Consider the following 53,366-nt stretch of genomic DNA (forward strand, 5'->3'; position numbering starts at 1 on the left):
CTGTCACCGGGTTAACCGCCAGGGCTATGGCCCCCGCCATTTCCAGATATTCCCCGGCCACATCCAGGAACGTTCTGGCATCCTCCTGACGCTGCGCTTCTTCCTGTTCCGTCTTCGCCTGAGCTTCCTGCGCCTCAATATCCTGCCGCGATGCCGCAGTCGCCGCGGCCCGCGCGGCAGGTTTGCTGTTGATCCATGTGTCGCCAGAGCCGGTGAGGATGTAACCTTCAATCTGAGGCGGGAAAAGCCAGTTCGCCAGTTGCTCACTTTCCCTACTGATTCGGTCATTCCAGCCCTGATACGACATAAATACCGCTGTTGCTATACCGATCGCTAAAATGGTTGAGCAGCCCAGCGTTGCCACTTCAACTCCGCCCAGCGCCGCCATGGTTCCGACAACCAGAACATCCACCAGGGCTGTGGCGGCAACCTCTACAACTGCCCCCAGCACATCTGCCATAAACGACGTATGCAGCAGGGCATCACCCTGCCTTGCCGCCCAGAATGCCTCTTCCATGTCCCGTTCCCTGTGTGATTAATTCGTCCCGGCTTCCTGCCGCATCCTGAAGCGCAGATTCTTTTTAATTTCAGCCCAGCGCGTCATATCTGCCGGGGTCAGCGGTGTGGTTCGGGCGTAGGTGAAGGCCATCATGACCCGCTCACCCGGCAATACAAATGCCACCTGACACTGGTACACCTGCTCGTTACCCCGGAGAAACTGGCTCTGTATTTCCAGTCCTTCTTCACCGTCATTAATCCCCACCCGTGTTACCTGAACGGGCGTGTAGTGAAGATCCTTTACCTGTTTCTCCAGTTTTTTCATTTGCTGTTCAATCTGGGAGGCTAATTCGTCTCCTTCCTGCATCTGGCCCCGGCTGATAATGAGTGCAGCGTCGGGATCGCTGAGGCGCAGCATATTAATAGTACTGTCCTGAATAATATTCCCGGAAAAAGTTACAACAGTTTCATTGAGATAATACTCCGTCATAATGATATGAGTCCTTTTAAATTAATAAATTATTTAATGATGGTTTTTGTTTATTTTTTAGTCATGAAGGCGACATCTATCGCCAATTGAAGGGCTGTTTTTTCCGATGTTCCTGGCGGAAGTATATCTGCCGCCCTGTTATTCATATTTAAATCAAGCTGACCTGATTGTGTATTTATCTTTCCATTTTCTGTTGCAGTAATATTAAAATTCTTACAGGTTATATTAAATATTCCGTCACTGGTCATTTGCAGGATAGTGTTCCCACAACTAAGAATTATGGAATCTCCCGCAGCAAGGCGTAAATTCTGTACGGCCTGAATCGTTTTATTTTGTCCGGCAAGGGAGGTATCATCCATCTGAACTGTAAGAGAACGTTCCTCACCAATTATCGCTGTTTCTGTTTTATCAATGACTTTAAGGCGATTATTGCCCACCCAGTGGCTTTCATTATTATTTACTTCAATGCGTTGATCTTTCTCGGCATGCAACCAGATTTCTTCTCCGCCAGTTTTATCCTCAAAACGCAAGGCGTTAGCATTGGTCGGGCCGCCGCCGATAGTGTGGCTGTAAAACCCGCTTTGCGTCGCTGCGCCCGGTAGTCCCCACGGTGGCATGGTGTCCTGATTGTAGGTACGCCCAACGATTATCGGTAAATCCGGATCACCGTTTTTGAAATCCACCAGTACTTCCTGACCAATGCGCGGGATCTGAATGCCACCGAATCCTTTACCCGCCCACGGATAACTGACACGGACCCAGCAGGAACTATTTTCGTCATTCTTACCGTAACGATCCCAGCCAAACTGAACTTTCACCCGGCCATATTTATCTGTCCAGATTTCCTGCCCTGCCGGGCCGGTGACGATGGCGCTCTGCGGGCCTTTAGTGTGGGGTTTGCTCAGGGTTCGTTGTGGGCGGTAAACTTCGCTGGTGGGATGCAGTTCAAAGCTGGTTGAGTAAGAGAAATGCTGCTCCTGGCCGCTGTGTTGCGCATTGTCCTGTATAAATAGCGTGGTCTGTACCAGCAGATATTCCCGGTTCACTTCGGCTGTCGGATAGTTTTCCAGGGTGAAGGTAAAACCTGTCATCAGGGTACGAATATTGCCGCTGCCCTGTACCCGACTACCTGGGCTACGCTGTTCTTCCATGCGAATGCGTGTCAGCATTTCACCTTCACTCTTTGTGAAGTAATCTCCCGGCCATTCGTAGTGCTCATATTCAGCAAGGCCGGTTTCACGCGGATTAGCCACGGTGCTCTTCAGCAGTGAACGCGGCTTCATAAAGTCGAAATCATTCAGCACCCACTGTCCGCTGCGCAGACTTTCATTTGCTGTGATGGTATGGATAAACTCCTTGTCCAGTTTCAGCCCTTTCTGGTAATAACACACCAGCGGCGAATCTGCGCATGCCTTGTGGACATTAATGGCATCAGCCAGCACTAACGTGTGACTGTTCTCGCTGTGCTCAAACCACCAGTAGATACCCCACTCCTGCATCAGGCGCTGAACAAAATCGAAATCTGTTTCACCGTACTGCACCTGCCAGGCGCGAGTCGGATAATTTTCCACCAGTCGTTTTTCCACTGGCCAGGGGTACTCATCCAGTACCTCATCCAGGATCTCCACCACGTTTTTATTCTGAAACGCTTTGTAGTCACTAGTGTGGGTCAGTATTTTTAACCACGGTTCGAGCCGCAGTTCATACACCACCGAACGTCCTTGATGACCAGCCACGCGTGCCGCCGTCACCAGCCCGCTGATATAACGTTTTCCGCCGCCATCCAATTCGATATTGACGCACAGATCTTTGCCCACCATCGGTTTGAGCTGCAGGTTGGCTGCGGGGGAAACATAGCCCAGGTTCAGGATGTCAGGAGTTTTTAATTTAATAGAATAAGTAAATAGTTCCCCTACTGTTTCTGTACCCCCTAAGCTTGCAAACAGTAACATTCCATCAGGAACTGCGCTGCCGCTCAAAGTCACGTTATGTGTACCCGATCCAGTTAGTGCGCCGGATGGATAATCTGTAGCTGCAAAACTCATAATTAATCCTTTTAACTAGAAATGGATAAGTGCTAATAAGAAATCTTACAGAGAATAAAATATGCAATATATTCGTAGCTGGCATAAAACATCTCAATACTTATGCGTGCTACTGAAGATACTATCAACCATATATGCCTTGAAGAATGCACCGTCATGTTAACCTGGTGGAAACATTCACCTAAAGTACATTAATAAAACTAATAAAATTATTTAATTTGTTATTTGATATGATTATCATCAAGTCTTAAAATACGTTCTCCGGTTCTAATTATGCTAAAACCATAGTATTCTTTTTTACTTCCGGAAGAGAGCATATATTTCCCTATATACATAACATCTGAAGATAGCTCACTTATATCAATACATACGGGTTCGAACTGACCTGTCACTCTTTTCAACTTTATTGCATTGCCATATTTACCTTCATATAAAACATAATTTGAAATAATATTCCCATCGTCTGGTTTTGAACAAATCTGTCCGTCTTGCAAATATACACTACCGGGTAACAATGGGCGAACATAATCACCAACAGTGCATCCCGACAAAAAGAAAAACAAAAAGAATCTCTTCATATGACACCCGCAGGAAATAAATTAAGCACCTTTTTGTATTTTTCCGATAGAGTGTTCACTGATTCAGTTGTATCACCTACATAGTTAACATTTGCCAAATCAGCCACCAGTCCATAGTTAATTAATAGCCAATAATCAGCAACTATAGATGCTTGTTGTTCCATGGAATAAGAAGAAATTGACTGTAAATTAAGATCGTAATGATAATTTGCCGCCCAAGAAAATAAACCACGCAACTTAACTGCATACCCTTTCTGATATTGCCAAACATGCATCATTTCATGAATAAACAAGTGAGAAGCACCTGCTACTGTTTCACGATCACCAGGCATTGCTTGCGATGAATAATCTGAACTATAAACAGCATCAGGATAATACATTTCCCCGTTTGGGGTCATCGCTGTTCTTTCCCCTTGACCAGGCAAATATTTTTCATTGTGGATCCATACCTTGCTATAATCAATTGTATTCTCAAAAATCGATCTGGCCAATGTTAATTCACCAGATGTCATTCTCCTTAATGACATATCCTTTCCCCTGGAAATAATATCTTTCAGATAAAACACAAACGCCCTTTGATGTTCAATATTCCCACTTTATACAGTATTGATGACATCATCTTCATAGAAAATAAAATCAAAGCAAGTTATCAACGTTTCCCGTTATGATTTCTTAACATTAATTCTCAGCATTTTTATTAATCTATCTTCAATATCAATAACCGATGCAAATGATTACGCAGCTAACATAATTCTCATCAATTGATTAATATCTGTAAACGCTACCGCCCCACCCTGATATCTTAATCTGCACATAGCAATCTTAACGTTATGCCCCATACATTAGTAATGTAAATTAAGAATTCGGAATATATCAAATTCACTTCATAAATTAATATCGGGAATGATATACACATTAATTATATTGAAGTAATGTTTTAAGAGTTGTAATGACCATGGAACAGGACTAATTCCAGAAACTCCTGTTGGGCAATAGCGCGTTTATCATCCTACATGCCTCTTACATTTTTTAGCCTTTTCTTTAACGTCAGCAATTGGCTCATTTAATCAGCAATGGTATTGGTATTTGGCGTATTACCCCTGAAACCCGTCATGTGCTAGCACCTCACTATTCAATGAGCCAACCACGCCAGTGTCCACTGCAACCACTGGCGTTCAGAGCGACGAACGAGTGGCGCAAGAGTAGGACTGCCGTCGGGCATCATCAAACCAATAGTGGTTGTTTCCGTCAAAATTTCATCAGGTTGCTATTTGGTTGCCGGCCGCCTTTATCCCCACATATTTATAGCGGGATTATTTTGCATCGTTACACGATAAAAGGTAGGATTCTGCGCCGACAGTTATACCCATAAAGAATAATGGTGAATCTTGTCATCGCCAGGATGAATAAACATTGTTCATGGCAACTTATATGACTTTTTCATTAAAGCAATCAGGGAGAGCAATGAGTAAACACGACACCGACACTTCAGATCAACACGCCGCGAAACGCCGCTGGCTTAATGCCCACGAAGAGGGGTATCACAAAGCGATGGGCAATCGCCAGGTGCAGATGATCGCCATTGGCGGCGCGATTGGTACGGGTTTGTTTTTAGGCGCGGGAGCCCGACTGCAAATGGCGGGGCCAGCACTGGCACTGGTCTATTTAATCTGCGGCTTGTTTTCGTTTTTTATTCTGCGTGCATTGGGTGAGCTGGTGCTACACCGCCCTTCCAGTGGCAGTTTTGTCTCTTATGCCCGTGAGTTTTTGGGTGAGAAAGCCGCTTATGTTGCAGGCTGGATGTACTTCATCAACTGGGCGATGACGGGGATTGTCGATATTACCGCCGTTGCACTGTATATGCATTACTGGGGCGCATTTGGTGGTGTACCGCAGTGGGTCTTTGCGCTCGCTGCGCTGACCATCGTTGGCACCATGAATATGATTGGTGTGAAATGGTTTGCCGAGATGGAGTTCTGGTTTGCGCTTATTAAAGTGCTCGCCATTGTGACCTTTTTGGTCGTGGGTACAGTGTTCCTCGGTAGTGGTCAGCCGCTGGATGGCAACACCACTGGCTTTCATTTAATTACCGATAACGGCGGCTTCTTCCCCCACGGTTTGCTACCTGCGCTGGTGTTGATTCAGGGCGTAGTGTTTGCTTTTGCCTCCATTGAAATGGTGGGTACAGCTGCCGGAGAATGTAAAGATCCGCAGACCATGGTGCCTAAAGCGATTAACAGTGTGATTTGGCGTATTGGCCTGTTTTACGTCGGCTCCGTGGTGTTGCTGGTTATGTTATTGCCGTGGAGCGCGTATCAGGCGGGGCAAAGTCCGTTCGTGACGTTTTTCTCTAAACTGGGTGTGCCGTACATCGGCAGCATTATGAACATTGTGGTGCTGACCGCTGCCCTCTCCAGCCTGAACTCAGGTCTGTACTGCACCGGACGTATTCTGCGCTCGATGGCGATGGGCGGTTCCGCACCGAGTTTTATGGCGAAAATGAGTCGTCAGCATGTGCCGTATGCCGGGATTCTGGCGACACTGGTTGTGTATGTCGTCGGCGTATTCCTCAACTATCTGGTGCCGTCGCGCGTATTTGAGATTGTGTTGAACTTCGCGTCGCTGGGAATCATCGCTTCATGGGCGTTTATCATCGTGTGCCAGATGCGCCTGCGTAAAGCGATTAAAGAAGGCAAAGCAGCGGATGTCAGTTTTAAACTGCCTGGCGCGCCCTTCACTTCCTGGCTGACATTACTGTTTTTGCTGAGCGTCCTTGTGCTGATGGCGTTCGATTACCCGAACGGGACTTATACTATCGCGGCGCTGCCGATTATCGGTATTCTGCTGGTTATAGGCTGGTTTGGTGTGCGCAAACGCGTTGCTGAAATTCACAGCACTGCGCCAGTCGTCGAGGAAGATGAAGAAAAACAGGAAATTGTGTTTAAGCCTGAAACGGCGAGCTAATTGCAAAATTGCCCGGCTACGTGCCGGGCAAATTCAAATTACTGACGAAGGTGCCGGATACGGCGTGATAAAAGTCAGGCAAGTCTCTCCATTTTCACCCTCGCCATATCTATTACAGCGCAATACGAATCACATCGTCCGGCTGGGTAGCTTCCTGCTGTTTAGTGGATTTTTGTTTCACACTGACATACAGCGTTTTGCCATCGGCAGACAGTGCCAGGCTGTTCGGATGAGTCGGCGTATCGAACGTTTTCACCACTTTATAGCTTTTCGCGTCAATCACACTGACTTTACCTGCCTGACGATGCGTCACGTAGGCTTCATTACGCGCGGGGTTAAACAGCACAGCCAGTGATTCCGGTGCCGCAACCTTCGCCAGAATATTGCCATTACGGGTATCGACTACTAACACTTCTGCCGCTTTAGAGTCGGTGATAAATGCACGCTGCCTTGCGGTATCAAGGCTGATGTTGATAAAGAAGTGCTCTTTGCCGTCATCCAGCAGCTTTTTACGGCTGAGGATTTTATTGTCGGCGGTGTCGATGGTAATCAATTCGCCGTCAGCGTTAGTGGTGTAAAGACGTTTGCCTTTGCTATCCAGCGCTAAACCGGTACTCATTTTACCGGTGTTCTGGATGGCGGTTTTCAGTTTGATATTCTCGCCATCAACGACCCAAATCACGCTCTCTTTACCAATACCACTGATGTAAACGGTGTTCGTGGCATCGTCTGCCACCAGCTCACGCGGTTGCAGCGGGCGCACCTCTTCAGTGCGCTTACGATCATCCAGCACCAGACGGCCTTTCACTTCGCCCGTTTTGGCATCTATCGCCGTGACCGCGCTGTTTACAGTGTTACCAAACCACAACGTCTGAGTCGTGTTATTGATGGTAGCACCAAACGGCTTGAGATCGTTATGGATCGCCTGCGTCACTTCCAGAGTAACCGGATCAAGACGATAAACCACGCCGCCTTTATCCAGTTTGCGGCTTTGCGAAGTGGCGAGCCACAGCGCGTTTTCTTGCTGGCTATAAGCCATTTCGTAGGCACCTTTACCTACCGCTTTACGCAGCATTTCTTCTGCGGCCTGCGTACTGAATGATGAAGCAACAAGCAATGAACCTAACAGTAATGAACCACGCAGGCGCGATGAAAACAGATGACGTAAATGCATGACGACTCCCTTTGATGAACCGATATTTTTGCTGCTTCACAATGCTTCGCTAAGCGTAATCATCGTTACGCTCTTGTTATAAATGGGAATGGTAATCATTATTTTCTCAAATGTGGAGCATTTCTTGCCGTTACGACTACAATTTTCTCAATTACTTAACATATCGTGCCGTTTCGTTTTCCATAAATTTACAATTTTATTACCATGACGGTGTTTTCCCATTCTTAACCTGGCTTTTTTCATGAAGATTTTTTCCGTCCGACAGACCGTTTTTCCCGCGCTGCTTGTCCTTTCCCCCACCGTTTTTGCCGCTGATGAACAGACCATGATTGTCAGTGCCGCGCCGCAGGTGATTTCAGAACTGGATACCCCAGCAGCCGTGAGCGTGGTGGATGGCGAGGAGATGCGCCTGGCAACACCGCGCATTAACTTGTCTGAATCACTGACTGGCGTGCCTGGTTTGCAGGTACAAAACCGGCAGAACTATGCGCAAGATTTACAGCTGTCGATTCGCGGATTTGGCTCCCGCTCCACTTACGGAATTCGCGGTATTCGCCTGTATGTTGACGGTATTCCCGCTACCATGCCCGACGGACAAGGGCAGACATCCAATATCGATTTAAGCAGTGTGCAAAATGTGGAAGTGCTGCGTGGCCCCTTCTCTGCTCTGTATGGCAACGCGTCTGGCGGTGTAATGAATGTCATCACCCAGACCGGACAACAGCCACCAACCATTGAAGCCAGTAGTTACTACGGCAGTTTTGGCAGCTGGCGCTATGGGCTGAAAGCAACGGGCGCAACGGGAGACGGCACACAGCCAGGCGATGTCGATTACACCGTCTCAACCACGCGCTTTACGACCCACGGCTATCGTGATCATAGTGGCGCACAGAAAAATTTAGCCAATGCCAAACTGGGCGTTCGCATTGATGACGCCAGCAAATTAAGCCTGATTTTCAATAGTGTGGATATCAAAGCAGATGACCCAGGTGGGCTAACCGAAGCAGAATGGAAGGCGAATCCACAACAAGCGCCCCGTGCAGAACAGTACGACACGCGAAAAACCATCAAGCAAACTCAGGCTGGGTTGCGCTATGAACGTAGCCTGAGCGCGCAAGATGATATGAGTGTAATGATGTATGCCGGAGAGCGAGAAACGACCCAGTACCAGTCAATCCCCATGTCCCCGCAACTTAACCCGTCACATGCGGGCGGCGTGATTACCCTGCAACGCCATTACCAGGGGATAGACAGCCGCTGGACACACCGTGGTGAATTGGGCGTTCCAGTCACGTTCACAACCGGCCTGAACTACGAAAACATGAGTGAAAACCGCAAGGGTTACAATAACTTCCGCCTGAATCGCGGCGTGCCGGAATACGGGCAAAAAGGTGAGTTGCGCCGCGACGAACGCAATTTGATGTGGAACGTCGATCCCTATTTACAAACCCAGTGGCAACTGACCGACAAACTTTCGCTGGATGCTGGCGTGCGCTACAGCTCTGTGTGGTTTGATTCCAATGATCATTACGTTACTCCGGGTAACGGCGACGACAGCGGTGATGCCAGTTATCACAAATGGCTACCAGCCGGATCGTTAAAATATGCAATGACCGATGCCTGGAATGTCTATCTGGCAGCCGGGCGCGGTTTTGAAACGCCGACGATTAATGAGCTGTCTTATCGCGCTGATGGGCAAAGCGGTATGAACTTTGGTTTAAAACCCTCCACCAACGATACAATTGAGATCGGCAGTAAAACGCGTATTGGTGATGGGCTGCTTAGTCTCGCATTGTTCCAGACCGACACCGATGATGAAATTGTTGTCGATAGCAGTAGCGGTGGGCGTACGACTTACAAAAATGCCGGAAAGACCCGTCGTCAAGGCGCTGAACTGGCATGGGATCAACGTTTCGCGGGAGATTTTCGCGTAAAAGCGTCCTGGACCTGGCTTGATGCGACCTATCGCAGCAATGTTTGCAATGAACAGGATTGTAACGGTAACCGGATGCCAGGGATCGCCCGTAATATGGGCTTTGCGTCGATAGGTTATGTACCGGAAGATGGCTGGTATGCAGGTACGGAAGCGCGTTATATGGGCGATATTATGGCAGATGATGAAAATACGGCCAAAGCGCCGTCTTATACTCTCGTCGGCTTATTCACCGGGTATAAATACAATTACCACAATTTAACTGTGGATTTATTTGGTCGTGTCGATAATTTATTCGATAAAGAATACGTTGGCTCTGTCATTGTCAATGAGTCAAACGGGCGATATTACGAACCTGCGCCCGGGCGAAATTATGGTGTCGGCATGAATATTGCGTGGCGATTTGAGTAATTACCTTGATGCCCGGTATTTGCCGGGCATTTAATTTAACGATTGTATTGCTGGTATAAAATAGCAATATTTTGTTGCATAATTTCAGCAAGACAATGTCTGCATCCCTCTTTGTCTTTTGCTTTTAACGCGGCGAGTAATAGACGATAGTTTTCTATACGCTCCCGTAATTCCGCTGGATTAATCGCTTCATAGAGATAATGTAAACCAGGTCCCATCCTGACCCACAGTTGCTCAATCATCTCACACAGGATGGGCATATTTGAACGATGATAAATCGCTAAGCGAAATAGCCTGTTCGCATTAATGATTTGTTCCATGTCGCCCTTTTCTTGCGCCTGCTGTAATTTCTCGAGCAATTCCTCGAGTTCCGCCAGGTCTTGCGGGGTGAGGTTTTCAACAGCCAGAGTAACTGCCATTAATTCCAGCTCGTAGCGGATCCGATTGATTTCGTCTAATTGACGTTTCCCCACTTCCGGAACTGTAAATGCTTGCGCTGGTGCGACAGAAAGCGCATTCACCGAAACCAGACGTAATAATGCTTCACGCACAGGTGTAATACTCATACCTAATTGCTCCGCCAGATTTTTAGTAATCAGGCGTGCGCCAGGTTTTAATGCGCCAATACTAAGCTGATGTTTCAGGTCGTTCTCAACCTGCAGAGTCAAACTGACATGTTTCATTTTTTCCGTTCCAGGCATTTTAATTCCTTCGCGTGTTTTCTGTCCAACCCTGCCTGCATGGCAGAAGGAGTTCACCTGGTGTATTAAAGTGAATAATCATAAACCACTCACCTTTGTTGTTATTAGCAGCAGAACAATGACGTGGTTAGTTAATTAAAGCTGAAAATAAGCTTTTTGCCTGGATTTTTATGGCGGCTTACGCCGCCGTTGAAACTTTAATCATCAACCGCCACGCGGATCACCACTTTGCCGAAGTTTTTACCCTTCAGCAGGCCGATAAACGTCTGTGGCGCATTCTCTAAACCGTCAGTAATTTCTTCGCGGTAGTGGATTTTATCCTCTTTCACCCATTGCCCCATCTCCTTCTGAAACTCTTGGATGCGGTGACCATAATCCTGAGCGATAATAAATCCTTGCAAGCGAATACGTTTTTTCAGCACCGTAGCCATCAGCAGAGGTAAACGATCCGGACCGGGTGGTAGCTCTGTAGCGTTATAGCTGCTCACTAAGCCACAAACGGGAATGCGCGCAGATGTATTAAGTAAAGGTAGCACTGCATCAAATACCTTACCGCCCACGTTTTCATAATAGATATCAATACCTTTTGGGCACGCTTTCGCCAGTTGTTCGGCAAAATCATCCGCGTGATGGTCAAGACAAACATCGAAGCCCAGCACCTCAGTAGCATGGCGGCATTTTTCCACGCCACCGGCCACCCCCACCACCCTGCAACCTTTAAGTTTGCCGATTTGACCCACCGTCGCCCCCACAGGACCTGTCGCCGCAGCAACAACCAATGTTTCGCCCTCTTTGGGCTGACCGATATCCAGCAGCCCCATATAAGCGGTAAAGCCTGGCATCCCCAGCACACCCAGCGACCACGATGGATTTTGCGGATGATCGCCAAGTTTCACCAGATCATCACCACTGGATATGTCATAGTCCTGCCATCCACTGTAGCCCAGCACCCAGTCGCCAGGCTGGTAATCAGGATGATTCGACTCCACAACACGGCTCACCGTACCGCCGACCATTACGCCACCAATATCAACCGGCGGTGAATAAGATGGCTCATCGCTCATACGTCCACGCATATACGGGTCCAGTGACAAATAAACTGTGCGCAGTAACACCTGTCCTTCACCCGGTGTGGCGATATCATCTTCTTCAAGACGGAAATTCTCCGGAACCGGCGCGCCATGCGGACGCGAGGCCAGAACCCAACGTCGATTACGCTGCTTTTGTTGCCCCATAATGCTCTCCTGTGCTTTTGGCATGAATCCATCAATAGTAGCAGGCTCGCAGGAATGGTTTTGTTTGCAGCCGTCACATCCCCTCTGCAACACGCAATAATTTCATCGAGGAATCCGTTGCTTCGGGCTGTTTTCGATAGTATTGATAACGTCATCATCATTATTTAATCGAGGCCAAACATGTCCATCCGTTTTGCCCGCAAAGCCGACTGTGCTGCCATTGCGGAAATTTATAACCACGCCGTGTTGTATACGGCGGCTATCTGGAATGACCAAACGGTGGATGCAGATAACCGCATTGCCTGGTTTGAAGCGCGGACCATAGCAGGTTATCCAGTGCTGGTGAGCGAAGAAGATGGCGTAGTGACGGGATATGCCTCGTTTGGCGACTGGCGTAGTTTCGATGGTTTTCGCCATACCGTGGAACATTCGGTTTATGTCCATCCCGATCATCAGGGCAAAGGTCTGGGGCGTAAATTGTTAAGCCGATTGATTGATGAAGCGCGGGATTGCGGGAAGCATGTCATGGTCGCCGGGATCGAATCGCAAAATCAGGCGTCTTTGCATCTGCACCAGTCGCTGGGATTTGTCGTCACCGCGCAAATGCCGCAGGTGGGCACTAAATTTGGGCGCTGGCTGGACCTGACATTTATGCAGTTGCAACTCGACGAACGCAGTGAACCGGACGCAATCTGATGAATCAGTCGCTCACCCTTGCTTTTTTGATTGCCGCCGGGATTGGTCTGGTAGTCCAGAACACGCTGATGGTGCGCATCACCCAGACCTCCTCTACCATTCTCATCGCCATGTTGCTGAACTCTTTGGTAGGAATTGTGCTCTTTGTTTCTATTTTATGGTTTAAACAAGGTATGGCGGGGTTTGGCGAACTGGTGTCCAACGTGCGCTGGTGGACACTTATACCTGGCTTGCTGGGATCGTTTTTTGTCTTCGCCAGTATCAGCGGATATCAGAATGTGGGAGCGGCGACAACTATTGCGGTACTGGTCGCCAGCCAGCTGATTGGCGGTCTGGTGCTGGATATCTTCCGCAGCCATGGCGTACCACTACGGGCGTTGATCGGCCCAATTTGTGGCGCAATTTTACTTGTGGTTGGTGCCTGGCTGGTGGCCAGGCGCACATTTTAATCAGAGGATGGTGCCACCTTTGGTTAACTGTTCGTGGCGCGCTTCCATATCTTCTTTATGTTTGCGACCGTGATGGGCGATCGCTGTGCGAAGACGCTGCTGCTGGGTATAGCGTTCTTCCCGACTTAACTCCGCATCATCGCTCAGGGCGATTAATAATTCGTTCATATGGGCAATGACGCTCTCTTCAATCGCGGCATCCACGCGCGCGATGACTTCATCCAGATGCGACATACTTTCTCCTTAGCCACTTGTGAAATTTATCGATTCATCCAAATGATATAAGTCTGCGTGGTGCCGTCAAGCCAGTGAGTAAGATTTAAAACAGTGAAAACAACAGCGCCACCGGGAAACTCATCGGCCATGTTGCCCCCACCAGAAAGGCGCTTAAGAAACGGATGCGTTTCTTATCGTGAGAAAGAAACCAGGTGATAAGAAATGCGATTGCTGCCATAACCGCATAAAAAACAAGCATGTGTTGATAGAGAGACATGTACGGGCGTCCAGCCAGATGAATAAAACGCGCGCAAATATGCGTCATTTTTTGACGTACATCAAGTTTTTTAACCGGTTTGAGAAAAAAACATCAAACAGCAACTTGCCCTTATCCATCTTCAGAATGAGTATTATTGTGGATTTTCTTAACCCGTACTATACACATAGGGGCAATGATAAAAGGTGGCAAAAATGAATGTTTCCAGTAGAACTGTAGTACTGATAAATGTCTTTGCTGCTGTTGGTTTGTTTACTCTTATCTCTATGAGATTTGGCTGGTTTATTTGATGTAGTGATTTTGCACGCAGCACGTACTGTCAGAGAAATCAGTGCTCTGACAGTACGCAAGATCATCTCATACTCTTACGATCTGCAATATTATCCTTAATGTTTAACCATGACGTGGCGGACGACGGTGTAATCCTCCAGCCCATAAAGTGACATATCCTTGCCGTAACCAGAAAGTTTCTGCCCACCGTGCGGCATTTCACTTACCAGCATGAAATGGGTATTGACCCAGGTACAACCATATTGCAGCCGTGCGCTGACGCGATGCGCCCTGCCCACATCTTTCGTCCATACCGAAGATGCAAGTCCGTACTGGCTGTCATTCGCCCAGTTTACCACCTGTTCTTCGTTGTCGAAGAGTGTAACACTCACTACTGGACCAAATACCTCTTTTTGCACGATGGCATCGTCCTGTAATGCGCCAGCCAGCAGCGTCGGCGCATAGTAATAGCCATTACCCTTGCGCTTTTCACCGCCAGTGATCACTTTGATGTGCCCTGTCGCTTTCGCCTCTTCTACTGCCTTGCTGACGCGTTCGAGATGCGCCAGCGAGCTTAAAGGTCCAAGCTCCGTAGACTCGTCATCCGGCGCACCAGATTTTAACGTTGCCACCGCAGCACCCAGTTTTTCCACCAGCGTATCGTAAATGCCTTTTTGCGCGTAGATCCGACAAGCCGCTGTACAATCCTGTCCGGCATTGTAATAGCCAAATGTACGTACACCTTCGACCACTGCCTCAATATCCGCATCATCAAAAACAATCACTGGCGCTTTGCCACCAAGTTCCATATGAGTACGCTTTATGGACGGCGCGGTATGGCTGATGATGTGTTCCCCAGTGGCGATAGAGCCCGTCAGCGACACCATCCGCACTTTGGGATGACCGGTCAGCGGATCGCCCACCGTTTTGCCTCTGCCAAACAGTACATTAATCACGCCAGCCGGGAAGATATCTTTCGCCAACTCTGCCAACTTCAACGCTGTCAGCGGGGTAATTTCTGATGGTTTAAGCACTACGCAGTTCCCTGCCGCCAGCGCCGGAGCCAGTTTCCACGCAGCCATCATCAGCGGATAATTCCACGGTGCGATAGAAGCCACGACCCCCAACGGATCGCGACGGATCATCGAAGTATGACCTTCAAGATATTCACCTGCCGCCAGACCATTCAGACAGCGCGCCGCACCAGCGAAAAAGCGAAAAACATCGACAATCGCCGGGATTTCATCATTGAACGCACTATGCAGCGGTTTGCCACAATTACGGGACTCCAGTTCGGCAAAAACCTGACCATTTTCTTCGATAACATCAGCCAGTTTCAGCAGACATTCCGCACGCACTTTCGGCGTGGTTTGCCCCCATTCGGCAAATGCTGCATCTGCCGCGCGAACAGCAGCATCGACCTGCTCTGCGGATGCCTCGGCAATCTCCAGTAAAACGTCCCCCGTTGCCGGATTATAGACAGGCTGTTTTTCCCCTTCGCCGCTAACCAGTTCTCCGTTAATCAGTAACTTATGTTGCATAGCATATTCCTGTATCAGTGGTTATTGACCATTGTCGCCTTCGCGGGTTAGCCACCAGGCCCCCAGGATCGGCAAGGTTGTTACCAACATAACCAGCAGTGCCACCACGTTAGTTACCGGTACATCACGCGGTCGCCCAAGCTGATTGAGCAACCACAACGGTAACGTTCGTTCATGACCTGCCGTAAAGGTCGTAACGATGATTTCATCGAACGACAAGGCAAACGCCAGCATTCCTCCTGCCAGTAACGCCGAACTGAGATTCGGCAACACTACGTAGCGGAAGGTTTGCCAGCCATTAGCCCCAAGATCCATTGACGCCTCAACCAGACTCCACGAGGTGCGGCGAAAACGGGCGATGACATTGTTAAAGACCACCACTACACAAAAAGTCGCATGACCGACCACGATGGTGAAAAATCCCGGCTCCAGATTGATGGTTTTAAAGGCGGTTAATAACGCCAGACCAGTGACAATGCCCGGCAGCGCAATGGGCAGCAGCAGTAACAGCGAAATGGCGTTTTTGCCGAAAAAGTCTCGTCGCCACAGCGCGGCAGCGGCCAGCGTCCCTAACACCAGCGCGATTAATGTCGCCAGCGCCGCCACTTTAAGTGACAGTGTCACGGCATCAAGAATATCACTACGCTGTGCTGCCACGCTAAACCAGCGCAGCGTCAGGCCTTGCGGTGGAAAACTAAACGCCGCATCTTCAGTGTTAAACGCATAAACGGCGATAATCAGAATGGGAAAATGTAAGAAAACCACGCCGCCCCAGGCCGCCAGTTTGAGGAAAAACGGTGCGCGTTCAGAGTGCATCGAACGCTCCCAGACGTTTCACGAACGCCAGGTAAAGTGCGATGAGTACAATCGGCACTAGGGTGAATGCCGCCGCCATCGGCATATTGCCAATCGCCCCCTGCTGGGAATAAACCATATTGCCGATAAAATATCCTGGAGGGCCAACCAGCTGCGGGACAATAAAATCGCCCAGCGTGAGTGAGAAGGTAAAGATAGAGCCAGCGGCAATACCCGGGATTGCCAGCGGCAGCACCACATAGCGAAAGGTTTGTCGTGGACGTGCGCCGAGATCAGCTGACGCCTGCAACAATGACGGCGGCAAACGCTCAAGCGCCGCCTGCACCGGGAGGATCATGAACGGCAACCAGATATAGAGAAACACCAGAAAGCGCCCCAGCCCGGAAGTTGACAGCGTATTACCTCCCACCGCCGGTAGCGTGAGGAACGCAGTCAGCAGTGGTTCCAGCCCCAGATGTTGTAAAAACCACTGCGCCACGCCATCTTTTGCCAGCAATAACGTCCAGGCATAGGCTTTCACAATGTAGCTCGCCCACATCGGCAACATTACCGCGATATAAAAAAACGCTTTCATTTTCCCGCTGGTATAGCGCGCCATATACCACGCCATTGGAAAAGCCAGAATGGCGCTGGCGATAGTGACTGCCACAGCCATAATCAGCGTGCGGAGAATGATGTCGTAATTCGCCGGATTAAACAGCGCACGGATATTCGCCAGCGTCAGTTCCGGCGTTACCGACATGGTGAAATCGTCAAAGGTATAAAAGCCCTGCCATAACAGCGTTAGCAGCGAGCCGAAATAGACAATGCCAAACCACATTAGCGGGCCAAGCAGCAGCAAAAACAGCCCCAGCCCCGGATTACGCCAGAAGAAACCGGACACCTTACCCAGACCTGGACGTGAAGGTGATTGCAATACGTTCATCGCCATTCACCTCTCCTCAACCAGCGGTACCATCACATCACGCGACCAGGAAACCATCACCTGTTGTCCGGGCGTGAGCGTGGCGGGCAGTTCTTCGCCTGTCATATTGGCCTGACTCACCAGCAGTTTTTCACCGCCGTTCAGTCTCAGTTCAAAACGGGTCGCCGCGCCCTGATACTGCACCGCCTGGATCGTGCCATTAGCCTGCACTTCGCCGGGGATGTTGAAGCGGATATGTTCCGGTCGCAGGGCGAAGCTTCCCGTCATGCCACAAAGTTTGTCTGCCATCAGTGCATCAAAAACATTCGATGTCCCGACAAACCCGGCAACAAACGGCGTGCGCGGGCGCATATAGAGATCACGCGGGGAATCGACCTGCTCAATGCGTCCATTATTGAAAACCGCCACACGATCGGACATCGATAACGCTTCGCCCTGATCGTGGGTAACGAAGATAAAAGTGATACCGAGAGACTGTTGCAGCTTTTTCAGCTCAAGCTGCATTTGCTCTCGCAATTTGAGATCCAGCGCGCCGAGCGGTTCATCCAGCAACAACACACGCGGTTCGTTCACCAGTGCTCTGGCGATAGCAACCCGCTGGCGCTGACCACCAGAAAGTTGTGACGGTTTACGTTGCTGAACAAAACCAAGCGCCACTTTCTCAAGCGCCTCTTGCGCCATTGCGTGCCGCTGCTTTTTATTCACGCCTTTGACCATCAGCCCATAGGCTACGTTGTCAAGAATCGACATATGCGGAAATAGCGCGTAGTCCTGGAAGACAGTATTCACGTCCCGCTCCCACGGTGGCAGATTGCTGGCGGATTTACCAAAGATAGAGATAGCCCCGCCGGAAAGCTGTTCGAAGCCAGCAATCAGGCGCAGGCAGGTGGTTTTGCCGGAGCCGGACGGCCCCAGCATAGAGAAGAACTCACCATCTTTTATCGCAACACTGACGCCATCTACTGCGCGCACGTCACCGTACAACCGTGAGACGTTGTCAAACTCCACTGCGTACGTCATAAAACACCCCAGCGAAGTTAGCGACCGCCCATAATGGCAATGTAATCCTGCGTCCAGCGACTGTAGGGAACAAACTTGCCCCCTTCTGCTATAGGCGTTTTCCAGAAGGCGATTTTATCGAAATAGTTAAAACCGTTTGTTTCACAACCTTTCTCGCCTAATAACGGACTGGCTTTACACCCTTGCGGCACTACTGGTAACGAGCCAAACCAGGCCGCCACATCGCCCTGCACTTTTGGGGTTAATGACCAGTTCATCCATTTGTAGGCGCAAACCGGATGTTTCGCTTCGCTATGTAGCATGGTGGTGTCAGCCCAACCGGTAACGCCCTCCTTCGGGAAAACGGTAGCGACAGGCTGGCCTTCGGCTTTCAGGGCGTTGGCCTGATAAGGCCATGCACTGGAAGCAACCACACCCTCGTTTTTGAAATCGCTCATTTGCACGGTAGTGTCATGCCAGTAGCGATGGATCAAACTATGTTGATCGCGCAGCACTTTCAGCACCGCCTGGTACTGTTCTTCGGTGAGTTGATACGGATCGCTGATGCCCAACTGCGGCTGCGTGGCTTTAACGAACAACGCAGCGTCCGCAATGTAGATAGGGCCATCATAAGCCTGTACCCGGCCTTTATTGCTCTTGCCGTCCGGCAGATTCTGCTCAACAAAAACCACTTGCCAGCTATCCGGCGGCGTCGGGAAGGTTTTAGTGTTGTACATCAGCAGGTTCGGCCCCCATTGGTAAGGTGTGCCGTAAACTTTGCCGCCAACGTTAAACCAGTCGCCTTTAACCACGCGCGGATCGAGCGCTTTCCAGTTGGGAATCAAGGCGGTATTAATTGGCTGCACGCGTTTACCCATAATCAAACGCAGCGAGGCATCGCCGGATGCCGTAACCAGATCGTAACCCCCTTTGGCCATCAGACTGACCATTTCATCGGAAGTCGCGGCGGTTTTAACATTCACCGCGCAGCCTGTCTCTTTTTCGAATTGCGTTACCCAGTCGTATTGTTTATCAGTTTGTCCGCGTTCGATGTATCCCGGCCAGGCGATAATATCCAGTCGCCCTTCCGGTTTATCTAAATTGGTAGGTGGTTCGGCGGCGTGAGCGGTCATTATTGTCATGGTGAGCGCACACAGGCTGCTGCGGGCAAATGTCTTGCTCATAAAGTCTTACTCCTGTCGTAATTAATTGTTCAGCCGCCGTGCCGTAAAAATATCTCCTTGTTTAACCATAGACGGCGGCTAGCAGGCACACCTTCGCCCCTGAGAAAATTTAATCAGGTTGTGAGCTACCGCGCATTATGCCGTATGTAAGGTTATCTTCTGGAGTATAGACAAGGAGTTAGGAAATATGACTGCTATTCGAAATTCATATTACCCAACCTGAGAGGAATTTAATTAAACGCTATTACAGCCGTTCTTGAATAAGTTTGCCTAATTGTTTAACCGCCTGTTCTTCACGTTCTCCCCACTGCCACGCGGTATTAAAACGGAAAAAACGTGACCAGTTTTCACCGGTAGAAAACATTTTACCCGGCGCAATACTGATATGATGCGTCAGTGCTGCCAGGCTTAATTCGCCCGCATCTAACGGCTCGGGGAGCTCCAGCCAGAGAAAATAACCGCTGTCATTATGATGAATTTTCACTTCCGCAGGCAGATAACGCAGCAGTGCTTGCCAGGCACGTTGTTTACGTTCCGCAAGCTGGCGACGCAGGCGACGAAGATGGGCGTCGTATCGGCGCGTGGAAAGGTAATCCACCAGCGCAAGCTGCATCGGTGAGCTGGTGGAAAGCGTACTCATCAACTGCAAGCGTTGAATTTTACGTGCATGTTTTCCGGCGGCGACCCAACCAATACGAAAACCAGGCACCAGACATTTCGAAAACGAAGAGCAATGCAAAACACCATCGTGGCGATCCCACGCTTTCGCAGGCAGCGGTTTTTCCCGTCCAAAATAAAGTTCGCTGTAAACGTCATCTTCAATCAGCGTTACGTTGTACTGATTGAGCAACGCTACCAGCCGCGCTTTTTTCTGCGGCGTTAAGGTAAATCCGAGTGGATTCTGGCTATTAGTCATCAGCCAGCACGCTTTCACCGGATACTCCTGCAACGCCAGTTCCAGCGCCTTGAGATCAATCCCTTCTTTAACGTCCGTCGCCACCGATAACGCCTTCAGCCGTAACCGCTCCAGCGCCTGCAACGCACCGTAGAAACAAGGATTCTCTACTATCACCCAATCGCCCGGTTCAGTGACCGCTTGTAAACTGAGGTTTAATGCCTCTAACGCCCCGGCAGTAATGACAATTTCATCGGGTGAAATGGTGATGCCCTGTAAGGCATAGCGACGAGCTATAGCCTGACGCAGTTCAGCGTTTCCTGGCGGTAAGTTTTCAATCACGCTCATCGCCGTGGCGGTTTTGCTTACCTGTGCCAGCGAGCGGTTGAGTTGTTGGAGGGGGAAAAGTCGCGGGTCGGGAAAGGCCGAGGCAAACGGAACTACCGACGGATCGCGACTGGCCTGCAACATATCAAAAATATAGGTGTTGATATCGACTGCTTCATCTCGAGTGACTGGAATGACTGGCGCTTTCGGCATTTTTATTGCCTGTGTCGCAACGTAATAACCCGACTGCGGTCGCGCGATAATATGTCCCTGACTTTCGAGCAACTGATAGGCATGGCTGACAGTCATAAAGCTCATGCCAGAAAGCGCCACCTGGTCACGCAACGAAGGCAAACGATCGCCAGGTTGCCAGATACCCGACGCAATCTGCTCGCGTAATTGTTCTGCAAGCTGCTGGTATTTTTTCATTATCGAATCGTAATTATGTGCAGATGATTCGGCAGTCTATATCAGTTGTTAAAAATGACAACTTTTCATTAACTGTTATCAAACCATCACCAGTGATAACTCTTTGCCAAGCGCCTTAGCCGCAAGCTGGACGGCGTCGATTTTTGTAGCATGGTGCAAGTTAAATAAGCGAGTAATCTCCTGTTTAGGTTTGCCAATTCGTCTGGCTAACTCTTGCTGAGTGATTTCTGACTGTAAAAAAGCATTTAACAGCAATACTTTAGAGGCGATACTTAAAGGCACTTCAATAAAGTGATCGTTGTTAGTTAATGGCGAAGGCAACGGGATTAGCTCATTATCTTCAAAATAAAAATCAAATGCGGTGAGTAAGGCATCTTTTGCTGCTTCCATCGCTTCAGCAACAGTTTCTCCCTGCGTCAACGCTTCAGGGATATCTACAAAAGAAACCACATAACCGCCTTCCGGCGCAGGAGTAAGAGTGACGGGATAACGCATAATTTTGACTGTCTCTCGCATGTCATTAACCTTCTTATGGCGATTAATTTAAACCGAGTTGCTTCAGGATTGCTTTACGCAATGGTTCTTTTATCTCATCACTGGGGTGACGCGGCATGACACTGCGTCGCCCTTGAAACCTGAGTTTCAAATGGTTGCTGCCATTCGCCACATCGACGCCCTGAGATTCGAGCCAACGTCTGAACTCGCTTTGTTTCACATCGCCTCCCTGCCGCTGAGTATATCAACAAAGTAAACATTAGTGTTTACCTCCGTGTGTAATTTGCTCGAAAATAGCACTAAATCGCCGCAACGGCAGAATGCAATGCAAAATCAGGAAGGAAGATTCCAGAATTTCTTTGCGCTAATTTGCAAAACTGAATAATAACCTCAAGAAACGATCGGCATCATAGCGACAAAAGGTAAGAAAAAGGTGGCAGGATGTTTACGAAGGCGTTATCAGTTGTCTTATTAACGTGTGCGCTGTTCTCAGGACAACTCATGGCAGGGCACAAAGGACATGAATTTGTGTGGGTAAAGAATGTGGATCATCAGCTGCGTCATGAAGCGGACAGCGATGAATTGCGTGCTGTGGCGGAAGAGTCGGCGGAAGGTTTGCGCGAGCATTTTTACTGGCAAAAATCGCGCAAACCAGAAGCGGGACATCGTTGAGTCATTTGTTGCCGGATGCGGCATGACGCCTTACCCGGCAGGCAATATCATGCAGATTTGATGAGTTGTGAGTAACCAGAAAACTGGCGTTTTACCCTTTTCGCTTCGGTAAAGTTTTCAGCAGCTCATCCGGACTTACGGATGCCACTACGCTTCCCGGTAACGGCATTTTCAGTATGTGATTTTTGATTTTGCCAATGACGTGCATCTCGCATGGGCGGCAATCAAACTTTAGCGTTAATACTTCATCGCCGTTAACCAGTTGCATTGGCGTCGCCTTCCAGCTTTTGATATTGCCTTTCGCCTGTTTCGGGCACAGATTGAAGGCAAAGCGCAGACAATGCTTAGTGATCATCACCGGGACTTCGCCCTTCTCTTCATGCGCTTCATACGCCGCATCAATCAGTTGCACACCATAGCGATGATAAAATTCACGCGCTTTCTGGTTGTAAACGTTCGCGAGGAAACTCAAATGCGTTTGCGGATAAACCGGCGCAGGATCAGCAACCGGTTTACGGCTGCCGCGCTGGTAACTGGCAAGACGCGCAGCATCTAGCATGTCGGCGGCTTCACGGCGGAACTGGTTTAACAGACTGTTTGGTACAAACAGCGCACCCGGCAAATTAATTTGCACATCGCGGGCGTAATAGATGGTTTGCCCCAGTTTTGCCAGACCATCCTTTAGATTGTTCATTGCTTTTTCGGCGTTATTGGCTTCGTCGAACTGCCCGTCCAGCGTATGCGTGATGCTGACACCCTCTTCACTGGTGAGGGTCAGAATCAGTTGTTCCTGCCAGCCGCCCAGTTCAATGTCTACCGCCACCCGACGTTCGCTGGAAGTTTTTGTCAGTGCCTGCTGCCAGTTATGATCAAGATTACGGTTTAGTGGGTGATGCGGGCGAATTTTGTGCAACTCTGCTGGCATTTCATTGGGCCAGACGCGGTACTGATTTTCTCCGGTTTTCTCGACCGTATTGGCACGAAAGCCGACGACTTCACGTTTAATCATCACGTTCAGGCCATCGCCATTTGCCAGTGGCTCGGTAACGGCAACATCGAGATGATCTTTCGCCACTTTCAATACTTCACCCACCGGCAGGCCGATAAATTTCGGCGAATCGAACGCGCCAATATCGCCTTTACGGGCATTCACAAAATAATCTGTGCTACCACGGTGGAAAGTCTTTTCCGTCGATGGAACAAAGAAATGTTCAGTACGACCTGATGAAGCACGCGTCAGATCGCCACGTTCTTCAATAATGGCATCCAGCATCTGGCGATAATGGGCGGTGATATTCTTCACGTAGCTCATATCTTTGTAACGCCCTTCAATCTTGAAGGAGCGTACGCCAGCATCAATCAGCGCGCCGAGGTTGGCAGTCTGATCGTTATCTTTCATCGACAGCAGATGTTTTTCATAGGAAACCACCCGCCCCTGATCGTCTTTCAATGTGTATGGCAAACGGCACGCCTGCGAGCAATCGCCACGGTTGGCGCTACGCCCTGTTTGCGCATGAGAAATGTAGCACTGACCCGAATAGGCCACGCACAGTGCGCCATGAATAAAGAATTCAATGGTCGCGTCCGTGGCCTGGTGAATCGCGCGGATCTGCTCAAGATTCAGCTCTCGCGCCAGCACAATCTGCGTGAAGCCAACATCAGAGAGGAACTTCGCTTTTTCTACTGTACGAATGTCGCACTGCGTACTGGCGTGCAGTTCAATCGGCGGAATATCAAGTTCCAGAATCCCCATATCCTGAACAATCAGCGCGTCGACGCCGGTCTGGTAGAGGTCGGTAATCAGCCGTTGCGCAGGTTCCAGCTCATCATCATGCAAAATGGTGTTAAGCGTGACGAAAATTTTTGCACCATAACGATGGGCAAATGGCACCAGTTCGGCAATATCTTTCAGGCTATTACTGGCATTATGACGGGCACCAAAACCAGGGCCGCCGATATAAACAGCATCGGCACCGTGCAAAATAGCTTCGCGGGCAATGGCGGCATCGCGTGCCGGGCTTAACAGTTCAAGTCGATGAGAAGATACGGTCACATTCTTATCCAGTAGCTGAAAAATGGCGGCTATTTTAGCCACAAGCGCGACGTTGCGAAATAGTTTTCCCGCTTAACTGCGTGGGTAATGGATGAGGGAATGAAAATGTACGATTTGCTCCCCACCATTACGATAGATATGCGTAACGTCTGCAGCAAATCGAGCGCCTTCTCCACAATTAAGGCTCTGCCATTCACCATCAACGCACAGATCAAGTTGCCCATCAATGACGACAACATGTTCGATTACTCCCTTCTCATGGGGCGTCGATTCACTTATTGCACCAGGTGCCATCTGAATCGAGAAGTGTTCAAAGCAGAGTTGTGGATCATAAGGAAACAGCGAAGTGATCACCATCGCCTGCTGTTGAGGATCATAAACTGAAGGCGTAGCGGACTGCGGCGGAGAAATAAATGTCGAAAATGGCACATTCAACCCGGTGGCAATTTTCCATAATGTCGCGACCGTCGGGCTGGACTCATTACGCTCAATCTGCCCTAACATCGCTTTAGAAACGCCCGTCGCTTCTGCCAGTCGCGAAAGACTCCAGCCGCGCTGCTGACGTAGTTGTTTAAGTGTGGTGGATAAAAAGCGAGCGAGATTTTCCATGCGACTCCTCCGGCAAAACGTAAGTTTATCACTTGTGCGTTATAACGGACAAATGCTACGGTGCCTGTATGCTATAACGCACGAGGTGACTATGCGTCTGTTTTCTATTCCTCCGCCCACGCTACTGGCGGGGTTTCTGGCGGTATTAATTGGCTACGCCAGTTCAGCGGCAATAATCTGGCAAGCAGCGATTGTCGCCGGAGCCACCACTGCACAAATCTCTGGCTGGATGACGGCGCTGGGGCTGGCAATGGGCGTCAGTACGCTGGCTCTGACATTATGGTATCGCGTACCTGTTCTCACCGCATGGTCAACGCCTGGCGCGGCTTTGTTGGTCACCGGATTACAGGGACTAACACTTAACGAAGCCATCGGCGTTTTTATTGTCACCAACGCGTTAATAGTCCTCTGCGGCATAACGGGACTCTTTGCTCGTCTGATGCGCATTATTCCGCACTCGCTTGCGGCGGCAATGCTTGCCGGGATTTTATTACGCTTTGGTTTAAAGGCGTTTGCGAGCCTGGATGGTCAATTTACGTTGTGTGGCAGTATGTTGCTGGTATGGCTGGCAACCAAGGCCGTTGCGCCGCGCTATGCGGTAATTGCCGCAATGATTATTGGGATCGTCATCGTTATCGCACAAGGTGACGTTGTCACAAATGATGTTGTCTTTAAACCCGTTCTCCCCACTTATATTACCCCTGATTTTTCGTTTGCTCACAGCCTGAGCGTTGCACTCCCCCTTTTTCTGGCGACGATGGCATCGCAAAACGCACCGGGTATCGCAGCAATGAAAGCAGCTGGATATTCGGCTCCTGTTTCGCCATTAATTGTGTTTACTGGATTGCTGGCACTGTTTTTTTCCCCTTTCGGCGTTTATTCCGTCGGTATTGCGGCAATCACCGCGGCTATTTGCCAAAGCCCGGAAGCGCATCCGGATAAAGATCAACGTTGGCTGGCCGCTGCCGTTGCCGGCATTTTTTATTTGATCGCAGGTCTGTTTGGTAGTGCCATTACCGGGATGATGGCTGCCCTGCCCGTAAGTTGGATCCAGATGCTGGCAGGTCTTGCGCTGTTGAGTACCATTGGCGGCAGTTTGTATCAGGCGCTGCATAATGAGCGTGAGCGCGACGCGGCGGTGGTGGCATTTCTGGTAACGGCAAGTGGATTGACGCTGGTCGGGATTGGTTCTGCGTTCTGGGGATTAATTGCCGGAGGCGTTTGTTACGTGGTGTTGAATTTAATCGCTAACAGAAACCGATAATAAAAAGCGCCATCTAACGATGGCGCAACTGGTATTACTTTTTGTTAACGTCAAACATGGTGGCATCGGTCGCCATGTCATCAATAACTTGTTTAATATTTTCGAAAGCCATTGGCGTACTTTCGTTATTCAGGTCTTTACCTTCGCCCTGACGAACGACTTTGATAACCGGTTTATTAGTCGCTGCATCAATCAGCTCACCTTCAAAATACAGGCGAGTATCCATGGTACGGTGGCCCGTCGCCATTTGCGTCCCCGCAACCACTAATGCAACAGGAACCACTTCATAGAATTGCAGCCCTTCTTTGCTGGTATCTACACCGGTAATGGCCCCACGGAAAATCAGACTACGCGGCCCAGCGGTGGTAACCAGTGGTTTACGCTGCGCAATCGCTTCTTTCATTTCGGTGTTGGTATAACTCAAAATTTTATCCAGAACTTTCTGCCCTACCTGGGTAGATGGTTTCGGTACCGGATAATAAGTGACTGGGTTCCAGACGATGCTGTCATATTTGCTTTGATCAAAACTCGGGTCTACCCAACGTAAAACAGGTTTACCTGTTGCTGAGGTTGTTTCTTTTAAATCAGAGTAATTGTTTAAAAAACCAGAATATTTATCTGGCTGGGTGATTTTAGAGGCACAACCAGACAGAGCCAACAAGCCGCATAAAGCTGCAACTTTCGCAATTGATGTGGTACGCATGAATAGTTTCCTGAGATGATTATATTACTTTCTAAGTTATAGCAAAAAGCGCCGCTTCGTGTTGTGGCAAAAAAAGTGTTGGTGAAAATAAATTTTTTAGCCCCTTTTCAGACGACATAGTCAATGCCGAAAAAGACATAGTCAATGCCGAAAAAGGGGCTGCCGAAAAAGGGGCTAAGTCAATCATCAGTAGTTAAATTTCAGTAAGTTAAGCTGCTAAAAAATTTCGACTACTGTGATTAATTTCACATCCATTCGATAAAAAATATGCTTACCGAAAAGAAGAACAGTAAACCATCTCAGCGTGGGGAATTTTCACGCGCCTTGTTCCTAGCGGGTCATTTTTTACGTGCCAGCATCGTGGCGAAACGCAGTTTAATACGATTACCGTTGGCGTCGGTGCGGTGCAGCTCGCCGACGTCTTCATTGTATTTCACCATCTCCCAGCCTTCGTAATATCGACGTAATTCCCCCTCTTTGAAGGCAAACGGGAAGCCGACGGTACATGGATAATCAGCGGTATCCATCGCCGCCACAATCAGGTTGTAACCGCCAGGTTTAGTGCAACGTTGCATATTGGCAATCAGCCCTGGGATGGTTTTAGCCTCAAGGAACATCAGCACCACAGTCGAAAGAATAAAATCATACTGTCCATCAAATGTGAGGTTATTCAGATCAACGACCCGGGTGTGTAAATTCTCCAGATTTTCAATGGATTTAATCCGCTCGACGTTGGCGATACTCATGGCATTTTTATCCCATGCGTCAACATCATAACCATTGGCTGCCAGGTAAAGACTGTTACGACCATTGCCACAGCCCAGATCCAGCGTTTTACCCGGTTTAACCACTTTCACCGCTTCCAGCACTTCAGAGTGTGTGCGAGTTAATTCATATTTATCAGTAAAATAGTTTTCGTCACGAATGATCATTCTTTGTCCTCTGCTTTCATTAAAACGGCGCGCTCGGTTCTGATTAACAATTTTCCCTGCATCAGAAGCGCAAAAGTACGGATGAGCAGTATTGCAATAATAAAATTGGTAAAGATAAACAGCGGCACCGCCAGCGTATGGAAAAATCCATTATCGCTGCCACTCCCCAGATGCAAACCGGTGGTTGCCAGTGCAGATACGCCGAACGAGAAACTCCAGAATGAAGCATTAAATGGCTGGGAGAGATACCATGGCATCAGACGTAGCATAAACAGCAGTTGCAGCAGTCCATAACCGAAAAGCATTTTCGCCAGCGTGTCACCCTCGCCGCCGTTGACGCTCAGCCAGGCACTACAGGCCACCAGCGCAGGAGCGAGCTGAATGCCGAGTGATGTCCGCAGCGCCGTGGGTAATTCTCCCGAACTGCGCAGACGCTGCAAGATCACAGGTTCAAGGCTTAGCCATGAGAAAACGCCTGCGCCTAAAAACACCAGACCGGCGTCGGTGTAGCCCAACGCACCACAGGCCATTGCGCTGATAAAGTTGTTGGCAACTGTCGGCAGATACAGTCCAGGCGTGGTAGCTTCTTCAGGGTGAGATCCGCGCCATAATCCCGCAGTTTGCCAGGCGGCATAAGCCAACTGAACCACGACGCCAAAACTGAACAGGCACACCGCCAGTGGGCGAAACCACGGAACAAAACCAATCGCCACCAGCATCGTCGTTGCCGGAAACAAACTCACAAAACTGCTCAGCACTGGATGGCGCACTTCCGCCAGCACGCTATGCGGAAAGCGTATGAGTCGGGTAATAAATGCGCTAGTTAATAATCCCCAGATGATCATCGCCAGAATCACCAGCCCATCCCCTAACCAGTGGCTGACCTGCCAAACCTGGCTGGCATAGCGCCAGGCAAATCCCATCCCTATCGTCCCCAACACAATACCAAAGTAGCCTGCCGGCAAATTGAGCACTTTATCGCTCTGCATCTTCTTACTCATTTTGTTTAATTTATAAAGTATATTTGAAATGCATTTTATGGAATTTTCTCGAGCATAGCCAGAGCCGCAGAATTTACTACGGTTATAGTAAGTCACCTGTGGGAAAACGCTATGCGCAAATATCGTCTAAGTGAAGAACAGCGAGCCTTTAGTTATCAGGATGATGGCACTAAAAAAAGTGTGTTATTACGGCAGATTATCGCCATGAGCGATTTTAACGATGTGATAGCAGAAACCGCTGGCGGCTGGATCGATCGCGAAACGGTGTTAGCACAGGAAGGAAATTGCTGGATTTACGACCAGAATGCTATTGCGTTCGGCGGAACGGTGATATCCGGGAATACGCGTATCACCGGCACCAGCGTGCTGTGGGGAGAGGTTTACGCAACGGATAATGTCTGGATCGATAATAGTGAAATCAGCCAAGGTGCATATATAAGTGACAGCGTCACCATTCGTGACTCATTAGTTTGTGGTCAATGTAGAATATTTGGTCACGCCTTAATTGATCAACATTCTATGATCGTCGCCGCACAAGGCTTAACGCCCGACCATCAACTCCTGCTACAAATTTATGATCGCGCAAGGGTTAGCGCCTCGCGTATTGTTCACCAGGCACAAATTTATGGCGATGCCGTCGTCCGGTATGCTTTTATTGAACATCGCGCCGAAGTTTTTGATTTTGCCAGCGTTGAAGGTAATGAAGAGAACAACGTCTGGCTATGCGATTGCGCTAAAGTCTACGGTCACGCGCAGGTGAAAGCTGGCATAGAAGAAGATGCCATTCCGACGATTCATTACAGTTCGCAGGTGGCGGAATATGCCATTGTGGAAGGTAATTGTGTGTTAAAACATCATGTCTTGATTGGCGGAAATGCCGTGGTACGTGGCGGACCGATTCTGCTCGACGAGCACGTTGTAATACAAGGTGAGAGCCGTATTACAGGTGCGGTGATAATTGAAAAACATGTGGAGTTAACCGACCACGCCGTCGTTGAAGCCTTTGATGGCGACACGGTTCATGTCCGTGGTCCAAAAGTCATTAACGGCGAGGAGCGCATTACGCGAACGCCGCTGGCAGGGTTATTGTGAATCGATAATACGCGCGTATAAGTTCACATCATCATAGGCATCATTCAGGAACTCAGCCTGTTTCAGACAACCTTCAAGGATAAAACCATTGCGCAAAGCGACCTGGTTGCTTTGCGCATTGTCCACCCGACATTTGATCACGAAGCGTCTAAGTTCACCAGACTGAGCGTAATGATGAATCAATGCCTGCAGCGCCTGAGAAATGATCCCCTGCCCCTGATAAGATTCGTCCAGCCAGTAGCCAATTTCAGCGGTTTTATTCAGTGGTTCAATACGATTAAACGAGATAACGCCGATAAGTTCATCTTCTTTGAAAATCATGAACATTTTGGCATAGCCGCGTTGATGCAACATCACATTACCCTGCACCGTTTTTCGCGTGTCCTCTTCACTTTGAACAAACTGCGGCCAGTTTAGCGACTGCTGTAACCAGGTTTTATTTTTACAGATTAACTGATAAAGAGGTGTGACGTGATTTTCTGCAACAGCATGTAATTCAAGTGATTCGCTTACTTTTATCGTTTCAGTCATCTTATCTCCAGTCAATCCATGCAGTTGTTAAAAAAGCCGCCTGGCTGGCGGCTTAGGAAAGTTTACACCTCTTTGACGCTCTCCTGCTGCAGGATTTTGAGCATCTCATCTTTTAACTGTAGCTTTTGTTTTTTCATGCGGACCACTTCCGCATTGTACCCTCGACCGTCGGAACCTTCCTTTCTGGCAATTTCATGATCAAGTTTATTGTGTTTATCGAACAAGGACATAAAGCGAGGATTTTCGTTTTTCAGACGGGATATTAAATCTCGGTATTCTGGAAACATACGCACTCCCTGTTAGTGGCTGACAAGGTGTATCTGAAATACACACCATCAGATTACTCATTTAACTTAGGGAAAAATGCGAGCGGGATCGTGTTTAACCAGACGGCACCTCCCGAAGAAGGTGCCGAAGAAAAAACGACTAACTCATCACGCGGTCGTCAACATACTGACGTTTATCCGGCGCTGGCGGGAAATACTGATAGAGCCATGTTTCACTGATAGCGTCGCCCTGACAACGCAGATACATCCGCATATCGACCGGATCAGTGGAGTCCGAAGTCGGATACCAGTCAAACTGAATACGATAACCATCAATGGGTTCAATATAGAGAATTTCGATTTGCTTCGCTTCCCCACTGGAAAGCGTAATCACCGGCTCAATGCCTTTTGGCGCGGCAGCTTTCAGATCACCACCAACGAAATCGACGGCAAAACGACGCGCCCATTTTTCGGGATAGTGTTCACCTGGCGCCCAACCTTCCGGGAAACCGCCCATGCCGGTACGCGTCGCCATAACGCGCGCTAATGGGCAATGAACAGGCGGTTGCGCACTCCAGTACAGACGATACTGGAATGCAAACTCATCACCCGCTTTCACAGCTTTTTCTGGCTGCCAGAAGCAGACAATGTTATCCAGCGTTTCGCCCGTTGTTGGGATTTCCATCAGGCCGATGGTGCCCTTACCCCACTTGTTACGCGGCTCCACCCACAGACTTGGGCGTTTGTTATACCAGCCCATAATGTCCTGATAATGGGAGAAATCACGATCCAGTTGCAATAAACCAAACCCTTTCGGGTTGTTGTCGGTGTAAGCATTGAACTGCAATTTTTGCGGATTATTCAGCGGACGACAAATCCACTCGCCATTGCCCCGCCACATGGACAGACGATCTGAGTCATGGATTTGCGGATGAATGGTGTCGCACATCCGACGTTCATTAGTACCGCAGCTGAACATGCTGGTCATCGGCGCAATGCCCAGCTGTTTAATGTCTTTGCGCGCATACAGGTGATTTTCCACATCCATAATCACCTGACTTTTCTCACAATGGATAGTGAACTTATAGGCACCAGTAATGCTGGCGCTATCGAGCAACGCATAAACGGTAAAGGTGGTTGCCCCCGGTTTTACCGTATCAAACCAGAAGTCAGTAAAGTCGGGGAACTCTTCTTTACTGTCGGTGTAAGTGTCGATCGCCAGGCCGCGGGCCGACAAACCGTATTGATATGTATCATCAACCGCGCGGAAATAACTCGCGCCGAGGAATGATACGACATCACGGCGCGCCAGTTCGGGGGCTTTAAACACGCGAAAACCGGCAAAACCGAGATCGCTTTGCCCTTCTAATTGTTTGGTATCAACACCCGCATCGTTGTATTTGAACAACTCCGGGCGAAAGTGAATTTCACGCGCCAGATGTGTTGCGGGATCAACAGAAAACATACGAACGCGGCGACGGAATCCCATTCCCATATGGAAGAACTGAGCGTCCAGTTGACGGTTCTCAACGTTATGCCAGAGCGATTTTTCGGCGTCGTATTGAATACTGTTATAAGCCTGCGGCGTCATTGTCGCCAGAGTGTCAGGTAACGGACGCGGCGCACCACGCCACGCTGTTTGCGCTAAGTCGTGCGCCATTGACTGTAGAATGGAGAAGTCAAAACGTTGGGTTTGCCCGTCGGCAATATCAGAATCTGCCGCGAATGCCGCCTGAGAAAAAAGAGAAGCAATGCCGCTGGTACCGCACACGGCGGCCATAGCCATTGAACCTTTAATAAATCGTCTACGATCCATACCTGAAAGTGAGTCCTTCTGGTGTTGTGAATGGTCCCGCGCTGGTCGTTTTCAGCGGCAAGAAAGTGCTTATTTATGACCGCTCACTCTAGACAATATTTATTAATAATCCAATTGTTGAACTGAGAGAATATGCATAAATCGGCAATTTTTTTATGTCGATGGGATGAGCCTGATTCGTTTGTAAAATCAGGCAAATTTTTGCAAAGGCGGATGGTCAGAATTTAAAGCAAACCACAGCGACGTTTACTGCGTTCTTCCGCTTCCTGATAAAGCTGGAACTCATCCAAAACCGGGCAGCCCAACGCCTGCTCAAATGCTTCGCGACTGGCATTACCGTGACTGCGTGCCTGCGTTTCATTACCCAGATTTGACTGGAAGATCCCCGCCGCGCTAACAGGCAAGAAATCTTCATAGGTAATGGGTTGCGCCACTACCCAACCACGTTCAATTAAGGGCTGTGGATCGTCTCCGGGATGAATCGCCTGACGATGCGTCTCACCTGAAGGCGTCAGACGGTACCGGAACCATGCCAACCCTTGCTGACGCATTAAAAACTCACTGTCAGGAAAAGTGCGGAAGGTTTCCTGTAAATGCATTTGGTGAGTGAGATTATCCTGCCCGGTTCCAGCGTTCCGCAGTAGATCATCATACAGTTGTCGTCCTTTCGGCGTTAATGCCACGCCACGTTGCTCTATTTCACCAAAGCGCGCGGTATGCGTGCCCTGTTTCTGCCCTGCAAACAACACCGTCTCTTCCAGTGCTTTAAAGCTAGTCTGGCGTAGTAAAATCGGTACCTCGCGGCGCGGCGGCCCTTCGATCAGAATTTTGGGTTCAATTCCGCATTCAGGCATCATCGACTGCACCCGGTCAATATCCAGCGTGCGTGGCGTCAGGTGGTTGATATGGCATCCAGGAAAACAGACCACATCAGCAATCAACCGATGTTCGTTGTGCAAGGCGCGATAGGTTTCTTCATCTACCGTTGCTGACTGGTGCCAACGAAACGTTTCCAGGGCTTCCTGCACAAACTCCTGTGCCTGTGTTTCGTTAAAACCGCCCCGCTGCTCATATTCCTCTAACAGTTGTCGACAACGTGGGGTGAAGATATCGCGCTGACGCAGAATCTCCGCCGCTTTCTGGCGCAAAATTTCGTTCTCGATAAGCTCAAGGCGGAGTAATGAAGTAAAAACGCGGAAGGGATTACGCGCCAGAGAAGCATCATCAATGGGCCGAAATGCTGTCGAATGTACCGGCACCCCCGCCTGCGAGAGATCGTAATAGCTCACCGGGTACATCCCCATAATGGCAAACATCCGCCGAAGAGTAGCAAGCTCTTGTGCAGTCCCAACACGAATCGCCCCATGACGTTCAACATTCAGTCGCGCCAGCTCGTCTGCATTTACCATTTTTTCGTGCAGTTGAGGATTGTTTTCCAGCACAGCCAGATTCACATCAGCTACCAGTTCCAGCAGCGTACCGTACTGCGGAACTTCTTGCTGGTACATGGCTGACATTGCCTGCGAAAACTGTTCCCGAATCTCATCCGCCGTGATGCTGTTCGCCATAATGTCTGCCTCCAGTGGTCAGTAATCTGGAGTGTAGGTAACCGCATTCACTCTGGCGGGAAGAATTTGCAAACTGTGATCTCGCCGCGAAAACATCAATATTATCCATTTCGCTGTAACATAATTGCTTTAATTGTTAATAATATTTTGCAATCAAGTTATCATAATCAAACAACTTCACTTGTCAGCGACACCGCTTCGTTTTTAACATCGCTTATGGAAAAAAATAGTCTGTTTAGTCAGCGCATCCGTTTGCGCCACCTTCATACATTCGTAGCTGTCGCACAACAAGGAACTTTGGGGCGCGCGGCTGAAACCCTTAATTTGAGTCAACCTGCGCTCTCTAAGACATTGAATGAACTGGAGCAGCTGACGGGCGCTCGCTTGTTTGAGCGTGGTCGTCAGGGGGCGCAACTTACCTTACCCGGCGAACAATTTTTAACGCATGCAGTCAGAGTTCTTGACGCCATCAACACTGCCGGACAGTCGCTTCATCGTAAAGAAGGTCTTAATAATGATGTCGTCAGGGTTGGTGCACTACCTACTGCGGCACTGGGGATATTACCTTCGGTTATAGGCCAGTTTCATCAGCAACAAAAAGAAACGACCTTGCAAGTTGCGACAATGAGTAACCCTATGATTCTGGCGGGTTTGAAAACCGGGGAAATCGATATCGGCATTGGTCGGATGTCAGATCCTGAACTGATGACCGGACTTAATTACGAACTGCTGTTTCTTGAATCGCTGAAGCTGGTTGTCCGCCCTGATCATCCGCTACTTCAGGAGAACGTAACGCTAAGCCGGGTGCTGGAATGGCCGGTCGTTGTATCACCAGAAGGCACTGCGCCACGCCAGCATTCAGATGCATTAGTGCAGAGCCAGGGATGTAAAATTCCTTCGGGTTGTATCGAAACGCTGTCTGCTTCGCTATCTCGTCAACTTACGGTTGAATACGATTACGTGTGGTTTGTCCCTTCTGGCGCTGTAAAAGACGACCTGCGTCATGCCACGCTGGTGGCCCTGCCTGTTCCGGGTCATGGTGCAGGCGAACCGATTGGAATACTGACCCGCGTAGATGCGACGTTCTCTTCTGGTTGCCAGTTGATGATTAACGCTATTCGAAAATCAATGCCGTTCTGAAAGGTGAAGGGATCTGTCGATCCCTCCTTTAACATTTTCACACTGTAGCGAAACTAACTGGTTCACCAGCTCCGCGAGGTTCTGCCGACACAGAATGTTTGTTCAGACGGAATACGTCCACCGCCTCAGTTAATCGTGCCGCCTGTTCTTCAAGGGACACTGCCGCTGCTGAGGCCTCTTCTACCAGAGAAGCATTCTGTTGCGTCACCTTATCCATTTCAGATATCGCCTGGCTAACCTGCGTTATACCCCTACTTTGCTCATCCGAGGCGGCGGCAATTTCCTGCATGATATGTGTGACACTCGCGACGGCATCAACAATAGTGCTCATGGTTTTCCCGGCCGTGGCCACCTCATCCGATCCCAGGTCAATTAACCTGACTGATTCACTGATCAAGCCTTCAATCTCTTTCGCCGCCTGAGCGCTGCGGCTTGCGAGTGTCCGTACTTCGCTGGCGACAACGGCAAATCCACGCCCTTGCTCACCCGCTCGCGCGGCTTCAACGGCAGCATTCAGTGCCAGAATATTCGTCTGGAAAGCAATACTGTTGATGACGGCGGTGATCTCAGAAATTTTCTTCGAACTCGTGGAGATAGCGCCCATCGTTTTTACTACACCGGAAACCGTCTGCCCGCCATCGCTGGCTTTAATAGAAGCCTCTTGCGCCAGTTTGCTGGCATGATGCGCGTTATCCGCATTCTGTTTCACCGTCGCAGTGAGTTGCTCCATGCTGGCGGCAGTTTGTTCGATTGCCGCCGCTTGTTCTTCGGTGCGAGATGAAAGGTCCGCATTGCCAGCGGAAATTTCGCTGGTGCCACGATAAATCTCTTCCGCACCCTGTCGAACAGTCCCTACTGTCATCCCCAGTGAATGCTGCATTTGCTGTAAATGACGACTTAAGCGACCGATTTCATTACGACCCGCCGGTTCATCATTCATCGTCAGATCGCCACTGGCGATTTTTTCAATCCGTTGTGCGGCATGTTGCAGTGGACGAATGACGATCCGACGTAGCACCATAAATGTTATCAGCGTCATGACCAGGGCAAGCACAAACGCGCCAATCATGAACATCCCACCCAGGCGGGTGCGCTGATGGGCCAGTTCCGCCAGTTGGTTGGCTCTGGTGCTACGTATCTTAACGGCTTTGCTCAAAATATCGGTATAAGCATTATCCAGCGGTCGGATCTGCTCACTTTCATGATTGATAATCGCTTCAAACATGCCATTTTTGGCATATTTCAACATAGGTTGCATACCCGTGATATAAGCCTGGAAGCGTTGATTTAATTCAGTGTCGAGGGCTTCATCAGCAGGTGTTTTCACCGACCGATTCTGATAAGCACGATAACCTTGCTGCGACTGTTTAATCTCCGATTCGGCTTGCGCAATATTTCGCTTCATTGATTCCATTTCCGCAATACGACTCGCTGCCCCGGCCTGAATCATATTGATCCGGGCTGAACGCAAAAAATCTGAACTGTTCGCTAACCCGGTCCGAATCTCAATCTCCGCAGTAACATCACGCTGATCGCGATCGGCCTGCCAGAGGAAATAGCCAGCCAGAGCAGAACTTAATGCGAATAGAACTAAGATACCGCCAAGAATGCAGGCAAATAACGGAACCAGCCTGATGTGATGCAAAAAACCTAATCGCTGTGAGGGAGTTGTATTCATTACCGTTGTCTCTCGTCCAGGTTTACTCCTGATAGAAAGTCATCGGCACTTGACGGTAATTACTTATGACCAAAAACCTCTTTGCGTCACATTTTTACAACAATTATTGCAGAGAAAATTAATGCTATTGGAATGAAGAGAGTAACGAATGGCTAAACTGGCTAACCCGAATGACGAAAAATTCTGGAAAACAGCACGCAATTTCGTAAAGTGATTATTTTCGTCCCTAAGGAAACCTCATAGGATGCCTGCGGGTGCCTGAGACTTTCTGTTTTCAGGCTAACCGGGAATCAGAAAGACGAAGGCCCCGACCGATATTTCTATCAACCGAGGCCAACGAATGAACACAGCAATTCAGATCTTAGCCTCTTACCCACCATCCGGCAAGGAGAAAGGCTATGAAGCGCAACCCTCTGGTGGTGTGTCTGCTCATTATCTGCATTACGATTCTGACATTCACACTCCTGACCCGACAAACGCTCTACGAACTGCGGTTCCGGGACGGTGATAAGGAGGTTGCTGCGCTCATGGCCTGCACGTCCAGGTAAGGGCAAGCGCGGGGATTTTCCCCGCGCATCTGACTAGCAGATTCATTTTCTCATGGCACCCCTTTTACACTTCAGTTAATGCATGTTTTTTTCGATGCACTAATAGAACCATCATTACAAACAAATTTGCCGCCTGCCGTACAGTGTGAGATCCCCCCTTTCGAACCAGAACAGGGTTTGCGCCCGGCATCGGCATAAAAGGAAACAAGCGTTCCTATAACCAAGATAAGTGCCAGTTTTTTCATATAACCTCCATGATTTATCGAATCTTATGTTCGATTTTAACGTTATACGCTGGTTTATTTTGATACCGTTGATGAGATCAAAGATCGGGTGAATTGATTAAAAATAAGCCAGATGGACGTATGGGCAAGGATTATGGTTTTATTTGTCATACAAATAAATATAATAGGCGCTTCCGATGTAGACCCGTATTCTTCGCCTGTACCACGGGTCGGTTTTAGTACAGGCGTTTTCTTTAAATATCCTTCAGGAACGTTTACGCGGCATCATGCGTAGAAGTGTGTTGTCCTTCCAGAAATAGTGGTGTGCCAGTGCAGCCGCAGCGTGCAACCCGATGACAAAATATCCCAGATTCGCCAGCGTTTCATGCCACGACTTTAAGCTATCAACCCGTTCGAAATTGGCCTCTGATGCATAAGGCATCGTCATACCAAACGCAAACCACGGGTTACCCCGGTTATACATCATCACCAAACCAATCACTGGCAGCGCAATAAACAGGAGATAAATCACCAAATGGCCCAAATGCGCCAGTCCCGTCATCATCGGTTTTGGCTTAGGTATAATCGGCGGGGTTGGGTATTTCAGTCTTAACAAAAGACGAACCACCATCAGTACGAGAATTGAGATGCCACAGGAAACATGAATCATGTTGATGAGGGGCCGATCGCTACGTGGGAAGAAACCACGAAACTCCATTGCGCAATACGCTACGATAACCAGCAAAAAGACCAGCCAGTGAATGCTGATTTGTAACCTTGAGTATTTATTTCCCATAACATTTCCTGCTTTAACATAATTTGCCGTTAACATAACGGGCTTTTCTTAAAATTTCATTAAATATTGTTCACCCGTTTTCAGTACGTTACGTTTCACTGCAAGAATGTAGATTGCCCATCCCGCCATCCTGGTCTAAGCCTGGAAAGGATCAATTTTCATCCGAACGTTCCTGACAGGAGAAGACCATGAGTAAAGTTGGTATTAATGGTTTTGGTCGTATCGGTCGACTGGTGTTGCGTCGATTACTTGAAGTCAAAAGCAACATAGACGTTGTCGCTATTAATGATCTCACTTCCCCAAAAATTCTCGCCTACCTGCTGAAACATGATTCAAACTACGGACCGTTCCCCTGGAGCGTTGATTTTACGGAAGATTCACTTATCGTTGATGGAAAAAGTATCGCGGTTTACGCCGAAAAAGAGGCTAAAAATATTCCATGGAAAGCGAAAGGCGCAGAAATCATTGTCGAATGTACTGGCTTTTATACCTCCGCAGAGAAATCGCAGGCGCACCTTGATGCTGGTGCGAAGAAGGTGTTGATTTCCGCCCCTGCCGGTGAAATGAAAACTATCGTTTATAACGTCAATGACGACACTCTGGATGGCAACGACACCATTGTTTCCGTGGCGTCATGCACCACTAACTGCCTTGCGCCGATGGCCAAAGCCTTGCATGACAGTTTCGGGATAGAAGTCGGCACGATGACGACCATTCATGCCTATACCGGCACCCAGTCACTGGTGGATGGTCCGCGTGGGAAGGATTTACGAGCTTCACGCGCAGCGGCAGAAAATATCATTCCCCACACTACAGGTGCGGCAAAAGCCATTGGTCTGGTGATCCCGGAACTGAGCGGCAAACTGAAAGGTCATGCGCAACGCGTGCCGGTGAAAACAGGTTCGGTCACTGAGCTGGTGTCCATTCTCGCAAAAAAAGTGACTGCCGAAGAGGTGAATAACGCACTTAAACAAGCAACCACCAATAACGAGTCATTTGGTTATACCGATGAAGAAATAGTCTCTTCCGATATCATTGGCAGCCATTTCGGGTCGGTGTTTGATGCCACGCAAACGGAAATTACCGCCGTGGGCGATTTACAACTGGTGAAAACGGTCGCCTGGTACGATAACGAATATGGCTTCGTCACACAACTCATTCGCACCCTCGAAAAATTCGCTAAACTCTGACGCACACAGGCGGAGGAAAAACCTCCGCCTCTTCCACTCATTAAGACTGTAAATAAACCACCTGGGTCTGCAGATATTCATGCAAGCCATGTTTGCCATCTGCGCCGCCAATACCAGATTTACGCCATCCGGCGTGGAATCCTTGCATAGCTTCGAAGTTTTCACGGTTGATGTAAGTTTCACCAAACTTCAGCCCTTTAATGGCTTTCATCGCGACGTTCAGATTTTGGGTATAGATTGATGAGGTCAGGCCGTAATCACTATCATTCGCCATTGAGATAGCCTCTTCCAGCGTGTCAAATGCGACCACCGGCAGAACCGGGCCAAAGGTTTCCTCATGCATAATCGACATTTCCTGGCGAACATCCAGCAGCAATGTCGGCGGATAATAATATCCTTTCCCCTCTACCGCTTTGCCACCCAACGCCACTCTCGCCCCTTCTTCTACTGCGCGCGCCACTTTTTGCTCGACCCTTTCCAGCGCCGCGGCGTTAATCAACGGCCCCATCGCAATGTCGTTGCGTTCAGCGGGGTTACCAAATTGAACCGCCTGCATCGCTTCACCCAGCCGATTGACAAACTGATCATAAATGCCTTTCTGTACATAAACACGTTCTGCACAGTTACACACTTGCCCACTATTAATGACGCGTGAATCAACGATGGCTTTGACTGCCAGTTCAAGATCGGCATCGTCCATTACGATAGCCGGTGCTTTACCCCCCAATTCCAGGCACACTTTGGTGATGTTTTTCGCCGCAGTCGCCATAATCTTTTCACCTGCAGAGACGCTGCCTGTCATACTGACCATTGCGACCTTTGGGTTACCCGCCAGTTCTTGCCCAACGGTTTCACCACGCCCCAGAACAAGGTTAAACACGCCGCGCGGAAGGCCTATTTCATCGACAATTTTGGCGAATGCAATCGCATTGTTTGGCGTAAATTCACTGGGTTTAATGACGATGGTATTACCGGTCAAAAGAGCGGGAGCCATTTTGCGGGCAATGAGGAAGAACGGGAAGTTCCACGGCAGAATGCCGGTAGTCACGCCAAGCGCACGTTTAAACAGAAGAATATTTTCTCCTGGACGATCGCTTTGAATAATCTCGCCTTCATAACGCCGTGCCCACTCCGCCATGTAATCGATATAGTCCGCAGTAAAAGCCACTTCGACTTCAGCCAGCTGCTGGATCTTACCCCCTTCTTCAACAATCAGCGTACTGATTTCACTGGCGCGTTCGCGGATCCCGGCGGAGATTTTGCGCAACCAACTGGCGCGTTCAATAGCAGGCAACGCTTCCCATTCTGGTTGTGCACGTTCTGCTGCATCGATTGCCTTACGGGCATCCTCGGCCTGACCATCGGGAATGCGGGAAATGACAGCCTCTGTAGCAGGGTTTACCACATCAATCCATGCGTCTCCACGCCAGGTAACAAACTGTCCATCAATATACATAGGATGTTGAACGGGTACTGACATGAGCGACTCCTGTGATTTATATGTTTGTTTTTGGTAAATGCATTGTTAATTAACATCAATCATCATAGAGACGGCATCATGAAAGGACAATTCTGTGAAGGGCTTCATAAAAACAAGTATAAAAGGAATAAGAGGCAGAAATAAAAGGCAGGAGTTATGCCCGTTTGCAAACAAGTGGTTCACAAACGGGCAATTTTTAACGTAACGAGCGACTTTCCATCGCCTCGATGAGCACCGCATCGTGTTTCAGCGTTTGCCATGCCTGGATGACTTCTGCCGGAAAATCAACGTGAACGATAAAATCTCGCCCGCGTGGACCGTAGCCATCGCTATCATCGCGTAAACGTGGCAGCTCGCCAGTGAGTAGTGAGAGATAACGCTCAACCGGCCATAATCCTTGCAACGGATTAACAAAGATTACACTGTCTGCGTTATTTCCTAACTGAGGAACGAATCCGGGATAACTTAACCAGCGTGGTGCATCGGGATTGTCCCCAGTCATACGGCGGAACGTCGCCATCGTGCGCCGCTGCATGGTGGGGTCCTGAACAACGATAGCCGTATGAACTCGTTCTACGGCCTGATTCAATAGCGCGATGCTAAAGCGTGCGTTTTCACCGCAGTTTGTTGACTGGTCTTCAATCCAGATTTTTTCATGCGGAATGTGCCAGAACTGATGAGCGATATCCGCCAGGATGGTCGCTTCTGCTCTGCCAGTGGTGCGGATAGTGTTGTAGTGCGGATGCTGTGCGATGGCGCTATACAAAAAAGTTGTCGAGTGACCGATACCACCACTGATCAGTAAAGGAATTTGCTGATCGCGGGCAATCTTACATGCCGCGTCGATAGTCGGCATAACCGCATTGCCTGCAAGGATCACGCAATCGGCCTGATACGGCATCTCACCGGAGAAATCATCCTGCGCCAGCCACTGACCGATAACATTTATGGCATCTATGGTTGCCGGCGAAAGCGTCGGAAACGGGGTAATGTTCATGGTTCCTCCTTATCGTTCCCTTAAGAATACTGCGTGAGATAATAGTGAGAAGCGGAGCACTCTGAAAGGAGGAAGTCCTATTTCCTTAACCGCCACTCCGCAAGCCTGACATATCTTTTAAGGAAATGCTGTAGATAAACATTATTCATCTTGCAGCTGAGAATTGTATTTTTCTGAATTCCTGAATTTTTGCCCTTACCGTTTTAGAATTAATAAAAAACCCGGCGCTAAATGCTTACCGGGTTTTAGATTTATCAGGCAAATAGCAGTGTTAACCGCTAATCTGCTCCATCGCCTGCAAAATACGCTTATCTGAAATCGGATAAGGCGTACCAAGTTGTTGAGCGAAGTAACTAACGCGCAACTCTTCTATCATCCAACGGATCTCTTTCACGTCTTCATCCTCACGACGTGCGGGCGGCAGTTTGTTGATCCATTGCTGCCACGCCTGCTGGACATTTTCGACTTTCAGCATCTGAGCACGGTCGCGATGTGGGTCAACCGCCAGTTTTTCCAGCCGTTTTTCAATCGCCTGCAAATAACGCAGCGTGTCGCCCAACCGTTTGAAGCCGTTACCAGTCACAAAACCGCGATACACCAGCCCGCCCATCTGCGCTTTGATGTCAGAAAGCCCCAGCGCCATAGTCATATCCACCCGCCCTTTCAGGCGTTTGTTGATATTGAACACTGCCGTAAGGATTTGCTCGACCTGCTTCGCAATATCCACCACCGTATCGTTCAGTTCAGCGCGGACTTTCTCATGCAGCGCAGCAAAGCCTTCTTCCGTCCAGACCGGGCCACCATTGGCGTCGATCAGTTGATCCACCCCGCAGGAGATACAGTCGTCGATCAGCTCCAGCACTTTGCCATACGGGTTAAAGTACAGCCCCAGCTTGGCTTTGTTCGGTAACTTTTCATGCAAATACTTGATCGGCGATGGAATATTCAGTAGCAGTAGACGGCGAAGACCGTTCCACATTGCCTGCTTTTGTTCCAGCGGATTATCAAACAGTTTGATCGCCACGCTGTCGCGTTCATCCACTAGCGCTGGCCACGCCTTCACTTTGTAGTTGCCACGCTTCTGTTCGTAGCTTTCCGGCAGTTGCCCAAAGCTCCAGATATGTAAGCCGCTCTGCTCGATACCGTCATCCGCCACCGCAGACAGCGTTTCCTGCACTTTGCCTTTCAGCGCATCTTTCAGATCTTGTAGAGAGCGCCCTTCTTTTAGCTTCTTGTTTTTGTCATCCACCACGCGGAAGGTGATTTTCAGGTGATCGGGCACCTGATCCCAGTGCCAGTCTTCGCGGTCAACGGTAACACCGGTCATCCGCCGTAACTCGCGCTCAAGGCTGTCGAGCAACGGTAACTCCAGCGGTGTGACGCGGCCTAAAAACGCTTCGGCGTAGTTTGGTGCAGGCACAAAATTACGGCGTACCGGTTTCGGCAACGATTTAATCAGTGCGATGATCAGTTCACGACGCAGGCCGGGGATTTGCCATTCAAACCCGCTCTCTTCTACCTGATTAAGCAGCGGCAGCGGAATATGCACGGTCACACCGTCCGCGTCCGCGCCTGGCTCAAACTGATAGCTCAAACGCAGCTTGAGATTGCCCTGATGCCAGAAGTTCGGGTAATCCAGCTTGCTGATTTTTTCCGCCCCTTCTTTGATCAACATGCTCTTTTCAAAGTTGAGCAAATCAGGCGTTTCGCGGCTGACTTTTTTCCACCAGCTGTCGAAGTGACGAGCGGAGATTACATCGTGGCTGATGCGCTGGTCGTAGAACTCAAACAGCGTTTCGTCATCAACCAGAATATCGCGGCGACGTGATTTGTGTTCCAGCTCTTCCACTTCGGCCCGCAGTTTCAGGTTTTCACGGAAGAATGCGTGACGCGTCTGCCAGTCACCTTCCACCAGAGCGTGGCGAATAAAGAGTTCACGACATAACGCCGGATCGATCTGGCTGTAGTTGACCTTACGCGCAGCAACAATCGGCAAACCATAAACAGTGACTTTTTCCGTTGCCATCACCGCGCCCTGCGCCCGTTCCCAGTGCGGTTCGCTGTAGGTGCGTTTAATCAAATGCTGAGCAACGGGTTCTACCCATTCAGGGTCGATACGCGCAGCAATGCGCCCCCACAGGCGGCTGGTTTCTACCAGTTCCGCCACCATTACCCATTTCGGCGGCTTTTTGAATAAACCAGAACCGGGAAAGATGGAAAAACGCGCGTTACGTGCGCCGGTATATTCTTGTTTATCGGCATCTTTCATGCCGATATGGGAAAGCAAACCGGTCAGTAAGGCGATGTGAATTTCGCGATACTCCGCCGGTTCGCTGTTAACCGGAATGCCAAGTTCTTTCACCACCTGGCGCAACTGGGTGTAGATATCCTGCCATTCGCGCACGCGCAGATAGTTGAGATAATCGGTACGACACAGGCGACGGAAGGCGTTAGAAGAAAGCGCCTTTTGCTGCTCGCCGAGATAATTCCACAGATTTACAAACGCGAGGAAGTCGGATTCTTTGTCGTGGAAGCGGCGATGTTTTTCGTCCGATGCCTGCTGTTTGTCCATCGGTCGTTCGCGCGGATCCTGGATGGAGAGCGCGGACGTGATAATCATCGCCTCACGCACGCAGCCATGTTTTTGCGCTTCCAGCACCATACGCGCCAGACGTGGGTCGACAGGCAACTGCGAGAGCTGGCGACCGAGCGGCGTCAGTTTATAGGCGCTGGCCTGTTCATCAGTGGTGATCGCGCCCAGTTCTTCGAGCAGACGCACGCCATCCTGGATATTGCGTTTATCCGGTGCTTCGACAAATGGGAACGCGGCGATATCGCCCAACCCCAGCGCGGTCATCTGTAAAATAACCGAGGCCAGGTTGGTACGCAGAATCTCCGGATCGGTAAATTCCGGGCGCGAAAGGAAATCGTCTTCGGAATAGAGACGAATACAGATCCCTTCGGACACACGACCACAGCGGCCTTTACGCTGGTTGGCAGACGCCTGCGAAATGGGCTCAATCGGCAAACGCTGCACTTTGGTGCGATAGCTGTAGCGGCTGATACGCGCCGTACCTGGGTCGATAACGTATTTAATCCCCGGTACGGTCAGCGACGTTTCCGCGACGTTGGTCGCCAGCACAATGCGCCGTCCGCTGTGCGACTGGAACACGCGGTTCTGTTCGCTGTTCGAAAGCCGCGCATAAAGCGGCAAGATTTCGGTATGCCGCAGATTTAGCTTGTTCAGCGCATCTGCGGTATCGCGAATTTCCCGCTCACCGCTCATAAAGATCAGAATGTCGCCGGAGCTTTCCTGACTCAGTTCGTCTACGGCGTCAAAAATCGCCTGCAGCTGATCGCGCTCGGTGTCATCGGCTTCTTCAACAATCGGTCGATAGCGCACTTCCACCGGATAGGTCCGACCGGAGACTTCGATAATCGGCGCATTATTAAAGTGGCGCGAAAAGCGTTCCGGGTCGATAGTCGCGGAAGTGATAATGATTTTTAGGTCAGGACGCCGCGGTAGCAACTCTTTCAAATAGCCGAGCAGAAAATCGATATTCAGGCTACGTTCGTGCGCTTCGTCAATAATGATAGTGTCGTACTGCATCAGCAGGCGGTCTTGCTGGATCTCCGCCAGCAGGATACCGTCGGTCATCAGCTTGACCATCGTGTTATCACTAACGTGATCACTGAAACGCACTTTGTAACCGATGCAACCGCCCGGCTCCGTTTTCAGCTCTTCCGCAATACGGTTCGCCACCGTTCGTGCCGCCAGGCGACGCGGTTGGGTATGACCGATCAGCCCTTTAATCCCGCGCCCCAGTTCCATACAGATTTTCGGTAGCTGAGTCGTTTTACCGGAACCGGTTTCCCCGGCGACGATCACCACCTGGTGATCACGAATCGCTTCGAGTATGTCCTGCTTTTTCTGACTAACCGGCAAATTGTCCGGATAAGTGATTTCCGGTCGTGCCGCTTCACGCAGCAGGACTTTCCCTGCCGCATGGTCAATCTCTTTCGCCATCTCCTGGAAAATGGCCTGTTGTGCATCAGGATTTTTAACCTTCTTCACGCCGTGCAGACGGCGAGAAAAACGCAGTCTGTCGCGCAGCATCAGCGAATCCAGCCGCTGCTGCAAGGCCGTAAAGGTCAATTTTTGTTGTTCTGTCATAACGTTAGTGGGCAGTAGGCTGCCTGATTAATTTTCTTTTAAATGATAGATATAGAGTACCACATCGCGGCTTTCTATGCGTTGTTCAATAAATTCGAACATAGGCTTCGATTTATTGCGCTATCTCTGTGGCAGGATTGTGAATAAAGTGTCAACAAGCAACGGGGCATCGCCCATTCAAACATCTATAAGGAAACACCATGAGCAAGGTATTAGTTCTTAAATCCAGCATCCTGGCAGGGTACTCTCAGTCTAATCAGTTGTCCGATTATTTTGTTGAACAATGGCGCGAAAAGCACTCCGCTGATGAAATCACCGTTCGCGACCTGGCTGCAAATCCGATTCCGGTGCTGGATGGCGAACTGGTTGGTGCGCTGCGTCCGAGCGATGCGTCGCTGACTCCGCGTCAGCAGGAAGCTCTGGCACTTTCCGATGAGCTGATTGCCGAGTTGAAAGCCCACGACGTTATCGTTATTGCGGCACCGATGTATAACTTCAACATCTCGACTCAGTTGAAAAACTATTTTGACCTGGTTGCACGCGCAGGCGTTACTTTCCGCTATACGGAGAACGGTCCGGAAGGCCTGGTCACCGGTAAAAAAGCCATCGTTATCACCAGCCGCGGTGGGATCCATAAAGATGGACCAACGGACCTGGTGACGCCGTATCTGTCCACGTTCCTCGGCTTTATCGGCATTACCGATGTGAAATTTGTCTTCGCCGAAGGGATCGCATACGGTCCGGAAATGGCAGCGAAAGCGCAGTCTGACGCGAAAGCAGCCATCGACAGTATTGTTGCTGCATAACCGGACACGGTCTTGATGTGGACTGTAGATATTCAGTCCACATCTCAATCCACTTACCTGTTTTCCCATAATCTCAGCATCGCTTTGTGCTCGTCTGTCAGCACAATCTGCGGGCGTCTGGCTCGAAGGTAACTAATCGCTTCATCAACGGTTTTACAATGTCCGTAACATAACAGCCATGCCGCCACCACCAGCGCACTGCGCGATAATCCCAACGCGCAATGGACCAGAACGCTGCCTTGCTTTTCGCGTAATGTTTCCAACATCGCCACGGCCTGTCGGAGCTCCCCCTCTTCCGGAACCACCAGATCCAACATCGGTACACAAAAATAGAGTCGATCTTTTGTCGCTCGTCCGCGAGGGAATTCAAAGGTGACGTCCAGAACCGCATTCTGTGCCGGAATATGTCGTGGAAACGCCCCTAAATAAACACCTGCCGTAATTTTGCTTACCGGCTCCAGGCGAAGGCAAAACCAACGCATAGACAGCCACATCCCGATGCGGCAGGGCAATGTCAGCCAGTAAACGGCGGGCGGTAGTTTCCCCTGACTATCTTTCCCTGTTGTTATCGCGCCAAGCCCACCGTACCCACGGCCAATAATGAGTAGCGATAATACCGGCCAACATAACCAGACTGACCACCATAACTGAAGCATTATCATTAGCTCCATCAATACAATGCACGAGCACGCGCCTACGACATATGGCAGTGCTATTTTGATTCGACGTTGATCAGGTTTCTGATAATTCCAACGACGGTCGACGGGCACCATCCAGTCAATCAACATACCTACCGCCAACCCTGTGATGACATCAATAAAATGATGCTGCCAGGTCGTCAGCGTCGAAATGGCGATGAGTAAAAACCATCCGCCGCAGACTTTACGCCACCTCACAGCCAGATGCTGACGAAAGTGACGCCAAAGTAGCCAGCAGAGAATAATATGCAGCGAAGGAGACTGGTTATAAGGCAGATCAAACAGTTCAAGTTGCGAAAATAGCCATCCTGTCACCCCACTCACTTCAGGACGGATAAAACTAAACTTCAGCGGATAAAGGAAAAAACCTCAGCAGGCCATTATTGTTGCCAGAATAAGCCGGTGAACCAGTCGGCGCTGTTCGAATGTCGAACTACAAACGAACAACGAAAACCCATATAAAAGATCCAGACTCCAGTAAGGAACAATAGTCCAGGGAATGAAAGGGATCGCCGTTTCCCAACCGAATACCTGACTGGGGATATCATGGCTGTTAAGGTCCTGAACCGCGGTGAATTGATTAAGAGATCCATAGGTGAAGAAGAAAAACGGGGCCAGCAACAATAACCAGCCAGCGCCTTGTAGCAATACGTTACGACGTTCAGTTATCACGACGCACCGCCATCGAAACCGTAAAAATACCCCACTCATCAATCCGTTGTGTGCATTTATCAAATCCGGCATCATGCACGAGCGAATCCATCTCCCCTTGAGAACGCACGCGCATTACCCACGGTTTACCATCTTTATGACTGGTTAACACCCCGGCAATCAGCTCCAGTTGTGGGTGCCACGGCTGCCCGGTGTAGATGAGAATGCCACCCGGATCGATGGCATTGGCAAGACCTGCGAGTGAGTTTTTTACCTGCTCATTTTCGGGAAAAAGCTCATACAGTCCAGAGACAATCGCCAGCGTAGGCCGCGGAGTTAACGCGCTGAGCTCCTCCGGGTTAAACGCATCGCCCTGTTCAAAACGCACCCGCCCAGACATTCCCCGTTGGGCAATCATCTCTTGCCCCTGTGCAACATTTAACTCACTGTAATCACGTAAGAAAATATCGCTTACGGCAGGCTCGTTCGCCAGCGCATCCAGTACATAGCGTCCATGCCCTGCGGCAATGTCAACCACGCGGACGGCTAAACCTTTAGCGTGGAGATCGGCAACGGCTTGTTTAATCAGCATTTGTAAATGGGTTTTGCGCTGGCGAATACCGCGCCAGCCAACACTGTTCAGGTAGATTTTGTCGACTAAACGCCCGAATGCGTTACTACCTTGCGGTTGATTTTGATAGACATAATCCAGCGAACTGCCTGAATCAAAGCCGGTGCTCATTCCGAGATGCAGGCCCGCAGAGTGCGCCCCGAACAATTTCATCGCTTTACGCATAAAGCGATACGCCAAATCAACCGGCGATAACGGCACGGCTCCACCAGAAAGGAGCCGCCATCGATCCGCTGATGGTCCTGTGCGGTCTTCATACTGATAATCAAATTTTTGCGATTTGTTAGCATATAAGCGGCAGATAAAGCTTTGCATTTTTTCAAATGCCTGCGCCCTGTTCTCTTCACCCAATGTGTCGTGATAAAAGCCTGGCAGCAGATGCAGCTCTTTCAGAGGGCTACGTAAACGCTGATAAAAATCAATCTGCGGTTGGCGGTGCACCACATAGTCATCGCCTGATATCAGAAGTTGCGTGGGGAGCGTAATCGCCGCCGCATCGCTAATAATACGTTCAGACGTTTTATAGAGATCTAGCAAGATATTGACGGCAATCGCCCGTGTGATCAGCGGATCATTATTGAAACTAGCCACCCGTTGCCGATCGTGGGTCAAATAGCGTCCTTTCACATAGGAATTAATAAAAAACAGACCACGCAGACGATGCCATAACGCCAGCGCAGGACGTGCCAGCGGCACATACAATTTAACCTTAAAGGCCGGAGAAGCCAGCACCAGCCCGCGAATAGCAGGCGCATAATCATGAACCCATGTAGCAACCATCACTGCGCCGACGCTTTGCGCGATCACAACCACCTCTTCCAGTCCGACCTGGCTGTCGCTGGCAGCAAAACGGACAAATTCATCGACATCTTGCACTGAACTCGCAAGAGACGGACTATAACCACGCGGCCCCGAAGTTTGTCCATGCCCTCGGGCATCCCATGCATAAAAAGCAGTATCTGGCATCGCCAGTTCATCAACGAGATGTTGTAGACGACCAGAATGTTCATGACCGCGATGAAATAAGACGATGACCTTTTTCGCCCCTGGCTGTAAAGTGGGCCAGTGCCGATAAAACAACGCTGTATTATCACTGGTGGTAAAAAAATGTTCCCCAGGGATGCGTGAATTTTCCATTCTCTCTATTTTCCTTCAGTAACAGCAATAGCGAATAAAATAAAAAAATACCGGAGCGGTGAAAATTAATGAGTCAATCCTGTCAAGGAGTCCGCCATGTCCTGGTAATAGTTTTCCACTATCTTTAACACCAACATCTCGTTTGATGGCTGACATCACTACATCGCCGCAAAAACCACTAATACCAATTAACAAACCCGCTAATAATGCCTGTAATGTATCTAGCGGTGTCAGTAACGGTCCAATAATCAGTGACACAATCATGGTAGTGATTACGCCCCCCACCAGACCTTCCAGCGTTTTTCCCGGGCTGACTTTGGGGACCACTTTTCTTCTGCCGCAGGATTTCCCCCATAAATACTGTGCAATATCGTTTGACTCGGTTAATGCCAAAAGAAATAACACCAGTAACGCCTCGCCCTGGATATTTGTGGTTGGCAACATTAATAACCAGGCGGTATGACTCAAGGCGAAAACGGTCATTATCCAGCCACAAAAAATGGCGCTCACGGTATGCAGAAAACCGGAGGGTTCACCCACAAAAACTCGCCAGGTGGCTAATATCAGAAACCCAAACAAAGGTATAAATAACAGAAACAGCTCAAAGCAATTTAAACCGATAAGCAAATAGTTAAGAGGAATAACCCAATATAACCAACGCGGAAAATATACGGATATAAGCGTACAATATTCTTTCAATGCCAGAAAACTTATCAGCGCAAAAAACGTCAACGTCACCCAGCGTGGACCTGAAATCACCAGTGAAAAACAAATGACGATGCCCCACCAGGTACGAATACGTAATGTAACTTCATCCCCTTTTCTCTCCGGTAACCGCCATACCAGAAAACGGTTTATCAGCATTGCTAAAATTAACAACGCGAAAAGTGTTGCCAGAGATTTTTCCAGCATTATTTTTCAGCGTTCATCAGGAGCACACTCCGACAACGATTAATCGCAGTCCAGAGAAGCAGAATTGAAGCAATGCTCCATAAAAGATTATTCCATTGCATCCACTGTGGATAAATGGCAACGGCCAGCACCCACAACCCAAATATTAACGCGCGATCGCTTTTGCCAAATGGACCGGCATAACTGCGAATACCGTTAATCGTCTGCGCGAGTAAACCGCAAAACTCAGTCAATATGGTGCAAAATAACATGAGTATTACGAGTGATGCGTTACTTTCCGGTAAAAATAAAAACGGTAAATAAAGCGCAATATCGGAAATAACATCGCCAGTTTCATTCAAAATCGCCCCATGACGTGTTTGCTGATTGCACTCACGCGCCATCATGCCATCCAGCGCATTGAGTGCCATACGGACAAAAAGCACGATGGGCAATAGCAGAAACATGCCATGATATGGCACCAACGCCAACAACAAACCGGTGAGAAGAGAAAGTGCCAACGCGGCAAGGGTGATCTGATTTGCAGACACTTGCCGCTTATGAAGCCAAAACATCGTCGGCCTTAACAGTGACTGAAAGAGCGGTTTTATCTGGTAGAGCGTCATTATCAATCCTTGATAATTCTGTTTGCGCTATGGTGCATCAATTGCCCTGGCAGAGATATCGCAACACGCCGCTTCATTAAAAATTCAGAATATATCAAGGTATTGGGGCTCACTGTCAGGAATGATTATCCCCAATTAATCAAATAGTTAAAAATATTACGCTGTTATTCAATGCAACTCATCAAGTTTTCTCATCGCTTGTTCCCGTATTGCGCGCGTCTTACCGTTAAGCGCCAGCTGGCGGACTAAATCCAGTTCAGGGTTAACAAGCTCTAACGCCAGCAAAGGATCACGTTTCAGCCTCGCCTTTAATACATCAACTGGAAAACGGGGATTATTCATCGCCACAATCCACCACTCGGGATCAATTTCTGCCGCCAGTACTGCAGGCGGTGTGTGGCGGTTGTTAAGTGCGCCGAACTTGAAAAATGTGAGATTGCTTTTCGCCAGTGTACTCCACCATATACGATCCGGTTGTTTTGCCAGTACATCCAGTTGTGCTAACGCATCGGGTTCTAGTGCATAATAAACACGTAACGCTTCGTTAACCTGCGCACGGGAACTGTTTTCCTGCCTCAGAAAAAACTTCGCCCAAATATCATTTCGTGGCGTGTTTTGCTGTAATTCCTTTAAGCCTTGGGAGAGTTCGCATTATGGCAAGATCAAATGTCGCAATGTCTCGTCCTTCAAATGCAGCAACGTTGCCTTCATCCAGCATTTGCAATTCCTGCAATAATTCAGGAGAAGACTTAGGGCGAAACAGCGCTTCTTTTTTCATCTGATTACAGACATTCCCTGCTATGCGAATATTGCTTCGCTTAAAAATTTCTTTCAGAGCATCTTCATCATTTATTAGGCCCCAATAATATGCATCAGGATTTATTATCATCAGCGCTTTTTTGACATTTTCAGTGTCATTTTTGTCACTCGCACGGACCATGAATTCACTATTTGTCGAAGATGCAACAACAGGTGCAATTATGTCATTGATAAATATCCCGCGCGCATTAATACTTCCCTTAATCGTAGACGGATTATCGTAATATGAGTCGATAAATACCAGTCCACTTGCATTTATCGAACCGGTAATTAACAGTGGTGAATCCGTAACTATATTCGTTGCCGTTACGTTACGTTACGTTACGTTACGTTACGTTACGTTACGTTACCGAGAATAACCCATGGATTAGAAAGAGAGAAAGTGGAAATATTACCTTTGACTGTCAAATTGCCAAGAACAATCAATTTTTGATTACTCTCTATATTACCTTCTACCATTAAATCGCCACGATGCACTTTCCAGTCCGATGCAGATAAACCGACGGGGACAAGATTCACGCTACTGTTGATAGCTTGTTCAACTTGTTGTTTATCTTCAGCGGTAGCCGCAGAAAAAAATGGTTCAATATCAACTGCATTTACAACACATCGAAGTTCCGCCTGTACTGGAAGACTCAGCATAAACAGGGGAAGTAAACCTATCCAGCTGCAAATCCTGGGCTTAAACATATGCACTCCATGCCATTAAAAAAGAATAAATATCCTCCGGCATAGCCGGAGGTTTTTCAAATGCGCCTATAAGGCTCTCTTACCAGCCGCGCCCTAACAGGCGCACACGATCTGACATTTGCATCCAACTTCGTT

48 protein-coding genes and 3 pseudogenes are annotated in these 53,366 nt (G+C 49.1%); 12 read left to right on the plus strand and 39 right to left on the minus strand.

What is annotated here, in order from left to right:
• From ACJHWT_RS19030 to ACJHWT_RS19050, 5 genes and pseudogenes are all read right to left on the minus strand, one after another.
• Positions 1–517: pseudogene (locus ACJHWT_RS19030) on the minus strand (type IV secretion protein Rhs); the annotation flags it as partial.
• Positions 518–535: 18 nt separating this feature from the next.
• Entirely contained in the window at positions 536–988 is a 453-nt protein-coding gene (locus tag ACJHWT_RS19035) for a DcrB-related protein (protein WP_000141612.1), read from the minus strand.
• A 50-nt stretch (positions 989–1,038) separates the two neighbouring features.
• Positions 1,039–3,033 (minus strand): type VI secretion system Vgr family protein, encoded by a 1,995-nt coding sequence (locus ACJHWT_RS19040; RefSeq protein WP_000006344.1) that lies wholly within the window; start codon positions 3,031–3,033, stop codon positions 1,039–1,041.
• A gap of 221 nt (positions 3,034–3,254) precedes the next feature.
• A complete protein-coding gene (locus ACJHWT_RS19045; protein WP_000819258.1) occupies positions 3,255–3,611 on the minus strand; it encodes a hypothetical protein in 357 nt (118 codons plus the stop codon).
• The gene (locus tag ACJHWT_RS19050; protein ID WP_000058705.1) at positions 3,608–4,138 is read right to left on the minus strand and encodes a hypothetical protein; all 531 of its coding nucleotides are present in this window, start codon (positions 4,136–4,138) and stop codon (positions 3,608–3,610) included. Before ACJHWT_RS19050 ends, ACJHWT_RS19045 begins: the two co-directional genes overlap by 4 nt.
• Positions 4,139–5,075: 937 nt before the next feature.
• Between ACJHWT_RS19050 and ansP the strand changes: the two genes are divergently transcribed.
• Positions 5,076–6,575 (plus strand): L-asparagine permease, encoded by a 1,500-nt coding sequence (gene ansP, locus ACJHWT_RS19055; RefSeq protein ID WP_001300590.1) that lies wholly within the window; start codon positions 5,076–5,078, stop codon positions 6,573–6,575.
• Between the two features lie 112 nt (positions 6,576–6,687).
• Here the strand turns inward: ansP and ACJHWT_RS19060 are convergent, their stop codons facing one another.
• Positions 6,688–7,749 carry a YncE family protein gene (locus ACJHWT_RS19060; RefSeq protein WP_000550675.1) on the minus strand — a complete coding sequence of 354 codons (1,062 nt, stop codon included), beginning with the start codon at positions 7,747–7,749 and terminating at the stop codon, positions 6,688–6,690.
• A 241-nt stretch (positions 7,750–7,990) separates the two neighbouring features.
• Between ACJHWT_RS19060 and pqqU the strand changes: the two genes are divergently transcribed.
• Positions 7,991–10,093 carry a TonB-dependent receptor PqqU gene (gene pqqU, locus ACJHWT_RS19065; RefSeq protein ID WP_000689295.1) on the plus strand — a complete coding sequence of 701 codons (2,103 nt, stop codon included), beginning with the start codon at positions 7,991–7,993 and terminating at the stop codon, positions 10,091–10,093.
• 35 nt (positions 10,094–10,128) lie between these two features.
• Here the strand turns inward: pqqU and mcbR are convergent, their stop codons facing one another.
• Together mcbR and curA are read right to left on the minus strand one after the other, a co-directional pair.
• Positions 10,129–10,794: a colanic acid/biofilm transcriptional regulator McbR gene (gene mcbR / locus ACJHWT_RS19070; RefSeq protein WP_001308642.1), complete on the minus strand. Its 666-nt coding sequence runs from the start codon at positions 10,792–10,794 to the stop codon at positions 10,129–10,131.
• 197 nt (positions 10,795–10,991) lie between these two features.
• Positions 10,992–12,029: an NADPH-dependent curcumin/dihydrocurcumin reductase gene (gene curA / locus ACJHWT_RS19075; protein WP_001317810.1), complete on the minus strand. Its 1,038-nt coding sequence runs from the start codon at positions 12,027–12,029 to the stop codon at positions 10,992–10,994.
• Between the two features lie 180 nt (positions 12,030–12,209).
• On the opposite strand from curA, the gene ACJHWT_RS19080 reads away from it, so the two are divergent.
• Positions 12,210–12,725: a GNAT family N-acetyltransferase gene (locus tag ACJHWT_RS19080; RefSeq protein ID WP_000027561.1), complete on the plus strand. Its 516-nt coding sequence runs from the start codon at positions 12,210–12,212 to the stop codon at positions 12,723–12,725.
• Complete coding sequence (locus ACJHWT_RS19085; RefSeq protein WP_001076524.1) at positions 12,725–13,174, plus strand: DMT family transporter; 450 nt, start codon at positions 12,725–12,727, stop codon at positions 13,172–13,174. The genes ACJHWT_RS19080 and ACJHWT_RS19085 overlap by 1 nt, the downstream gene beginning before the upstream one ends.
• Here the strand turns inward: ACJHWT_RS19085 and ydcY are convergent, their stop codons facing one another.
• Together ydcY and ortT are read right to left on the minus strand one after the other, a co-directional pair.
• Entirely contained in the window at positions 13,175–13,408 is a 234-nt protein-coding gene (gene ydcY / locus ACJHWT_RS19090) for a DUF2526 family protein YdcY (protein WP_000018638.1), read from the minus strand. It lies immediately after the preceding gene.
• 85 nt (positions 13,409–13,493) lie between these two features.
• Positions 13,494–13,667 carry an orphan toxin OrtT gene (gene ortT / locus ACJHWT_RS19095; RefSeq protein WP_000061178.1) on the minus strand — a complete coding sequence of 58 codons (174 nt, stop codon included), beginning with the start codon at positions 13,665–13,667 and terminating at the stop codon, positions 13,494–13,496.
• A 194-nt stretch (positions 13,668–13,861) separates the two neighbouring features.
• On the opposite strand from ortT, the gene yncL reads away from it, so the two are divergent.
• On the plus strand, positions 13,862–13,957 hold the full coding sequence (gene yncL / locus ACJHWT_RS19100) for a stress response membrane protein YncL (protein ID WP_001303494.1): 96 nt from the start codon (positions 13,862–13,864) through the stop codon (positions 13,955–13,957).
• Between the two features lie 96 nt (positions 13,958–14,053).
• Here the strand turns inward: yncL and patD are convergent, their stop codons facing one another.
• The 8 genes from patD to hicA form a co-directional block, all read right to left on the minus strand.
• The gene (gene patD, locus ACJHWT_RS19105) at positions 14,054–15,478 is read right to left on the minus strand and encodes an aminobutyraldehyde dehydrogenase (protein ID WP_001163882.1); all 1,425 of its coding nucleotides are present in this window, start codon (positions 15,476–15,478) and stop codon (positions 14,054–14,056) included.
• Between the two features lie 21 nt (positions 15,479–15,499).
• A complete protein-coding gene (locus ACJHWT_RS19110) occupies positions 15,500–16,294 on the minus strand; it encodes an ABC transporter permease (RefSeq protein ID WP_000555484.1) in 795 nt (264 codons plus the stop codon).
• Positions 16,284–17,225, minus strand: a complete 942-nt coding sequence (locus tag ACJHWT_RS19115) for an ABC transporter permease (protein WP_001251307.1) — start codon at positions 17,223–17,225, stop codon at positions 16,284–16,286. The genes ACJHWT_RS19110 and ACJHWT_RS19115 overlap by 11 nt, the downstream gene beginning before the upstream one ends.
• The gene (locus ACJHWT_RS19120) at positions 17,226–18,239 is read right to left on the minus strand and encodes an ABC transporter ATP-binding protein (protein ID WP_000220433.1); all 1,014 of its coding nucleotides are present in this window, start codon (positions 18,237–18,239) and stop codon (positions 17,226–17,228) included. It lies immediately after the preceding gene.
• Between the two features lie 17 nt (positions 18,240–18,256).
• Positions 18,257–19,402, minus strand: a complete 1,146-nt coding sequence (gene ydcS / locus ACJHWT_RS19125) for a putative ABC transporter substrate-binding protein YdcS (protein ID WP_000047448.1) — start codon at positions 19,400–19,402, stop codon at positions 18,257–18,259.
• Positions 19,403–19,646: 244 nt separating this feature from the next.
• Complete coding sequence (locus ACJHWT_RS19130; protein ID WP_000760605.1) at positions 19,647–21,053, minus strand: PLP-dependent aminotransferase family protein; 1,407 nt, start codon at positions 21,051–21,053, stop codon at positions 19,647–19,649.
• Positions 21,054–21,131: 78 nt separating this feature from the next.
• Entirely contained in the window at positions 21,132–21,548 is a 417-nt protein-coding gene (gene hicB / locus ACJHWT_RS19135; RefSeq protein ID WP_076838470.1) for a type II toxin-antitoxin system antitoxin HicB, read from the minus strand.
• Positions 21,549–21,591: 43 nt separating this feature from the next.
• The gene (gene hicA, locus ACJHWT_RS19140) at positions 21,592–21,768 is read right to left on the minus strand and encodes a type II toxin-antitoxin system mRNA interferase toxin HicA (protein WP_000813796.1); all 177 of its coding nucleotides are present in this window, start codon (positions 21,766–21,768) and stop codon (positions 21,592–21,594) included.
• A gap of 221 nt (positions 21,769–21,989) precedes the next feature.
• Here hicA and ACJHWT_RS19145 point away from each other — a divergent pair, with 221 nt between their 5' ends.
• Positions 21,990–22,220, plus strand: coding sequence for a YncJ family protein (locus ACJHWT_RS19145; protein ID WP_000494243.1), 231 nt, complete (start codon positions 21,990–21,992; stop codon positions 22,218–22,220).
• Positions 22,221–22,311: 91 nt separating this feature from the next.
• Here the strand turns inward: ACJHWT_RS19145 and rlhA are convergent, their stop codons facing one another.
• On the minus strand, positions 22,312–24,273 hold the full coding sequence (gene rlhA / locus ACJHWT_RS19150) for a 23S rRNA 5-hydroxycytidine C2501 synthase (RefSeq protein ID WP_001317809.1): 1,962 nt from the start codon (positions 24,271–24,273) through the stop codon (positions 22,312–22,314).
• A 72-nt stretch (positions 24,274–24,345) separates the two neighbouring features.
• Positions 24,346–24,882 carry a DNA-binding transcriptional regulator SutR gene (sutR, locus tag ACJHWT_RS19155; protein ID WP_000429147.1) on the minus strand — a complete coding sequence of 179 codons (537 nt, stop codon included), beginning with the start codon at positions 24,880–24,882 and terminating at the stop codon, positions 24,346–24,348.
• Between the two features lie 52 nt (positions 24,883–24,934).
• Between sutR and ydcO the strand changes: the two genes are divergently transcribed.
• Positions 24,935–26,146, plus strand: coding sequence for a BenE family transporter YdcO (gene ydcO / locus ACJHWT_RS19160; protein ID WP_071593090.1), 1,212 nt, complete (start codon positions 24,935–24,937; stop codon positions 26,144–26,146).
• A gap of 34 nt (positions 26,147–26,180) precedes the next feature.
• Here the strand turns inward: ydcO and ACJHWT_RS19165 are convergent, their stop codons facing one another.
• The 3 genes from ACJHWT_RS19165 to tehA all read right to left on the minus strand — a co-directional run bounded on the left by ACJHWT_RS19165 (position 26,181) and on the right by tehA (position 28,770).
• A complete protein-coding gene (locus ACJHWT_RS19165; protein ID WP_001261034.1) occupies positions 26,181–26,849 on the minus strand; it encodes a DUF3313 domain-containing protein in 669 nt (222 codons plus the stop codon).
• 338 nt (positions 26,850–27,187) lie between these two features.
• Entirely contained in the window at positions 27,188–27,781 is a 594-nt protein-coding gene (tehB, locus tag ACJHWT_RS19170) for a tellurite resistance methyltransferase TehB (RefSeq protein ID WP_000586735.1), read from the minus strand.
• Entirely contained in the window at positions 27,778–28,770 is a 993-nt protein-coding gene (gene tehA / locus ACJHWT_RS19175; protein WP_001317808.1) for a dicarboxylate transporter/tellurite-resistance protein TehA, read from the minus strand. Before tehA ends, tehB begins: the two co-directional genes overlap by 4 nt.
• Before the next feature lie 123 nt (positions 28,771–28,893).
• Between tehA and ydcK the strand changes: the two genes are divergently transcribed.
• Positions 28,894–29,874 (plus strand): YdcK family protein, encoded by a 981-nt coding sequence (gene ydcK / locus ACJHWT_RS19180; protein WP_001234014.1) that lies wholly within the window; start codon positions 28,894–28,896, stop codon positions 29,872–29,874.
• Here the strand turns inward: ydcK and rimL are convergent.
• The 4 genes from rimL to ACJHWT_RS19200 form a co-directional block, all read right to left on the minus strand.
• Positions 29,866–30,405, minus strand: a complete 540-nt coding sequence (gene rimL / locus ACJHWT_RS19185) for a 50S ribosomal protein L7/L12-serine acetyltransferase (protein WP_001317807.1) — start codon at positions 30,403–30,405, stop codon at positions 29,866–29,868. The genes ydcK and rimL overlap by 9 nt on opposite strands.
• Before the next feature lie 62 nt (positions 30,406–30,467).
• Positions 30,468–30,692: a YdcH family protein gene (locus ACJHWT_RS19190; RefSeq protein WP_001296778.1), complete on the minus strand. Its 225-nt coding sequence runs from the start codon at positions 30,690–30,692 to the stop codon at positions 30,468–30,470.
• A gap of 139 nt (positions 30,693–30,831) precedes the next feature.
• Positions 30,832–32,487: a glucan biosynthesis protein OpgD gene (gene opgD / locus ACJHWT_RS19195; RefSeq protein ID WP_000375968.1), complete on the minus strand. Its 1,656-nt coding sequence runs from the start codon at positions 32,485–32,487 to the stop codon at positions 30,832–30,834.
• Between the two features lie 224 nt (positions 32,488–32,711).
• Entirely contained in the window at positions 32,712–34,055 is a 1,344-nt protein-coding gene (locus ACJHWT_RS19200; protein ID WP_000013808.1) for a VOC family protein, read from the minus strand.
• 216 nt (positions 34,056–34,271) lie between these two features.
• On the opposite strand from ACJHWT_RS19200, the gene ACJHWT_RS19205 reads away from it, so the two are divergent.
• Positions 34,272–35,195: a LysR substrate-binding domain-containing protein gene (locus ACJHWT_RS19205; protein WP_001317805.1), complete on the plus strand. Its 924-nt coding sequence runs from the start codon at positions 34,272–34,274 to the stop codon at positions 35,193–35,195.
• Between the two features lie 37 nt (positions 35,196–35,232).
• Here ACJHWT_RS19205 and trg read toward each other — a convergent pair whose 3' ends face one another.
• A complete protein-coding gene (gene trg, locus ACJHWT_RS19210) occupies positions 35,233–36,873 on the minus strand; it encodes a methyl-accepting chemotaxis protein Trg (RefSeq protein WP_001098589.1) in 1,641 nt (546 codons plus the stop codon).
• 398 nt (positions 36,874–37,271) lie between these two features.
• Here trg and hokB point away from each other — a divergent pair, with 398 nt between their 5' ends.
• Complete coding sequence (gene hokB / locus ACJHWT_RS19215; RefSeq protein WP_001309484.1) at positions 37,272–37,421, plus strand: type I toxin-antitoxin system toxin HokB; 150 nt, start codon at positions 37,272–37,274, stop codon at positions 37,419–37,421.
• On the opposite strand, the gene yncP is transcribed toward hokB, so the two are convergent.
• The 3 genes from yncP to cybB form a co-directional block, all read right to left on the minus strand.
• Positions 37,399–37,467, minus strand: a complete 69-nt coding sequence (yncP, locus tag ACJHWT_RS19220) for a hypothetical protein (protein ID WP_212591405.1) — start codon at positions 37,465–37,467, stop codon at positions 37,399–37,401. The genes hokB and yncP overlap by 23 nt on opposite strands.
• 25 nt (positions 37,468–37,492) lie before the next feature.
• Positions 37,493–37,666: a hypothetical protein gene (locus tag ACJHWT_RS19225; RefSeq protein WP_000731852.1), complete on the minus strand. Its 174-nt coding sequence runs from the start codon at positions 37,664–37,666 to the stop codon at positions 37,493–37,495.
• Between the two features lie 244 nt (positions 37,667–37,910).
• Positions 37,911–38,441, minus strand: coding sequence for a cytochrome b561 (gene cybB, locus ACJHWT_RS19230; RefSeq protein ID WP_001317803.1), 531 nt, complete (start codon positions 38,439–38,441; stop codon positions 37,911–37,913).
• Between the two features lie 188 nt (positions 38,442–38,629).
• On the opposite strand from cybB, the gene gap reads away from it, so the two are divergent.
• Positions 38,630–39,631, plus strand: coding sequence for a type I glyceraldehyde-3-phosphate dehydrogenase (gene gap, locus ACJHWT_RS19235; protein ID WP_000048661.1), 1,002 nt, complete (start codon positions 38,630–38,632; stop codon positions 39,629–39,631).
• A gap of 40 nt (positions 39,632–39,671) precedes the next feature.
• Here gap and aldA read toward each other — a convergent pair whose 3' ends face one another.
• The 3 genes from aldA to hrpA all read right to left on the minus strand — a co-directional run bounded on the left by aldA (position 39,672) and on the right by hrpA (position 46,282).
• Positions 39,672–41,111: an aldehyde dehydrogenase gene (gene aldA / locus ACJHWT_RS19240; protein ID WP_000115962.1), complete on the minus strand. Its 1,440-nt coding sequence runs from the start codon at positions 41,109–41,111 to the stop codon at positions 39,672–39,674.
• 196 nt (positions 41,112–41,307) lie between these two features.
• Positions 41,308–42,108, minus strand: coding sequence for a DUF218 domain-containing protein YdcF (ydcF, locus tag ACJHWT_RS19245; RefSeq protein WP_001027923.1), 801 nt, complete (start codon positions 42,106–42,108; stop codon positions 41,308–41,310).
• A 271-nt stretch (positions 42,109–42,379) separates the two neighbouring features.
• The gene (gene hrpA, locus ACJHWT_RS19250; RefSeq protein ID WP_000139532.1) at positions 42,380–46,282 is read right to left on the minus strand and encodes an ATP-dependent RNA helicase HrpA; all 3,903 of its coding nucleotides are present in this window, start codon (positions 46,280–46,282) and stop codon (positions 42,380–42,382) included.
• A gap of 200 nt (positions 46,283–46,482) precedes the next feature.
• On the opposite strand from hrpA, the gene azoR reads away from it, so the two are divergent.
• A complete protein-coding gene (gene azoR / locus ACJHWT_RS19255) occupies positions 46,483–47,088 on the plus strand; it encodes an FMN-dependent NADH-azoreductase (RefSeq protein ID WP_000048969.1) in 606 nt (201 codons plus the stop codon).
• A gap of 53 nt (positions 47,089–47,141) precedes the next feature.
• On the opposite strand, the pseudogene ACJHWT_RS19260 reads toward azoR, so the two are convergent.
• The 5 genes and pseudogenes from ACJHWT_RS19260 to ACJHWT_RS19280 all read right to left on the minus strand — a co-directional run bounded on the left by ACJHWT_RS19260 (position 47,142) and on the right by ACJHWT_RS19280 (position 53,231).
• A pseudogene (locus tag ACJHWT_RS19260) lies at positions 47,142–48,434 on the minus strand (phosphatase PAP2/dual specificity phosphatase family protein).
• Between the two features lie 13 nt (positions 48,435–48,447).
• Positions 48,448–50,205: a bifunctional alpha/beta hydrolase/class I SAM-dependent methyltransferase gene (locus ACJHWT_RS19265; RefSeq protein WP_000431881.1), complete on the minus strand. Its 1,758-nt coding sequence runs from the start codon at positions 50,203–50,205 to the stop codon at positions 48,448–48,450.
• 15 nt (positions 50,206–50,220) lie between these two features.
• A complete protein-coding gene (locus ACJHWT_RS19270) occupies positions 50,221–51,117 on the minus strand; it encodes a phosphatidate cytidylyltransferase (RefSeq protein ID WP_065203479.1) in 897 nt (298 codons plus the stop codon).
• Entirely contained in the window at positions 51,117–51,722 is a 606-nt protein-coding gene (locus ACJHWT_RS19275; protein ID WP_000177495.1) for a CDP-alcohol phosphatidyltransferase family protein, read from the minus strand. The genes ACJHWT_RS19270 and ACJHWT_RS19275 overlap by 1 nt, the downstream gene beginning before the upstream one ends.
• Positions 51,723–51,890: 168 nt before the next feature.
• A pseudogene (locus ACJHWT_RS19280) lies at positions 51,891–53,231 on the minus strand (DUF2773 domain-containing bactofilin).
• Between the last annotated feature and the right edge of the window lie 135 nt (positions 53,232–53,366).

The sequence above is a fragment of the Escherichia sp. WS338 genome, assembly GCF_046486405.1.
GTDB lineage: Bacteria > Pseudomonadota > Gammaproteobacteria > Enterobacterales > Enterobacteriaceae > Escherichia > Escherichia coli.

Coding starts and splice junctions, on each gene's coding strand:
- ACJHWT_RS19225 (WP_000731852.1), bottom strand. CDS start 37,666: ATGAAAAAACTGGCACTTATCTTGGTTATAGGAACGCTTGTTTCCTTT.
- gap (WP_000048661.1), top strand. CDS start 38,630: ATGAGTAAAGTTGGTATTAATGGTTTTGGTCGTATCGGTCGACTGGTG.
- ACJHWT_RS19085 (WP_001076524.1), top strand. CDS start 12,725: ATGAATCAGTCGCTCACCCTTGCTTTTTTGATTGCCGCCGGGATTGGT.
- hicB (WP_076838470.1), bottom strand. CDS start 21,548: ATGCGTTATCCCGTCACTCTTACTCCTGCGCCGGAAGGCGGTTATGTG.
- ACJHWT_RS19035 (WP_000141612.1), bottom strand. CDS start 988: ATGACGGAGTATTATCTCAATGAAACTGTTGTAACTTTTTCCGGGAAT.
- ACJHWT_RS19040 (WP_000006344.1), bottom strand. CDS start 3,033: ATGAGTTTTGCAGCTACAGATTATCCATCCGGCGCACTAACTGGATCG.
- ACJHWT_RS19115 (WP_001251307.1), bottom strand. CDS start 17,225: ATGGCGATGAACGTATTGCAATCACCTTCACGTCCAGGTCTGGGTAAG.
- hrpA (WP_000139532.1), bottom strand. CDS start 46,282: ATGACAGAACAACAAAAATTGACCTTTACGGCCTTGCAGCAGCGGCTG.
- ACJHWT_RS19205 (WP_001317805.1), top strand. CDS start 34,272: ATGGAAAAAAATAGTCTGTTTAGTCAGCGCATCCGTTTGCGCCACCTT.
- ACJHWT_RS19110 (WP_000555484.1), bottom strand. CDS start 16,294: ATGCACTCTGAACGCGCACCGTTTTTCCTCAAACTGGCGGCCTGGGGC.
- ACJHWT_RS19190 (WP_001296778.1), bottom strand. CDS start 30,692: ATGTTTCCAGAATACCGAGATTTAATATCCCGTCTGAAAAACGAAAAT.
- aldA (WP_000115962.1), bottom strand. CDS start 41,111: ATGTCAGTACCCGTTCAACATCCTATGTATATTGATGGACAGTTTGTT.
- ACJHWT_RS19060 (WP_000550675.1), bottom strand. CDS start 7,749: ATGCATTTACGTCATCTGTTTTCATCGCGCCTGCGTGGTTCATTACTG.
- ACJHWT_RS19200 (WP_000013808.1), bottom strand. CDS start 34,055: ATGGCGAACAGCATCACGGCGGATGAGATTCGGGAACAGTTTTCGCAG.
- patD (WP_001163882.1), bottom strand. CDS start 15,478: ATGCAACATAAGTTACTGATTAACGGAGAACTGGTTAGCGGCGAAGGG.
- hokB (WP_001309484.1), top strand. CDS start 37,272: ATGAAGCGCAACCCTCTGGTGGTGTGTCTGCTCATTATCTGCATTACG.
- ortT (WP_000061178.1), bottom strand. CDS start 13,667: ATGTCTCTCTATCAACACATGCTTGTTTTTTATGCGGTTATGGCAGCA.
- azoR (WP_000048969.1), top strand. CDS start 46,483: ATGAGCAAGGTATTAGTTCTTAAATCCAGCATCCTGGCAGGGTACTCT.
- sutR (WP_000429147.1), bottom strand. CDS start 24,882: ATGGAAAATCTCGCTCGCTTTTTATCCACCACACTTAAACAACTACGT.
- ydcK (WP_001234014.1), top strand. CDS start 28,894: ATGCGCAAATATCGTCTAAGTGAAGAACAGCGAGCCTTTAGTTATCAG.
- tehA (WP_001317808.1), bottom strand. CDS start 28,770: ATGCAGAGCGATAAAGTGCTCAATTTGCCGGCAGGCTACTTTGGTATT.
- ACJHWT_RS19120 (WP_000220433.1), bottom strand. CDS start 18,239: ATGACGTACGCAGTGGAGTTTGACAACGTCTCACGGTTGTACGGTGAC.
- ACJHWT_RS19275 (WP_000177495.1), bottom strand. CDS start 51,722: ATGACGCTCTACCAGATAAAACCGCTCTTTCAGTCACTGTTAAGGCCG.
- ydcF (WP_001027923.1), bottom strand. CDS start 42,108: ATGAACATTACCCCGTTTCCGACGCTTTCGCCGGCAACCATAGATGCC.
- ydcS (WP_000047448.1), bottom strand. CDS start 19,402: ATGAGCAAGACATTTGCCCGCAGCAGCCTGTGTGCGCTCACCATGACA.
- ACJHWT_RS19045 (WP_000819258.1), bottom strand. CDS start 3,611: ATGAAGAGATTCTTTTTGTTTTTCTTTTTGTCGGGATGCACTGTTGGT.
- ACJHWT_RS19130 (WP_000760605.1), bottom strand. CDS start 21,053: ATGAAAAAATACCAGCAGCTTGCAGAACAATTACGCGAGCAGATTGCG.
- tehB (WP_000586735.1), bottom strand. CDS start 27,781: ATGATCATTCGTGACGAAAACTATTTTACTGATAAATATGAATTAACT.
- trg (WP_001098589.1), bottom strand. CDS start 36,873: ATGAATACAACTCCCTCACAGCGATTAGGTTTTTTGCATCACATCAGG.
- ACJHWT_RS19265 (WP_000431881.1), bottom strand. CDS start 50,205: ATGGAAAATTCACGCATCCCTGGGGAACATTTTTTTACCACCAGTGAT.
- ACJHWT_RS19080 (WP_000027561.1), top strand. CDS start 12,210: ATGTCCATCCGTTTTGCCCGCAAAGCCGACTGTGCTGCCATTGCGGAA.
- opgD (WP_000375968.1), bottom strand. CDS start 32,487: ATGGATCGTAGACGATTTATTAAAGGTTCAATGGCTATGGCCGCCGTG.
- ydcY (WP_000018638.1), bottom strand. CDS start 13,408: ATGTCGCATCTGGATGAAGTCATCGCGCGCGTGGATGCCGCGATTGAA.
- yncL (WP_001303494.1), top strand. CDS start 13,862: ATGAATGTTTCCAGTAGAACTGTAGTACTGATAAATGTCTTTGCTGCT.
- ACJHWT_RS19165 (WP_001261034.1), bottom strand. CDS start 26,849: ATGCGTACCACATCAATTGCGAAAGTTGCAGCTTTATGCGGCTTGTTG.
- ACJHWT_RS19145 (WP_000494243.1), top strand. CDS start 21,990: ATGTTTACGAAGGCGTTATCAGTTGTCTTATTAACGTGTGCGCTGTTC.
- pqqU (WP_000689295.1), top strand. CDS start 7,991: ATGAAGATTTTTTCCGTCCGACAGACCGTTTTTCCCGCGCTGCTTGTC.
- rimL (WP_001317807.1), bottom strand. CDS start 30,405: ATGACTGAAACGATAAAAGTAAGCGAATCACTTGAATTACATGCTGTT.
- ACJHWT_RS19050 (WP_000058705.1), bottom strand. CDS start 4,138: ATGTCATTAAGGAGAATGACATCTGGTGAATTAACATTGGCCAGATCG.
- curA (WP_001317810.1), bottom strand. CDS start 12,029: ATGGGGCAACAAAAGCAGCGTAATCGACGTTGGGTTCTGGCCTCGCGT.
- cybB (WP_001317803.1), bottom strand. CDS start 38,441: ATGGGAAATAAATACTCAAGGTTACAAATCAGCATTCACTGGCTGGTC.
- ydcO (WP_071593090.1), top strand. CDS start 24,935: ATGCTACGGTGCCTGTATGCTATAACGCACGAGGTGACTATGCGTCTG.
- ansP (WP_001300590.1), top strand. CDS start 5,076: ATGAGTAAACACGACACCGACACTTCAGATCAACACGCCGCGAAACGC.
- mcbR (WP_001308642.1), bottom strand. CDS start 10,794: ATGCCTGGAACGGAAAAAATGAAACATGTCAGTTTGACTCTGCAGGTT.
- ACJHWT_RS19270 (WP_065203479.1), bottom strand. CDS start 51,117: ATGCTGGAAAAATCTCTGGCAACACTTTTCGCGTTGTTAATTTTAGCA.